This window comes from Ancylomarina euxina (assembly GCF_003863355.1).
In the GTDB taxonomy this organism is placed as follows: domain Bacteria; phylum Bacteroidota; class Bacteroidia; order Bacteroidales; family Marinifilaceae; genus Ancylomarina; species Ancylomarina euxinus.
In genome coordinates this window covers 57,672-115,342 of sequence record NZ_QQWG01000010.1, presented here as the reverse complement: position 1 = coordinate 115,342, position 57,671 = coordinate 57,672, and the positions used below count along the sequence as shown (strand labels likewise).

53 protein-coding genes (1 of these 53 only partly in view) are annotated in these 57,671 nt (G+C 36.7%); 26 read left to right on the top strand and 27 right to left on the bottom strand.

The window, feature by feature from the left end:
- The first annotated feature begins 28 nt into the window (after window positions 1-28).
- From DWB61_RS11275 to DWB61_RS11260, 4 genes are all read left to right on the top strand, one after another.
- Window positions 29-232, top strand: a complete 204-nt coding sequence (locus tag DWB61_RS11275) for a hypothetical protein (RefSeq protein WP_125031011.1) — start codon at window positions 29-31, stop codon at window positions 230-232.
- Window positions 233-464: 232 nt separating this feature from the next.
- Window positions 465-1,100: a lactate utilization protein gene (locus tag DWB61_RS11270; RefSeq protein ID WP_125031010.1), complete on the top strand. Its 636-nt coding sequence runs from the start codon at window positions 465-467 to the stop codon at window positions 1,098-1,100.
- 22 nt (window positions 1,101-1,122) lie between these two features.
- Window positions 1,123-1,608: a YdeI/OmpD-associated family protein gene (locus tag DWB61_RS11265; protein WP_125031009.1), complete on the top strand. Its 486-nt coding sequence runs from the start codon at window positions 1,123-1,125 to the stop codon at window positions 1,606-1,608.
- A gap of 133 nt (window positions 1,609-1,741) precedes the next feature.
- The gene (locus tag DWB61_RS11260) at window positions 1,742-2,941 is read left to right on the top strand and encodes a winged helix-turn-helix domain-containing protein (RefSeq protein WP_125031008.1); all 1,200 of its coding nucleotides are present in this window, start codon (window positions 1,742-1,744) and stop codon (window positions 2,939-2,941) included.
- Between the two features lie 245 nt (window positions 2,942-3,186).
- Here DWB61_RS11260 and DWB61_RS11255 read toward each other — a convergent pair whose 3' ends face one another.
- Window positions 3,187-3,894 (bottom strand): hypothetical protein, encoded by a 708-nt coding sequence (locus DWB61_RS11255; protein WP_125031007.1) that lies wholly within the window; start codon window positions 3,892-3,894, stop codon window positions 3,187-3,189.
- 1,053 nt (window positions 3,895-4,947) lie between these two features.
- Here DWB61_RS11255 and DWB61_RS11250 point away from each other — a divergent pair.
- Window positions 4,948-6,021: a hypothetical protein gene (locus DWB61_RS11250; protein ID WP_125031006.1), complete on the top strand. Its 1,074-nt coding sequence runs from the start codon at window positions 4,948-4,950 to the stop codon at window positions 6,019-6,021.
- A complete protein-coding gene (locus DWB61_RS11245) occupies window positions 6,014-7,312 on the top strand; it encodes a hypothetical protein (protein ID WP_125031005.1) in 1,299 nt (432 codons plus the stop codon). The genes DWB61_RS11250 and DWB61_RS11245 overlap by 8 nt, the downstream gene beginning before the upstream one ends.
- A gap of 444 nt (window positions 7,313-7,756) precedes the next feature.
- On the opposite strand, the gene DWB61_RS11240 is transcribed toward DWB61_RS11245, so the two are convergent.
- Window positions 7,757-9,043, bottom strand: a complete 1,287-nt coding sequence (locus DWB61_RS11240) for a citrate (Si)-synthase (protein WP_125031004.1) — start codon at window positions 9,041-9,043, stop codon at window positions 7,757-7,759.
- Between the two features lie 481 nt (window positions 9,044-9,524).
- Here DWB61_RS11240 and DWB61_RS11235 point away from each other — a divergent pair, with 481 nt between their 5' ends.
- The 3 genes from DWB61_RS11235 to DWB61_RS11225 all read left to right on the top strand — a co-directional run bounded on the left by DWB61_RS11235 (window position 9,525) and on the right by DWB61_RS11225 (window position 11,976).
- Window positions 9,525-9,674 carry a PspC domain-containing protein gene (locus tag DWB61_RS11235; RefSeq protein ID WP_125031003.1) on the top strand — a complete coding sequence of 50 codons (150 nt, stop codon included), beginning with the start codon at window positions 9,525-9,527 and terminating at the stop codon, window positions 9,672-9,674.
- 254 nt (window positions 9,675-9,928) lie between these two features.
- On the top strand, window positions 9,929-10,447 hold the full coding sequence (locus tag DWB61_RS11230) for a hypothetical protein (protein WP_125031002.1): 519 nt from the start codon (window positions 9,929-9,931) through the stop codon (window positions 10,445-10,447).
- A 107-nt stretch (window positions 10,448-10,554) separates the two neighbouring features.
- On the top strand, window positions 10,555-11,976 hold the full coding sequence (locus DWB61_RS11225; protein ID WP_125031001.1) for an amidohydrolase family protein: 1,422 nt from the start codon (window positions 10,555-10,557) through the stop codon (window positions 11,974-11,976).
- 243 nt (window positions 11,977-12,219) lie between these two features.
- Here DWB61_RS11225 and DWB61_RS11220 read toward each other — a convergent pair whose 3' ends face one another.
- The 3 genes from DWB61_RS11220 to DWB61_RS11210 all read right to left on the bottom strand — a co-directional run bounded on the left by DWB61_RS11220 (window position 12,220) and on the right by DWB61_RS11210 (window position 14,526).
- The gene (locus tag DWB61_RS11220) at window positions 12,220-12,789 is read right to left on the bottom strand and encodes a hypothetical protein (RefSeq protein ID WP_125031000.1); all 570 of its coding nucleotides are present in this window, start codon (window positions 12,787-12,789) and stop codon (window positions 12,220-12,222) included.
- Window positions 12,790-13,127: 338 nt separating this feature from the next.
- Window positions 13,128-14,036, bottom strand: a complete 909-nt coding sequence (locus tag DWB61_RS11215) for a phospholipase A (RefSeq protein ID WP_158614397.1) — start codon at window positions 14,034-14,036, stop codon at window positions 13,128-13,130.
- A 112-nt stretch (window positions 14,037-14,148) separates the two neighbouring features.
- Window positions 14,149-14,526 (bottom strand): RidA family protein, encoded by a 378-nt coding sequence (locus DWB61_RS11210; protein ID WP_125030998.1) that lies wholly within the window; start codon window positions 14,524-14,526, stop codon window positions 14,149-14,151.
- A gap of 324 nt (window positions 14,527-14,850) precedes the next feature.
- Here DWB61_RS11210 and DWB61_RS11205 point away from each other — a divergent pair, with 324 nt between their 5' ends.
- From DWB61_RS11205 to DWB61_RS11195, 3 genes are all read left to right on the top strand, one after another.
- Window positions 14,851-15,264 (top strand): VOC family protein, encoded by a 414-nt coding sequence (locus DWB61_RS11205; protein WP_125030997.1) that lies wholly within the window; start codon window positions 14,851-14,853, stop codon window positions 15,262-15,264.
- 271 nt (window positions 15,265-15,535) lie between these two features.
- On the top strand, window positions 15,536-16,765 hold the full coding sequence (locus tag DWB61_RS11200; protein WP_125030996.1) for a PQQ-binding-like beta-propeller repeat protein: 1,230 nt from the start codon (window positions 15,536-15,538) through the stop codon (window positions 16,763-16,765).
- A gap of 38 nt (window positions 16,766-16,803) precedes the next feature.
- Window positions 16,804-17,967, top strand: a complete 1,164-nt coding sequence (locus DWB61_RS11195) for a hypothetical protein (RefSeq protein ID WP_125030995.1) — start codon at window positions 16,804-16,806, stop codon at window positions 17,965-17,967.
- 150 nt (window positions 17,968-18,117) lie between these two features.
- On the opposite strand, the gene DWB61_RS11190 is transcribed toward DWB61_RS11195, so the two are convergent.
- Entirely contained in the window at window positions 18,118-21,138 is a 3,021-nt protein-coding gene (locus DWB61_RS11190; protein WP_148095937.1) for a TolB-like translocation protein, read from the bottom strand.
- A gap of 180 nt (window positions 21,139-21,318) precedes the next feature.
- Between DWB61_RS11190 and DWB61_RS11185 the strand changes: the two genes are divergently transcribed.
- The 3 genes from DWB61_RS11185 to arsB all read left to right on the top strand — a co-directional run bounded on the left by DWB61_RS11185 (window position 21,319) and on the right by arsB (window position 23,325).
- Window positions 21,319-21,645 carry an ArsR/SmtB family transcription factor gene (locus DWB61_RS11185; RefSeq protein ID WP_125030993.1) on the top strand — a complete coding sequence of 109 codons (327 nt, stop codon included), beginning with the start codon at window positions 21,319-21,321 and terminating at the stop codon, window positions 21,643-21,645.
- Between the two features lie 91 nt (window positions 21,646-21,736).
- The gene (locus tag DWB61_RS11180; protein ID WP_125030992.1) at window positions 21,737-22,159 is read left to right on the top strand and encodes an arsenate reductase ArsC; all 423 of its coding nucleotides are present in this window, start codon (window positions 21,737-21,739) and stop codon (window positions 22,157-22,159) included.
- Between the two features lie 86 nt (window positions 22,160-22,245).
- On the top strand, window positions 22,246-23,325 hold the full coding sequence (gene arsB, locus DWB61_RS11175; protein WP_125030991.1) for an ACR3 family arsenite efflux transporter: 1,080 nt from the start codon (window positions 22,246-22,248) through the stop codon (window positions 23,323-23,325).
- Between the two features lie 247 nt (window positions 23,326-23,572).
- Here the strand turns inward: arsB and DWB61_RS11170 are convergent, their stop codons facing one another.
- A complete protein-coding gene (locus DWB61_RS11170) occupies window positions 23,573-24,991 on the bottom strand; it encodes a flotillin family protein (RefSeq protein ID WP_125030990.1) in 1,419 nt (472 codons plus the stop codon).
- Between the two features lie 23 nt (window positions 24,992-25,014).
- On the bottom strand, window positions 25,015-25,605 hold the full coding sequence (locus tag DWB61_RS11165; protein ID WP_125030989.1) for a hypothetical protein: 591 nt from the start codon (window positions 25,603-25,605) through the stop codon (window positions 25,015-25,017).
- 339 nt (window positions 25,606-25,944) lie between these two features.
- Between DWB61_RS11165 and DWB61_RS11160 the strand changes: the two genes are divergently transcribed.
- The 3 genes from DWB61_RS11160 (at window position 25,945) to DWB61_RS11150 (ending at window position 28,467) form a co-directional block, all read left to right on the top strand.
- The gene (locus DWB61_RS11160; RefSeq protein ID WP_125030988.1) at window positions 25,945-26,649 is read left to right on the top strand and encodes an SIMPL domain-containing protein; all 705 of its coding nucleotides are present in this window, start codon (window positions 25,945-25,947) and stop codon (window positions 26,647-26,649) included.
- Window positions 26,650-26,863: 214 nt separating this feature from the next.
- Window positions 26,864-27,595 carry a lysophospholipid acyltransferase family protein gene (locus tag DWB61_RS11155; protein ID WP_125030987.1) on the top strand — a complete coding sequence of 244 codons (732 nt, stop codon included), beginning with the start codon at window positions 26,864-26,866 and terminating at the stop codon, window positions 27,593-27,595.
- A gap of 17 nt (window positions 27,596-27,612) precedes the next feature.
- A complete protein-coding gene (locus DWB61_RS11150; protein ID WP_125030986.1) occupies window positions 27,613-28,467 on the top strand; it encodes a patatin-like phospholipase family protein in 855 nt (284 codons plus the stop codon).
- Window positions 28,468-28,531: 64 nt separating this feature from the next.
- Here DWB61_RS11150 and rplS read toward each other — a convergent pair whose 3' ends face one another.
- From rplS to DWB61_RS11125, 5 genes are all read right to left on the bottom strand, one after another.
- Entirely contained in the window at window positions 28,532-28,879 is a 348-nt protein-coding gene (gene rplS, locus DWB61_RS11145; protein WP_125030985.1) for a 50S ribosomal protein L19, read from the bottom strand.
- 198 nt (window positions 28,880-29,077) lie between these two features.
- Entirely contained in the window at window positions 29,078-30,082 is a 1,005-nt protein-coding gene (locus DWB61_RS11140) for a dihydroorotate dehydrogenase-like protein (protein ID WP_125030984.1), read from the bottom strand.
- 137 nt (window positions 30,083-30,219) lie between these two features.
- Window positions 30,220-30,882, bottom strand: a complete 663-nt coding sequence (locus DWB61_RS11135; protein WP_125030983.1) for a YggS family pyridoxal phosphate-dependent enzyme — start codon at window positions 30,880-30,882, stop codon at window positions 30,220-30,222.
- A 155-nt stretch (window positions 30,883-31,037) separates the two neighbouring features.
- Window positions 31,038-31,739 carry a response regulator transcription factor gene (locus DWB61_RS11130; RefSeq protein ID WP_125030982.1) on the bottom strand — a complete coding sequence of 234 codons (702 nt, stop codon included), beginning with the start codon at window positions 31,737-31,739 and terminating at the stop codon, window positions 31,038-31,040.
- Between the two features lie 4 nt (window positions 31,740-31,743).
- Window positions 31,744-32,976, bottom strand: coding sequence for a sensor histidine kinase (locus DWB61_RS11125; protein WP_125030981.1), 1,233 nt, complete (start codon window positions 32,974-32,976; stop codon window positions 31,744-31,746).
- A 247-nt stretch (window positions 32,977-33,223) separates the two neighbouring features.
- On the opposite strand from DWB61_RS11125, the gene DWB61_RS11120 reads away from it, so the two are divergent.
- A complete protein-coding gene (locus DWB61_RS11120; RefSeq protein WP_125030980.1) occupies window positions 33,224-33,598 on the top strand; it encodes a hypothetical protein in 375 nt (124 codons plus the stop codon).
- A gap of 78 nt (window positions 33,599-33,676) precedes the next feature.
- Here DWB61_RS11120 and DWB61_RS11115 read toward each other — a convergent pair whose 3' ends face one another.
- The 7 genes from DWB61_RS11115 to DWB61_RS11085 all read right to left on the bottom strand — a co-directional run bounded on the left by DWB61_RS11115 (window position 33,677) and on the right by DWB61_RS11085 (window position 40,438).
- On the bottom strand, window positions 33,677-34,297 hold the full coding sequence (locus tag DWB61_RS11115) for a rhodanese-like domain-containing protein (RefSeq protein WP_125030979.1): 621 nt from the start codon (window positions 34,295-34,297) through the stop codon (window positions 33,677-33,679).
- A 69-nt stretch (window positions 34,298-34,366) separates the two neighbouring features.
- A complete protein-coding gene (locus DWB61_RS11110; RefSeq protein ID WP_125030978.1) occupies window positions 34,367-34,957 on the bottom strand; it encodes a YeeE/YedE thiosulfate transporter family protein in 591 nt (196 codons plus the stop codon).
- 134 nt (window positions 34,958-35,091) lie between these two features.
- The gene (locus DWB61_RS11105) at window positions 35,092-35,613 is read right to left on the bottom strand and encodes a YeeE/YedE thiosulfate transporter family protein (protein WP_125030977.1); all 522 of its coding nucleotides are present in this window, start codon (window positions 35,611-35,613) and stop codon (window positions 35,092-35,094) included.
- A 65-nt stretch (window positions 35,614-35,678) separates the two neighbouring features.
- Window positions 35,679-36,620: an NrfD/PsrC family molybdoenzyme membrane anchor subunit gene (gene nrfD / locus DWB61_RS11100; RefSeq protein WP_125030976.1), complete on the bottom strand. Its 942-nt coding sequence runs from the start codon at window positions 36,618-36,620 to the stop codon at window positions 35,679-35,681.
- Window positions 36,621-36,718: 98 nt separating this feature from the next.
- Window positions 36,719-37,252, bottom strand: coding sequence for a 4Fe-4S dicluster domain-containing protein (locus DWB61_RS11095; protein ID WP_125030975.1), 534 nt, complete (start codon window positions 37,250-37,252; stop codon window positions 36,719-36,721).
- A 3-nt stretch (window positions 37,253-37,255) separates the two neighbouring features.
- Window positions 37,256-39,490: a molybdopterin-containing oxidoreductase family protein gene (locus tag DWB61_RS11090; protein WP_125030974.1), complete on the bottom strand. Its 2,235-nt coding sequence runs from the start codon at window positions 39,488-39,490 to the stop codon at window positions 37,256-37,258.
- Window positions 39,491-39,862: 372 nt separating this feature from the next.
- Window positions 39,863-40,438 (bottom strand): molybdenum cofactor guanylyltransferase, encoded by a 576-nt coding sequence (locus tag DWB61_RS11085; RefSeq protein ID WP_125030973.1) that lies wholly within the window; start codon window positions 40,436-40,438, stop codon window positions 39,863-39,865.
- A 229-nt stretch (window positions 40,439-40,667) separates the two neighbouring features.
- Here DWB61_RS11085 and msrA point away from each other — a divergent pair, with 229 nt between their 5' ends.
- Together msrA and DWB61_RS11075 are read left to right on the top strand one after the other, a co-directional pair.
- Complete coding sequence (gene msrA, locus DWB61_RS11080) at window positions 40,668-41,282, top strand: peptide-methionine (S)-S-oxide reductase MsrA (RefSeq protein WP_125030972.1); 615 nt, start codon at window positions 40,668-40,670, stop codon at window positions 41,280-41,282.
- 139 nt (window positions 41,283-41,421) lie between these two features.
- Window positions 41,422-42,000 carry a tetratricopeptide repeat protein gene (locus DWB61_RS11075; RefSeq protein ID WP_125030971.1) on the top strand — a complete coding sequence of 193 codons (579 nt, stop codon included), beginning with the start codon at window positions 41,422-41,424 and terminating at the stop codon, window positions 41,998-42,000.
- Window positions 42,001-42,090: 90 nt separating this feature from the next.
- On the opposite strand, the gene DWB61_RS17795 is transcribed toward DWB61_RS11075, so the two are convergent.
- Window positions 42,091-45,534 (bottom strand): hypothetical protein, encoded by a 3,444-nt coding sequence (locus tag DWB61_RS17795; protein ID WP_197091187.1) that lies wholly within the window; start codon window positions 45,532-45,534, stop codon window positions 42,091-42,093.
- A gap of 520 nt (window positions 45,535-46,054) precedes the next feature.
- On the opposite strand from DWB61_RS17795, the gene DWB61_RS11065 reads away from it, so the two are divergent.
- The 3 genes from DWB61_RS11065 (at window position 46,055) to DWB61_RS11055 (ending at window position 48,771) form a co-directional block, all read left to right on the top strand.
- Complete coding sequence (locus DWB61_RS11065) at window positions 46,055-47,284, top strand: MFS transporter (RefSeq protein ID WP_158614396.1); 1,230 nt, start codon at window positions 46,055-46,057, stop codon at window positions 47,282-47,284.
- 172 nt (window positions 47,285-47,456) lie between these two features.
- Window positions 47,457-48,371 carry a glutaminase gene (locus DWB61_RS11060; RefSeq protein ID WP_125030969.1) on the top strand — a complete coding sequence of 305 codons (915 nt, stop codon included), beginning with the start codon at window positions 47,457-47,459 and terminating at the stop codon, window positions 48,369-48,371.
- Between the two features lie 22 nt (window positions 48,372-48,393).
- Window positions 48,394-48,771 carry a diacylglycerol kinase family protein gene (locus DWB61_RS11055; RefSeq protein WP_125030968.1) on the top strand — a complete coding sequence of 126 codons (378 nt, stop codon included), beginning with the start codon at window positions 48,394-48,396 and terminating at the stop codon, window positions 48,769-48,771.
- Between the two features lie 105 nt (window positions 48,772-48,876).
- On the opposite strand, the gene DWB61_RS11050 is transcribed toward DWB61_RS11055, so the two are convergent.
- Window positions 48,877-50,166, bottom strand: a complete 1,290-nt coding sequence (locus DWB61_RS11050; RefSeq protein ID WP_191984778.1) for a cysteate synthase — start codon at window positions 50,164-50,166, stop codon at window positions 48,877-48,879.
- Window positions 50,167-50,433: 267 nt separating this feature from the next.
- On the opposite strand from DWB61_RS11050, the gene DWB61_RS11045 reads away from it, so the two are divergent.
- Complete coding sequence (locus DWB61_RS11045; protein ID WP_125030967.1) at window positions 50,434-51,876, top strand: TlpA disulfide reductase family protein; 1,443 nt, start codon at window positions 50,434-50,436, stop codon at window positions 51,874-51,876.
- A 93-nt stretch (window positions 51,877-51,969) separates the two neighbouring features.
- On the top strand, window positions 51,970-52,311 hold the full coding sequence (locus tag DWB61_RS11040) for a DUF6122 family protein (RefSeq protein ID WP_191984777.1): 342 nt from the start codon (window positions 51,970-51,972) through the stop codon (window positions 52,309-52,311).
- 285 nt (window positions 52,312-52,596) lie between these two features.
- On the opposite strand, the gene DWB61_RS11035 is transcribed toward DWB61_RS11040, so the two are convergent.
- The 5 genes from DWB61_RS11035 to DWB61_RS11015 form a co-directional block, all read right to left on the bottom strand.
- The gene (locus tag DWB61_RS11035) at window positions 52,597-53,121 is read right to left on the bottom strand and encodes an SRPBCC family protein (protein WP_125030966.1); all 525 of its coding nucleotides are present in this window, start codon (window positions 53,119-53,121) and stop codon (window positions 52,597-52,599) included.
- 5 nt (window positions 53,122-53,126) lie between these two features.
- Window positions 53,127-54,257 (bottom strand): TlpA disulfide reductase family protein, encoded by a 1,131-nt coding sequence (locus tag DWB61_RS11030; protein ID WP_125030965.1) that lies wholly within the window; start codon window positions 54,255-54,257, stop codon window positions 53,127-53,129.
- A gap of 138 nt (window positions 54,258-54,395) precedes the next feature.
- Window positions 54,396-55,658: a thioredoxin family protein gene (locus DWB61_RS11025; protein WP_125030964.1), complete on the bottom strand. Its 1,263-nt coding sequence runs from the start codon at window positions 55,656-55,658 to the stop codon at window positions 54,396-54,398.
- 211 nt (window positions 55,659-55,869) lie between these two features.
- Window positions 55,870-57,015, bottom strand: coding sequence for a thioredoxin family protein (locus DWB61_RS11020; RefSeq protein WP_125030963.1), 1,146 nt, complete (start codon window positions 57,013-57,015; stop codon window positions 55,870-55,872).
- A gap of 138 nt (window positions 57,016-57,153) precedes the next feature.
- Window positions 57,154-57,671 carry the end of a RagB/SusD family nutrient uptake outer membrane protein gene (locus DWB61_RS11015; protein WP_125030962.1) on the bottom strand. Its footprint extends 931 nt past the window's final position, so the window shows 518 of its 1,449 coding nt (coding positions 932-1,449); its start codon lies off the right edge, out of view; its stop codon occupies window positions 57,154-57,156.

Here is a 57,671-nt window from a genome sequence, read left to right as displayed (position 1 = left end):
ATTTGTGGTAAAAAAAAAAGATTTTCGGATGAACAGATATCGATCACTTAAAGATATTGAAAAAGAAAAGTACCGCCTGTACCTGGAAAGGGAATTGGCTGCTTACAAATTGAGCTATTTTGTACGAAATGCTAAACGCAATTGGAGCCCCGAGAAATTCATTCAAAATAATATCGGCAGTGTGGTGTATCGCTTTGTGAAAGGATTGATACAGAAAAAAAATAAGCCCTAATTTTCTCTTTCGATTTAAATGCGCTCGTAATAGGCTGCCAATCCCAGATTAGCAGCCTTTATTTTGGAGAAACCGATAAACCCTTCGAATCATCATTTCAAATAAAACGAATTTGATATGATCCAATTTTGCTTAGATTTGATTTTGATAAACAAAAAAAACAAATAAGAAAATCAATACCTATTGGAGTTAGAATGTAAGTTAACTTTCACACCTCTACAAATTACTATTTATGGATAAAACAGATCTTCATAATGTCATCAAACAGCTCGAACTTAATAATTTTGAAGTATTCCTTACAGAAAACATCCAAAGCGCTAGAAATGTATTTGAAAACGAAATACTGAAGGGGATAAAATACTCAAGCGTTTCGTATGCAGACTCTATAACAATGCATAAGACGGGAATTCTTGATTTATTAAGAAATATCGATTCACTTGAGTTTATTGACACTTTTAATCATGATGATAGCTGGAAAGAACAAATCGACAAACGGAAAAAAGCATTAACAGCCGATTTATTTGTGACAGGAACAAATGCACTTACAGAAAAAGGCCAATTAGTTAATCTGGATATGATAGGCAACAGGGTAGCTCCATTAGCTTTTGGTCCTCGACATGTTGTTTTGTTTATTGGGACAAATAAAATTGTTAAAAATCTGGACGAAGCCTTTAACAGAATAAGAACAATTTCAGCTCCATTAAATGCCAAACGTCATGACGATTTAAAGACGCCATGTCAAAAGACAGGTATTTGTTATGATTGCAAAAGTCCTCAACGAATTTGTAATACCTGGACGATAACTGAAAAATCCTATCCAAAAAATCGGATTAAAATTATATTAATTGATCAAGACCTGGGATATTAATAAACTAAAAGAGTTTGAGGCGATGAAGAAAGCAAAAACATATCGTTTTAAGGCAGAAATTTATAAGACAGGCATCAATTATTGCGTTGATGTACCTGCGCAGGTTACCTCTAAAATGACTGCAACAAAAGGCTATATTAAAATTAAAGGAAGGGTAAATCAATTTCTGTTCAAAAAATCACTTGTTCCTATCAAAAATGGACTTTTTAGATTGTTCGTCAACATGCCAACACTTAAAGGAGCTAATACAGCCTTGGGCAAAACCGCAGATTTTGAAATCGAGCAGGATTTTGAGATGATTATTAAAGAGTATCCTGTTCCAGAAATGTTGACCGAACAATTAACAAAAGCAAAACTTATTGAAGATTTTAACCATTTAACCCCATCAAGAAGAAAGAACATCTTAAAATATCTGAGCTTTATTAAAACGGAAAAAACTTTACAAAAGAACATTGAAAAATTAATAAGCCAACTTCACAATAATGAAAAGAACCCCCAAATACCGTAAAGCCAAGACTCAATAAACAGATCAATTCAGACTTATTTAAACTCAAACTGAGATTCTGAAACAATCAATCCCGACGAGTCGGAACCAGTAAGAGCATCAAAACATGATTTAAGCCCAAGAGCAAAAAAAAGCTATGACGAGAACAGAAAGCCTTTCACCCCAGCAAGCCAGAAAACTAGTCCTCCTCTCGCAGGGATTACCAGCTGCCAAGCCGACAGGAACAGCCATAGACGCCACTCTATCCGCTATCGAGCAGCTTGGTTACATACAGATTGATACCATCTCTGTGGTTCAGCGGGCCCATCACCATACCTTGTGGACACGTAACCCTCGCTACGAAAATGCCCATCTCGATCAGTTGGTTGCCAGCAAGCAGGTGTTTGAATACTGGTCGCATGCGGCGGCCTACCTACCCATGCGCGATTACCGTTACAGCCTTATTCGCAAGCAAGCCATAGCAAGCGGTGAGCAAAACCACTGGTACACTCGCGATGAGAAGATGATGAAAGAGGTTCTTAATCGCATTCGCCTTGAAGGCCCCTTAATGGCTAAAGACTTTGAACATACGGGTAAAAAGAGTACGGATTGGGGAAGCAAACCCGCCAAGCGTGCCCTGGAACAGCTCTTTATGCAGGGTGAATTGATGATTCCTTCCCGACAGAATTTTCACAAGCTGTATGATCTAACCGAGCGCGTCTTACCCAAAGGTATAGATACCCGCCTACCTAGCAGCGAAGAATATACTCGATTTCTGATTAGCCGATACCTGCAAAGCAATGGACTAGGACAGGCTGCCGAAATAGCCTACTTACTTAAAAATACCAAAGCCCTGCTTGCTTCGAGCTTGCAGAATATGCTTGCCAGTGGCCAGTTATTACAAATCGAGCTTGCGGGTAAGCTCTATTATGCCCTAGAAGACTCTCTGGAGCTTTTGAACAAACCGCTCTCACGCAGCAAGCTCAAAATACTCTCCCCTTTCGATAATCTGCTGATTCAACGCAAGCGTATGCAGGCACTCTTCAATTTCGATTATCAGATAGAGTGCTATGTGCCCGAGGCAAAACGCCAATATGGTTACTTCTCTCTGCCTATTTTATGGGATGGACAATTGCTTGCTCGAATGGACTGCAAGGCTGATAGAAAAACAGCCGTGATGCATATCAAACATCTGGTGCTGGAGACTAATCTTGTTAAAACCGAGGCCTTTGCCCTTGCTCTCAGCAAAGAACTATCGGCCTTTATGCAGTTTAATGCCTGTACTTCGATACAAGTGCACAAAACCACACCTGTGAGCTTTAAGAATACTCTTCAAAGCGTACTCAAAGGCTTATAAGCCATTAAGTGTTTTTACTATTTTGACCAGACTTTGCCAGGATAGCAACAGCCCAAACCCCTGAAGGCGCTTAAATGCTTGCTCTTTTTTTAAGATCCCCTTTAGGGGACATAGGGATAGCTTCAATCATCATCATTCATAACTCGTAATTCATAATTAAAAATTCATAACTCATAATTAAAAAAGAAAAGCCCCCTATCACCATGATAAGAGGCCTTTTAACCCTAATCGCTACAAAAAAATACTTAAGCCATATCTTCCTGAGTCTCAAATTCAGTAGACTCCTCTTTAGAACCTTTACTGCTAACCGGAAACTTAAACCATCGTAGCATTTCCTCGTTATTCGCATAAATAATTTTGGCCGCTTTCATATACTTCGACAGCTTTTCGTAGATATTATTCAAGCAAACAACACGCTCATCGGTTGCTCTGCCTCGGTCAACACGACACTTGGTTTGCTGATCCATATTGATCTTTAACTTATCCTTTAGCTCAGCAATTTTGGTAAAGGTTGCTTCAGTCCAGGCCGCTGCGGTCATGGCCTCCTTATGAAGATTGGCAATCAGTATAAAGTCGGAATAGAACATGAACATAGCCCTACCCGATTTTCTTGCCGCTTCATAATCGTTAAAACCAAACTGATTCCAAATGTGTTTCTTGTTAGGAAATACAGTTTCGATATCGAACTTACAAGCCTGATAAAACTTTGCACAAGCCTCTACACAAGTATTAATATTCTCAGTGGCCTGAGCCTGAATATCGACATAAACCTTATCGGATGGAATATTGTTAGCCTCAACAAAAAGAGCCGCGACTTCCTGTATTCTTTCAGGTTTGAAAAAAACAGAGAAAGACGTAAACCTTGCTTCCTCCTCTTTAATTAAATTAATGCTTTGGCTCACCCAGCTCATAAAAACGGCATCGGAGCAAGCGTACAATCTGGAACAGTTCATTTTACAATAAATTTAAGTTATTACTAAACAGAAGACTGAAACTACTAAAACTTATGTTTAAATGCAAATTCACACGATTAAATTTTATGTCAACTCGAACACAAAAGGCATATTATAAGAATAAACACCAAACCACCACACAAGCATTATAAATAGGGCAATACAAAAGCACAATAAGTTTTAAAGTGAGCAAGCACGACCAAACAAAAACTACTTATCACAATTATTATGATTTTCATATCTAGACAATAAACATCTTCCTATTGTCAGTTGAAACCTTCTGCCAGTCAGTTGCAATTCTCCGCTATCGAGTTGAAGCGTTCCGCCACTCAGTTAACACGTTCCGCCATCGAGTTGAAACATTCCGCCACTCAGTTGACAGCTTCCGCCATCGAGTTGAAACGTTCCGCCACTCAGTTGACACGTTCCGCCATCGAGTTGAAGCGTTCCGCCACTCAGTTGACTCATTCCGCCATCGAGTTGAAGCATTCCGCCATCACAGAAAGGCTTTTGTGTGCCGCCTAAAAGCAACTCATAGAATCCACTGATAAATGCAGACAAAACAATTAACAATACATTAAAACAGAGAAACAAAATGAGAGTAAACACGGCCAAAACAGCAGTCCCTAATGGTAACACACAAGCTTAACATCGCAAGATATAGGCACCACAGAGTAAATGAGTAAACCATCTGATAATATGGAGCCATAAGAAACCAATAGACAACTACCCACAAAACAAAATAAGATCATAAACTCCTTTATTAAAACAACCCTACCCTAAAGTGTAGGTGTTCATAAATAATTAATAAAAAGGATCATAGTTATAGAAACCCAAAGAACGATTTCTGGGGATTATGCTTACTTTTAGCATTCAAAAAAATAAAGCCGCATCAATTAAGAACGTTGGTTTATGGAAAAGGTGTTGTTATCCCTCCCATATAGAGTGATAACATCACCTTTTAGAAAGATATAAGAGAAATAACATCAATATGGATGTTACACATACGTTAGCAAATATTTAAAGAAACAGTAGTGCACTGAATTATAGATAATGAAACAAGAAGAAAAATATTCATCATTAAGAGATAGCACATATGAATCAGTTGGCAACTTTCTATTTGCGGAAAGGTTCAACCCATGTGAGAAAACTCAAGAAGGAATCCTTGAAGTAATTAATCTTATTTCAGATTACTATGAGGAAGGTGTGCATTTATACCCTGAAGTTATAATTACCAATAGTTTAACCTTCTTTAAGACTATTTCAAATCGAGAGGTTATTATTGACAATAAACCTCTTGAAGTCGATGAGTTTAAAAATGCAATTAAACTTTGTGCTCCACTTGCAATAAATAACTGGATTATATTTATTGAAGTGAATGGTGAAAACGTGAAATATGGTTTAGTAAGTGCAGAAATGACAGAAACAAGTCCATCTATTTATGAGCAGACGGTTGGTAAACTCGGCATTGAGCTTGAAGGAGTTAAAGATAAAGACTTAGAAAAAACTACGATTGCATATATTAGAAATATTGGAAGTAAAACAGTTGAATTAACTGGACTCAAAAAAAAGCTTACTATTTCATTAACGCTTGACAAGCCTCTTGAAGTTTCAAATAATGAAATTGGAGATATTGCTATTTTAGCAACAAAACTATGTGATTCAGATTATACAACACATATTACATCGTTTCTTGAAAAAACAATTAATGAAGCAATAAAGATTGGTCATGGAAATTTAATTGGAATAGTTGAAGATAGTGAAGTTGCGATATCAAAGATTAAGGAAGAACTGAATGATTGTACATACCTAGAAAAACCAATCGATATTGTAGAGCTGGTAAGTCAAGCAGAAATAGAAAAAACAAATGAATCCTCGGTTACCTTAAAAGCACATAGCTCACTGTTAATATCAATGCTTAATCATGATGGTATTACAGTTTTAACAAATAAATGTCGAATCATTGGTTATCATATGTTCATTAAGGACATTAAAAAAGATGGAGTTCAATTAGTTGGAGGTGCAAGAACAAGAGCATTTCATTCTATGGTAAACTCAAAGCTTTTTAAAGCTTGTTTTTACAAGTCACAAGATGGTAATACGAAAAATTGGAAAGAAGATGAGTAATATTCAAATATGGCAAGGTCCAAACGGTGTTAATATTCCAGCAAATGTCAATGATACGAATGCTATTGTTTCTTATGCGAATTATTTATCTGAAAAACAAAAGAATCAGATTGTTGCTGCTTTTCAGATAGAAGCATATGATATGGCATCGGAATATGCTTGGAAAAAAGCAATGGTAAAACTTAAAGAAACGATTTCCACCTTAGGCATGAAGTTTATTGGTGAAATGTTAGGTAGACCTGATATCGATGAGTTTTCAACTATTGATACTGCTCTTACCGATTATTCTACTATTCAACTTGCAGAACAACTCGGTGTTATAGGTAATACAGCAGCCTTAAAGTTAAAACAAGCAAATGAACTTATAACGCACTATTTTTCAAAAGATTCCGAAGAGGAAATTGATAATATTTCTGCTGTTCAGATAATAAAGTCTAGTGTTCAATATATTTTAGGAGAGGAAGATATTTCAATTGCAATTGAGTTTTCTCAGTTCAGAGAAAGATTACTAAATGAGACTCTAAGTCTAAAAGACCCACAGGTAGACCAGTTAATTAACTCTCCATTATTCTATTTAAGAACAGTAATTTCAATTTTAATGTCCTCTATCAAAAGTGATAAAGGCGCAAGACTTGAACATTCTTTGGCTAATTTGAACTTATTGATTATTAATATTTGGGAACACTTAGGTGAAAAAGATAAATGGAACATAGGAACTGCTTATAGAGATGTAACTGCTGCAGGAAATACAATAGCAGCTTCTGGATTGAAAAATGCATTACTCAAAGTTGGTGGCTTTGATTATGTCCCAGAAAACTTAAGGTCTGTAACGTTTAAAAATGCGGCAAAACAAGTTATTGAAACTCATTTTGCATTTAATAACTTTTACAATGAACCTTCTGTGGTTAGAAAATTAGCAAACTTAGGTTCAACTATTCCAAGCCCTGCTTTAAGTGAGTGTATTCAAGCATATCTTGCAGTTTATTTAGGGAATCCTTATGGTGTTTCTACTGATGCTGCGGAAATTGCAGAACAAAAACTTGGAGAACTTACGGTAGAAAGATGGATATACTATTTTGAAAAAGTTATTCATGATGATGATATAATTTTAAGAAAATTATGGGGGCAGAACATTGTTAATCGTTTTGCTCATTTACTTGAATCAAATGGAATTACTGAGATTCTACATTTACCAAAAGACAATCAGAAACTATTTGAATCAATATTAAAACGTGATTCATTGAGAGCTAAAAATATAAGTGGTAATCTTTATAACAGAATTAAGAAGTAAAAACATTTGCTAACAATGCATCATAAATAATTGCCGTTTAGTGGTTTATTGGAGCATTAGCTCCCGCTTTCAATTCAGTGTGATTTGAAAGCGAAATATCCCGCAATCGGCAACTATTCATATGCGGCACGTTGAAAATAAAGGCTGCCACTCCCCGATTGGCAGTCTTTCTTTCTATCCCCGCGAGCTTGTAGCTCGTACTCTGCGCATGCAGAAACAAAAAACTATACGAATTGCAAGTGGGCTTGAGGAGAACAGATCTATTAGGATGAGATGACTTCGTCGTGCCTCCTCGTAATGACAATAAAACAGTAAAGGCTACCAATCCCCAATTGGCAGCCTTTATTTGTATCATCAGAATTAGCTAACGAGACAATGCATTTTTTGTTCAAATTCGATCAAAACACATCTTGATGCATTAAATCCCGATCAGGCAAAATTCTCTTAACCTTTAGCCCTAAGTCTTTCAAGTACCCACTTATTGGTCACACTTTTAGGTCGAATAATGGGCTGTCCCAATCCCTGTGCAAGGATATTCTGAGCACAAAATCCCATGACTCTTGACACCCCAAATAAAACGGTATAAAAATCGAACTCATTCACGCCATAATGATTCAGAAGTGAACCCGACATGGCATCTACATTTGGCCAAGGATTTGCGACTTTACCTTCCTTATAATGCATTAAAATATCAGGTACAATTGAGAAAAGTTTCTTTGCAATCTTAAAACAAGGATTAGTGGCACAATTGGTCTCACCAAAATTCATAAAAGCCGTAAATCGAGGGTCGGTAACGCGTAATACCGCATGCCCATAGCCCGGAATCACATGACCTGAATTAAGCACATCTAAAATATAGGCTCTCAACACCTGCTCGTCGGGATCGGCTCCCAATTTGTCGTGAATTTCCAGAATAAATCGTAAACATTCCTGGTTGGCTAATCCATGCAATGGGCCGGCCAAACCGTTAAGTCCGGCAGATACGGCATAATACAAATCCGAAAGAGCCGAATTAACCACCCTTGATGTAAAAGCACTGACATTCCCTCCTTCATGATCGCAATGCAAAACCAAATACAGACGCATTAAATCGGCAAAGCCCTTATCATCATTCACACCCAGCATATGTGCCAAATTACCCGACCAATCTAAACTGGGATCGTGTGGAATTAAATGACCATCGCCAAATCTTATTCGATAAATCCCTCCTGCCAGTGCAGGTAATTTGGCAAGAATATTCATCGAATCCTCCAGGCTATATTTCCAATAGTCAGATTTTTTCATCCCTTTTTGATAGGCCTTCTTAAAAACAGACTCATTTTCCATGGATAAAATGCCCAGGCTCAACATGGTCATTGGATGTGTATCTTTCGGCAGACTGCGCAAGACATCCCAAACATATTGTGGAATTTGGGCACGTTGATTCAATTCACTCTGAAAATTAAGGAGCGATTTCTTGTCTGGAAATTTCCCCGTAGACAGGAGAAAAAATATTTCCTCGGGCAATTTATTCGAAAATTCATCTGTGGTATACTCACCAATATAAAGTCCCGAATAAGGATCAACATAGGATGTGTTACAAGCCAATGCAACCACTCCACGCATTCCACCATAAATTTGCCCAATGTTAACTTCCGAAACAACAGAATCACGACCTTTAGCAAAAATATCGTCAATTTCTAACTGTAATTCAAGTAGATGATTTTGAATTCCTTTTTTTAGATCAGTCATATTCATTTAATTATTACGTTTAAAACACAAATCTATAAGACAGTGTATAAGACTACACTTTATAAGGGAGTGAGGACTCCTAGTAAGTTACAAAAAAAAGGCTAATCAAGAAATACAACACATAGATTACTAAAAGCTTAGTGAGTAATCTATACAGAGAATAAACAGACCGATGGTTTTTTATTCGCTAAATATAATTTCGGGTGCTCATGAGCCCTTCGGGGTTGCTTACTTAGCCTGCCAAAGCCCAGCCAAGGCGAGTTTAGTTTCGCTTGTAGCTCGTGCGCTTCCGAAAAAAAAAACGGATCACCAACTAGCTTATTCGCGATGAGTGGCCTTTCTCAATAGCCTTTCCTGTTTGTGAGATGAGGGAAAATCTGTTTAAAAGAGCGTAAAGACACTTTACGGGAGCAAGCCCTATCTTAGACAAGGAAATATTTCGTATTTTTAGTTTATTGTTTAAATCTAAAAATTCGAAATTATGGTTTTAGGAGTTGCCGAATGGCTGAGTGGGAAATTAGGTTGGGATGTGAAACTGATCAGAATAGCCTTTGTTGTGTCCGTCTTATTTTTTGGTGCCGGAATAGGGCTCTACCTAATTTTGTGGCTTGTAAAAATGTTTTCAAAATAAGGCCCCAGCTCAAAACGATTCATTCTTAAAGAAAAATAAAAGGCTGCCAATTAGATATTGGTGGCCTTTCTTATATGTTTAACTCCCCTATCATAATTATATCAGTATATCTTACACGAATCAATATATAATTGTTAAATTCAAAAATTATTTTTCATGCTCGTTTATTTAAGTAAAGAGCGAACTAAAACTCCGATATACAGAAATATAAAACAAGCATATATTACCCATACAATAAACCCAAAGACAAAAACATGACAAAAAGAGATCTCTTCGTTTTAATTATCAAATTATTCGGACTGTATATGATAGCTAACTCACTTTTTAATTGGATAACCTTCAACTTCTCATTTGCCATGCGCAATATAGATCTGTTCTCTATTCTTTGGATGGTGATAGCACTTGCAATAATGGTGGGCCTATTTGTACTCCTCATTTTCAAGTCGCACAAGCTGGTTAACTTATTAAAGCTCGATAAGAATTTCGATGATGAGCGAGTTGAAATTGGTAATCTGAATCCAAGTAGCATCGTAAAACTTGCCCTAATTATTATCGGTGGTTTGATGATTATAAATAATATTCCTGTCTTTTTAAGTCAAATATTATTTGCCTTTAAAAGAGATTCAATGGGAACCGAATTTCATCCAAACGATTATTACAATTTTATAGCAAGCGGAATTAAAGTGTTAGTTGGCACCCTAATTCTTACAAATTATAGTGCCCTGTCAAAGCGTTTAAAACTTAAGGAAAAGACTGATAATCTGCACCAGTAAAACCATACAAAACATAGCTTAACACATCAAAAAGACGAAAGGCGGTCTTCCCCAATTGACAGCCTTAACCTTAGTCTTAGCCCACTATTAAAAAACGTATTGATCCCATGAAAAAATTCTACGACATCCATATGCATGCTTTTGATTTAAGCCATCCTAATTTATTGGCTTTTATTAAACGAGAAGGTCTGCTCGACAAAAAGACCATAAGCGATGCCATTTTCAATAATTTTAAATGGCATATGGGACTGGGTTATTCATTTAGGTGGTTGTTCCCAGGCTATATTAGAAGGCTTATTGAAGAGAAAATTGACAAAGAGCTTATTCAGGGTTATCTGCCCCGAATCGCAAACACCCTCTCCATTTTTGAGAACCCAATTGAATACCAATTTCTTATTCTTGACTATTTTCTAAAAAATAAGGAAGCCCTCGTCAATTCTGATAATCAACTCAAAATTGAGAAGGAGGTATACGATAGTATGGTGCTTTGCCCACTACTTATGGACTTTGGAAAAAAAAATATCGAACTCGGTAAAGATGTCTTTTACGACCAAACCCCTCAAAAACCCATAAAAAAGCAGGTCGAAGATGTTTTGAATGCCATCCGCATTTACTACACACATTCCTTGCTTAAGAATGAGGAAAACAAAATGCAACTGGTGAAAGATGATATCGTAAAAGCTAAGCTTTTCGAGATATACCCTTTTATGGGATTAAATACAGCGAATTACACCGCCGAGAAATTGAAAGCCTTATTGGATAAATTTTTCTCGGGCTACGAAAACGATACGCCAGACTCGCGACAAGCAAATTTGAAAAAGAAACTGGGGCATTTCAAAAATAATCTTGATGATGAGACTCAGGATTTCACTTACTTTTTTGCTGGTATAAAGGTTTATCCGCCACTAGGTTTTAAGCCCTGGCCAAAAGAAGATGGTGAAGAGCTCAGAAAAGTTGAAAATCTGTACAAAATGTGTGTCCAAAAAAGGATTCCGATTATAACACATTGTAGCGGAGGTGGCTTTTCTGTTTTCACAAAGGAAAAAGCCAGAGAGCTCAGCAATCCGGCCAAGGGCTGGTCTGAGGTTTTGAACAAATACCCCACTCTCAAGTTATGCTTTGCCCACTTTGGAAGCCTAAAGGATGAAGACCATAAGCCATTGGGTGATTGGCGAAAAACAATAATTGAACTCACTCATCAATACGATTATACCTACACCGATTTTTCTTGTAGCGAAGGAGACGAATACTATAAGGCATTAAATGCAGATATCGATAAAGAAGGACAAACTCACCTGAAGGATAAAATTTTATTTGGAACGGATTTCTCAATCAACTTATTTGCAAACGAAAATGAAAAATCATACAATGGTTACCTTAAAAGATATATAGATGATACACATTTGGGCGAAGCAAAAAAGCATCAGCTCTGTTCTATTAATCCAGAGCAATTCCTATTTGAGACGAGGCTAGCCGACTCAGCTAAAAACACAAGCCTGAAAGAGTCTGATTATGCAGGCATCGGCTAAACGCCAGTTAACGACTAAAGAATCATTTAAAAGGCTACCAATTACATATTGGCAGCCTTTCTTAGGTCATATCATGAAAATCTCTCTCAATTTATCAGGCTTAGAACTGCCCTTTAATAATTAATTTGGCTTCTTCGAGACTTATATCTTCGAAACAGTTCAAATCTAAACAAGCCCGAATTATGACCGATGTGCTGTTACCATTAAGAGGCCTGTTGAGATCTGCACTTAAGACAAAATCATTTAATTCAACGCTTGCTGAACATGGACAGGAATGAGTTTTTTTAAACCTTTGGCCATGGATGAATTAATATCAATATACTTCCAGTTTTCCGATTGTTTATTGGCAACAGCAACCATAGATCGGTGGGCCTGTATGGTAAAGGAATTGCTTGTTTCATGGTATGTTACATTCTCTTTCCCAAATTCCTGCTCAAACTGAGGCTGCATCAAAGCACTTCCCTGCGACATGAGTCCGGATAGTTTAACACGGATAACCCCATAGTATTGAATCTTACAATACTTTTCGGTCCCCGTTTTCACCACTTTGGAGATATGATCTATCGACCTAAAATCTGTCGTCATTTTTACACCAAGATTATCCATTTGTTCCAAAAACAGGAGCATATTACTCTTGCTCATCATTTCGAAAACCCGGGGATACATCATTTGGGTTACGGTATGCCATTGCTTGTTATTAAACGCATTAGTATAGTTGATTAAATCTTTCTCGAAATGTGCTTGTAGATGTTTCTGACTAAATCCGCTTACAATCACAAAACTCAATAAAAGCAGTATGCTTAATCTTTTCATATGTTTATAATTTAATTTTCAATTGTTATCCCGAAAGATTTCGGGAGAAATAATCATTAGCCTCAGTATCCCCATTGTTCGTATACTTTTGGCTCGTTTTATATCATTCGTTTTAAAAATATCAGGAAGATAGATAAAAGAATAACATCATGCTTTTAAAACATGTTAAAATGCAAAGTCGAGAGATCAGGATTGAGCTGCATAGCTATATTTAGAATTTCACGATAAATGGAAACAAACTCCAACTCATGAAACATTGTTCTGAAAAAAACAGTGAAGGCTGCCAATCAACGATTAGCAGCCTTTCTTTATTGTCTTCTATTTTCTATTCAATGCTTTTATCGCCACTGAGTCAGCGAAAGACCAATGCCTATAGTGGTTTGTTTGTGGTTATAATCAATCAGACTCTCGCCATAGCCGTGAAATATTTGAGCATTGAGTTTCAAATTATCCCAGATCTGTAAGGCATAATCAATTTGAAAGCTTCCCCTGTTATTCTTACCCAAGCGCATGGAATGTCGGGCAATCAGACTAATGTCGTGCCGCCCTTTGCCATAAGCAGCCATGAGCTCTCCCCTACCCATATAATTTTCTATACCCGGATTATTATCCTTGTCGGCAGGCTCTTTTAAGCGCAACCAGGGTTTAAATATGATGCTTAAGTCTTTACTTTCCCATGCGATTTGCGCAATAATCCTATTCCAACTACGAGACATAGGATCGGAACGTCCGTTAGATTGATGATTTAATCCAATCCCTGCAAAGAGACCCTTGCGGCCAAATAATTCATAGGGTGTCGCCATAATATACATGAGTTCGGGCTCATAATTCGTCTCGCGAAATGGACGGGATAAGTCGGGGTTGTACACTTGCCATCTGGATGTTTGAGTATAGCCCATCCAGATATCACCACCCAGTTTTGCTCCCATTAGGTCATTAAAAACTTTTGTTTTAAAACTGATTTGAAACTTAACTTCAACCTGATTAAGCGGCATATTATCGGGTACTGAATTATTAGGATTATCACTTTGTGGTTGTTGATTGATATTGGTGGTATAGTTACCCAATAAGATATAAACCGGTTTGTATTGCTTTATATGAAACAAGCCTGACTGATTCTTGAGAGTATCGGCAAGATCCCATTGTTCGAGCAAAGAGATCTGTTGTTTCTTGAATAAATCTTGTGCAACAGAACTTGTGACAAAAGCAAAGTTAATGAGGAGTAAGAAGTAGATTTTGAGTTTCATTGAGGGCATTGTTTTAAAGAATGTTCAGCTTTAGTGGCAAGGGATATTTGCTGAAACAAAAGGCTGCCAATCTCAAATTAACAGCCCTTTTAAATATGATAGCCTTAACAGCTTATTTTACAGCAATAGTTTCAATTTCAACCAAAGCACCCATAGGCAGGTCTTTTACGGCGAAAGCCGCACGAGCCGGGCAATCTTCCTTATAATACTCGCCATAAACTTCGTTCATCACAGCAAAACCAGACATATCGCTCAACAAACAAGTTGATTTAACCACATCTTTAAAGCTATAACCTGCTTCTTCGAGAATGTAACCAATGTTTTTCATCACCTGCTCAGCTTGTTCTCTTACACCACCTTCAACAAATTTACCTGTGGTCACGTCAACTGGAATCTGTCCCGAAATATAAAGTGTTCCGTTAGCTTCTACAGCTTGTGAGTATGGGCCAATAGCCTTAGGTGCTTTCTCTGAATTGATAAAACGTTTCATATGTAATCTTTTTTAGGGTTTGTTTAAAAGTCAAAAAATCTCTTCTCCCACAAAAATAGAAAAAAATGGATAGGCGTCTTTCTCAATAAAGTAATTTATGATGATTGCTCAATATTTTTTATCTTCAATAAGCAATTATAATTAATAATGGTCGATTAGTGACGAATTACGAGATCCTTAAATGTAAATTTCACGGAATTCTAAGCAGGCGGCTATTTTTTTCGACTTTTCTGACTTTTTGACCTTTTTTTAGCAGCCCTCTCAATGCTGGGATCACCTCCAGAAAGATTGGACAGGCTATATGACAAATTAAAACTTAGAATTATGAAGCGGGTAACAGGTATAGGCGGCATCTTTTTTAAATGTCAGGATACAAAATCAATGAAAGACTGGTACGGCAAACATTTAGGCTTTAATATTGACGATTACGGCACTTCGTTTGAATGGCGACAAGCTGATGACGGCAATAAGCAAGCCTTTTCTGTCTGGAGTCCTTTCGATAAAAACACCAAATACTTTGAGCCCTCACATAAGGATTTCATGATGAACTACAGAGTTGAAAACCTGGAATGGCTGCTGGAAGAACTCAAGAAAGAAGGTGTGGAGATTTTGGATGAAATTGAAAGTTTGGAATACGGAAAGTTTGCCCACATTTTAGATCCTGAAGGCAATAAAATTCAGCTTTGGGAAGCCTTTGACGAGGAGTATGATAAAATGGTGGAAGCCAGAACTAAATGAATAATGAGTTAGGAATTAAGATTAATAATTTACGATGAAAAATGAGTCATTAATATATACCGCTCAGTTACTAATAACGAGTTATCTTTTTGATTATTTTGTTTTTCGTAATTATCAACTCTTAATTAATTCAACCTATAGACTTTCAGATAAAACGAGCCAAAATATACTTTCATCTAATTCTCTTTTTGTTACTGCCACATAAGGGTAAACATGCTTATCTTAGGTACTGAAAAAACAAAACAATTCTAAACCCGAAGAAACACCCAAAATGAAGCAAGTAACAATCTATTCAAGTATGTTAGCAGTTTTCCTATTGCTACAAGCGCCCATAACTTTCGCTCAGGAAAGTGAAGGCTGGACACAATTTAGGGGGCCTTACCACTCTGGTATCTCTACTGAAAATATTACTGACAGCCAAATAAGCGATCCTGCACCAGAGCTTATCTGGAAAAAAGAAATTGGCTGTGCCTTTTCAGAAATTACCCTATCGGGAGACAAACTCTACACCACGCTAAGCGAAAAAACAGATAGCCTTTCAGGCTGGGAGTATATGGCTGCCTTCGATGCTAAAACTGGTAAGGAAATCTGGAGAAACAAAATCGATTCTATCTTTATCGACAAAGATGGTTTTGGAGATGGTCCAAGATCAACACCTGCCATAGGTGAAAACTTAATTTTCAGCTTTAGCAGCTATGGTAAACTAACCGCACATTCTAAAACTGATGGCAAACACTTGTGGCAAATCGACTTTATAAAAGAGTTTGGCAGCACACTACCTCGATGGGGATTCTCATCGTCTCCTGTTTTAGTCGACGGTGTACTTATTATGGAAGCTGGTGGTACCGAATCGAGAGCTTTTGTAGCCTTCGATCCGAATACTGGCAAATTGCTTTGGGCTAATGGCAAAGGCAATGCCTCGTACTGCTCACCACTTGTGGCAGAAATAGAGGGGCAAACGCAAATTATATTCGCTAATCAGAAAACCTTATCATCATACAATAGCAAAGGTGAAACACTTTGGACTTATGCCATGAAAATGAACGCTCCTACGGCTATGCCTACATTGTTTGACTCCAATAAGATATTTATTTGTACAGTTCGTAGCTCGGGTTTCGAAATCGTAGAAGTTAAAAACAATACGGTTACTGAAGTTCTACAGGCTCCTACAATGAAAAATGACTACAGCTCGACACTTTATTACGAAGGTCATTTTTATGGTTTTAATGTGGCTGCTCTCCAATGCATATCTGCTGAAACCGGTGAGAAAAAATGGACCAAAAGAGGCTTTGGAAAAGGGAGTTTAATTCTGGTTGGAGATAAACTTCTTGTGCTATCGGACAAAGGTCTACTCGCTCAGATTAAAGCCGATCCGACAGCCTACGCAGAACAAAGACGCTTTCAGGCCATTGAAGGGAAATCGTGGACAGCTCCTTCCTTTGTTAATGGAAAGATCTACCTGAGAAACCAAACAGAAATGGCTTGTTACAAATTCAATTAATTGAATAAGTAATTTATTACGATTTAAATATTCGAACAATGACTAAAAAAATATATCAACTCGTCTTATTTTGCTTTTCACTTTGTTTACCAAACCTGCTTATAGCAGAAAATGTGGAGACAATCATTGCCAAACATATAGAGGCACACGGCGGACTCGAAAAGTGGAACAAGGTTGAAACAATGAAAATCACAGGTCAATTTACCGCCTTTAGTATCGAAAAGGATTTTATGGCCTGGAAAACACGTTCTGGTGAATATTATGCCGATTTACAATTGGGACAACATCGGGTCATTGAAGCTTTCGATGGTAAAAAAGGCTGGACGATAGATCCATGGCAGGAAATCTCTTATGCCAGAAGAATTAACACAGGTGAAGAAAATGTTTTCGCTCAGAAGGCTGAATTCACCACACCCTTTTTCAACTATAAAGAAAAAGGTCATCAGGTGGAATTCATAGGTAAAGAAAAGCTTGAAGGTCTGGATGTTTTTGTTCTGAACCTGACACGTTCCAATGGTAAAACAGAAAAGTGGTATCTGGATGCCAACACCTATCTGGAAACTAAGTACGAATCCAAATGGGTCGATTTTGCCTCGGAAATGCCTTCTGAAACCTTCTTCGACGATTTTAGAAGCGTTGACGGACTGCTTATCCCCTTCTTTGTAGAGCGTACTTTTTGGCAACGTGATAGAGTAATGCAAATTGAAAACATAGAGATCAATCCTACTTTTGATAACACATGGCTTATAATGCCTAAACGTGAAGAAATTAAGAAGCTAGCCTTTTTGGAAGGGAAGTGGGATGTTAAAATGGAAACATGGTCACGAAGAGGAACTTGGCGCGAGATAGGACAGACGGATTCAAATATCGATTTCACGGCAACTAATATTCTTCAGGAAAAGATCAAGTTTGAACTTACATTCCCTATCGATGTCACCATATCCTATACCTTTAATGAGACCACTGGGAAATATCGCATCTCCCTTTTAGATGATTACACATCAAGTTTTGAAGTTTTCGAGGGTGATTTCTCAGGTCAGGATTTTGTTTTTGATAATTCAGTTGAGAAAAAAGAAACCTACATACAATTCACAATTAGTAATAAAACGGATAAGGGTTTTATTCTGACAAAGAAGATTTCTCATGATCAGGGAAAGACCTGGCAAAAAAGTGATAAATTCACTTATACACGTAGCGAATAACACATCTTAAAATAATAATCCTAGCCATCTCAATCCAAATTGAGATGGCTTTCTTTTTAATTTGGATTCTAACACAGTATCTGTCAGGACTTCATTCTTCTGGCTCTGACAGGTTAAAATCACCTCCTTCGACTTTTATTCCTTTCGACCTTAAAAATCGAAGCTATATGATAACAGGAAGTTTCCAAACACCGCATTGGTTTCATTCTCGTAACCCAATCTGAATCCCAGATTCAAAGGAACAGGCAAACGCAAGACATGCATATCGGCCGTAAACTCAAGTCCTGCCGATGTGATTCGATTATCATATTGAAATAAATTTTCATCACTCACAAACTCGCCTTTCTCCATACCATAATCAATAAAGGCAGCCATTTTAACGCGCTTGATATAAGCCAATGCCCCCATATTCCAGTCAGGATAAGCTATAGGCAGTCGGTAATCTAAACTTATGGTCGAACAATCTAATCCAAACAAATCAGATACGCCACGAGGTGACTTAATCGCATTTCCAAAACCCTTATTAAATTTGGAACGTTGTTGATAACCCGCATAAAGACTAATACCATGATGCTTGGCTAAACCAGGAAAATTAAACTGACCTATCCCCGACCATACATTTCCTGCATTTGAATCCTTCGAAGGACTTGTTCGGTAATCGAATTGCAGAAATTGAGCCCAAGGCGATTGCAAATCTCTTTGTGAAGCCTTTATTGAATGTGAAAAAAACAGCTGGTATTCCAATTCTTCTATCGTTCTATCCGCAATATTCAAATTATATAACTGAGGATTGAATTCTGGGCTCGTAATTCGAGTTTGATAATTCGCAAACTGATAAATAGTATATGAAAATTTGGGTCTTAGAAATGTAGCATGCTTGCCCGACGACAGATTAAAAGGTAAAGTCACCGAATTTTCCCACTCCAACTGTCTCCATTCTGTATCAAGGGGCAATGTATCATCCTCTTCCGTATTGGTATTTTCACGCTTCCCAAAATAAGCAAAAGAGGCTTTACCATATTCCAATTTTGAATTGAAGATAGGAAAGAAACGCTGATAAGATAAATTCAAATAGAATTGCCCATTATCAAATCCTTCTTCCTTTTTATAACCTAGGGTCGTAAAAAGCGTATTCAGTAGATTCTGACTTGAGGCGGAAATCCCAACGTCTATGCTTCCCTCGTCTGGAGAAACAAATAAAGGTGCCCAGGAATGAAAATTAAAAGTATGTGCCAATCGTGAATAAGGTTCAACTTGCCAATGATCCAGCTTAGTCGTATCGGGCTGTAGCTTTTCACCCAACTGATCGGATAATTGTTCAGCCAAAGCAAATTTAGCCGCATCACCCTCCTGCACTTTCCACATACAGCTATTTAAATCGAGCTTTACAGGCTGATAACCATCAGAAGAATAATCGGAGTAATACAACTTGTTTTCAGAAGGGAGATAAAAAGGATCTCTGGCTCCAAAACGAGAGGATGTCAATTGTGAGACCTGTCTATTCTCCCACTTATAAGCAAATATATTATCAATCCCTGTATGCGATGATGTAAAGAATACATACTGATCACTGACTTGTAGCTGTGAAATATTGGTTGTTCCCGCCTGATACAACAATTCCCTTTTCTCGTTTGTTATATCTATTTTAACGAGACTTTTTGCCCCCTTCGCTTGAATAATTAAAACAATTGACTGATCCTTTTTAGCCCATTGTGGTGTCATAAAAAACTCCTGCTCTTTCGCTGCAATTCGACTGATAGGCTTAGCGCTTGCTTCATCAATAATCAAAAGAGTACTCTCCCCATTTGAATCTACTTCAACAGTTAGTATCTTTTTTCCATCAGCTGAAAAAACAGGTGCGAAACAATTGTTCTCTAACTTATATTTCTTTTGATTCCCTGTTTGCATGTCGTAACTAACAATCACGGCTTTATCTGCATGTTGCCAACGCAGGTGAGCTTGATATTCAGACCACAATAGTTTATTATTCTTATAATCGAAACCCGTTCCATAATCAAAACCAGGCATAAAAACATCCTCTTCATTCCCTTTAGCATCAAGCTTAACAATGGTCAAAGCATCCGCCAAGCCATTTTTCATCAACAATAAGTCAGCCTGATCATCAAGATGAGGGTAACGGTAATTCGTAAAAATTACTTTCTTTTCAATCAGAGCATCTGCCTGAGTTTTCTCAATAATAGAGTCCTGAACTTGCCATTCCCATTGCAATTCTGACATCACGTCGGCATAAAGCATCAGTTTACCGTCCCTATACGTATTCAATTCCTTTACCTCAGTCCAATCCAGACTTTCAATCTTAAAACCAGCCTGCAAATAAGCAGCCTGCTTTTTCTTCATTTCCTGGAAGAAGGCCTCTCGCTTATTCAACAGCCCCCGTTTTAAGCTGGTCGAAAGACAATTAACTTTCATCGGTGCTTCGCCAATCTTTTTTAAAGCGGTATTCCATAAATCGTCACCATAATGAACACGCGATTTCCCAACCAAATAATAGCCTAAGGTGTATCTATTGGGTACAAAATCTTTGTATGAACCCAAGGCAGCTTTATCGTAAGTATAAGCACCTTTTTCAAGTAATTGAGCTCTCAATTCTTGCTCAAATTCAGCACTTCGTCCTCTTCCAGATTCACTCAAAGCTGTTTCAGAACAAACCGCATCGCCCTCCATAAACCAGGCTGGTAAATACAAACCCAGAACCAATGCTGTGGCCTGCTGACCTAAAAAGGCATTCAATACGCGAGTGAAACCACGCTCTAATTTATCTATTTGAATAATATGACGGTATTCATGCGTTGCTAGATGATCAAGCCAAGCTTGAGTTTCATCATTTTGAGGAGGTGTTCCATAAAGCTCCATTCGTTTAGGCGCCCAGGCCACCATGCCATTCGAGGTCGCTGATTGAGTATGCAATATCACCGAAAATTTCTTGGGTATATGATTTAAATCCTTTCCTCCTTTATTCTTTAAATCTTGAAATAAAGCAGCTAAATACCTGGCCTTTGCTTCATATTCTGCTGGAAAGACAATCCGAAAATCAGTTGTATTAATCTGTTTCCATTTGGTATTTGCAGGATCTTGTCCCGTGCTATAATACTGAGCAGAAGAGACTGATGACATTAAAATCAGCAATATAAAAGAGAAAATATACTTCATTCTGAATCGATAAGATTTATTAAGATGCATAAGATACTTGCTTTTCTTTAAATGGCAATGCAAGCACTTATAAGACCTTGCTTTTTTAGCTTGAAATATATAACAAGTAATAAAATTAACAATTCCTTAATGTGTAATCCCAAAACAATGTCGTATGTTTGCGTCATTAAACATTGTAGAATGAAAAAACTAGACCTTTTTAACGATCAGCAACAAGAATTAGCAAATTTAGCTAAAGCCCTGTCGCATCCAGCTCGAATTGCGATCTTGCAATATCTGGCGTCTTGCAACACCTGTATATCAGGCGATATATCTGATCACCTACCCCTTAGCCGAACAACGGTTTCACAACATTTAAAAGAATTAAAAGCTATAGGATTAATAAAAGGTGAAGTTGAAGGTTTAAAGATGAGATATTGTCTTGATAAACCAGCTATTGAAAGTTTGGGTTCAACATTCAATACTTTCTTTGGAGCTATTCAGCCTCAAAATGAAGAATGCTGTTAAACTTATTTTTCTTCGTTTCTGATAAAACGATAACATGATAACACGACAAAACACAATTGTTAATCATTAATTGATAATTATTAATAAAACTATGAAAGTCCTTATTTTATGCACAGGCAATTCTTGCCGCAGCCAAATGGGTGAAGCCATTTTAAGAGATATCAATCCAGAATTAACTGTGGTTTCAGCAGGAACCAAAATTGCCAATGAAGTACACCCCAAAGCAGTTAAAGCAATGGCTGAAATCGGCATCGACATTAGTGATTTAAGACCTAAAATGGTTGATGTATTTCTTGAAGAAGGTGTTGACTTTTTAATTTCAGTTTGTGGTGGTGCAAAAGACGCATGTCCTGCATTTACTGGACCGGTTGGAAAACGCTTACACATTGGTTTCGACGATCCGGCTTATGCTCCAGGAAACGAAGAAGAAGTGATGAATGTTTTCAGAAGAGTAAGAGATGAAATTCGTCGTGACTTTGCCAAGTTTAACGAAGAATATATTCTAAAGAAATAAAAAGTATAAAAGTCGAAGAGTCAAAAAAAACAGTTTTTGATAAAGACTACATACAAACCTTAACCAAGAAAAACCACATTAATAATATGGGAAGCTTAACTAAAAAATTATCATTTCTGGACAGGTATTTAACTCTCTGGATTTTTGTAGCCATGGCCGTTGGTGTTGCATCAGGATTCTTATTTCCTAATATCGCCAACTTCTGGAACTCCATGTCATACGGCAGTACCAACATTCCAATTGCAATTGGTTTGATCATCATGATGTATCCTCCTCTTGCAAAAGTAAAATATGAAGATCTAAAAGACGTTTTTAAAAATAGAAAAGTTCTTCTTCTCTCTTTGGTTCAGAATTGGGTTCTTGGACCTACTTTGATGTTTGGACTAGCCATCTTATTTCTAAGAGACTACCCTGAGTACATGACTGGTCTTATTCTAATTGGATTGGCTCGTTGTATTGCCATGGTCATTGTTTGGAACGATTTGGCAAAAGGGGATACGGAATACGCTGCAGGCTTGGTGGCATTCAACAGTATCTTCCAGGTCTTTTTCTTTTCTATCTATGCCTATGTTTTCATTACCCTACTACCTCAATATTTTGGTTTAGAAGGTTCTGTTGTGAACATCACAATGAGTGAAGTAGCTGAATCTGTTTTCATCTACCTGGGAATTCCTTTTCTGGCCGGGATGTTGACACGTTACCTGCTTTTAAAAAGAAAGAGCAAGCAATGGTATCAGGAAAAGTTTATTCCTAAAATTAGTCCACTAACTCTGGTCGCTCTTTTATTTACCATTTTTGTGATGTTCTCACTTAAGGGAGAACACATTGTTCAGCTCCCTTTTGATGTCATTAAAATTGCAATTCCTTTATTGATCTATTTTGTAATCATGTTCCTGGTATCCTTCTTTATGGGAAAAAAGATCAATGCTGGCTATGCTAAAACAGCGACATTATCTTTCACTGCAGCTAGTAATAATTTCGAATTAGCCATAGCAGTAGCCATTGCAGTTTTTGGTATCGATTCAGGCGTTGCCTTTGCTGCCGTTATTGGCCCATTGGTTGAGGTCCCTGTTTTAATTGCTCTTGTCAACTTATCACTACGATTCAAGAAGAAATATTTCGGAGATAAAGCTGCTGAAGTGAAGTGTGCAAATGATCTAAACTAGAATAGCATATTACTTATTTTATTGAATGTTTATTTACAACTAAACCAAAAATTAATATGCTTAAAGCCATCCTGCAAAGGGTGGCTTTTACTTTTGTTTTTAAATGAAAAAGGTTTTTAAATTGTAGTTCAACCTTTCATAAACAGCTTTTATCTTTCTGATTAATTCCTGAGTTTTAAATCAAAAAAAGGGCTGTTGAAAACAAATTTTCAACAGCCCTTTTCAATATCTAATAGCCTATCGCTTATTATTCAACTTTCTTGCTATCATCATTCGAAACGTCTTCAAAGGCAACGGCCTCAGCGTCTTCAACCTTTTTACCCAGATAAGTTGGTAGTTCCATTCCCGCCATTTTGAAAAGCTCTTCCATTGGAGGAATAGATCCCATCATACCTTGCATAAAATTAGCAGTAGATGTCTTACCATCTTTTCCGCCACCATTTTCCCAAACAGTTACTTTATCAATCTTAATATTCTTGATAGCTTCAACCTGAGTTTTAACCAATTCTGGTAATTTGTCAGCAATCATCAACATCACAGCATCTTTGGCATCGCTACCTGCAGCGTTCACAATCTTATCGAAACCTTCAGCTTGCTTGCTCAAAATCTCATAGATACCCTTCGCTTCAGCTTCCATTTTCATGAAAATCGCATCAGCCTCCCCCTTAGCATGACGACGGGTTTGTTCTGCAATCGCTTCAGCAGCAATTTCAATTTTCTGCTTGTCGATTTGAGCAGGGATCACGATATCGGCAGTTTGAGAAGCCTTATCACGAGTCGCACGAGCATCTTCAGCCTTTTGCTCAGCAGCATAAGCCTCTTCAAGAGCACGCGCCTGAGTTACTTTCTCAGCAGCAGAAGCTAAACGCTCAGCTTCAGCTTCCTTCTCTCTACGAAGGGCATCCGAATTAGCAATGGTAATTTTAGCTGTATTTTCACCCTCAACAGCGCTCGCATCAGCTTTTGCAACTTTTACACGTTGATCCTGATGTGCATTTGCCTCACCAATAGAACCATCACGGTTTTTCTCAGCCACAGATTGCTTAGCATCATTTATCGCCTTAGCAGCAGCTTCCTTACCCAAAGCCTCAATATAACCCGATTCGTCGTTAATATCCGTCACGTTCACATTGATCAGCTTCAAACCAATCTTTTTCAATTCAGCCTCGACATTAGACGAAACAGCAGCCAAAAACTTATCACGGTTACAGTTAATCTCTTCGATATCCATTGTCGCGACAACCAAACGCAACTGACCAAAGATGATATCTTTTGCTAAGTTACTAATATCGGTCTGAGATAATCCTAATAAACGCTCAGCAGCATTGGTCATTACACCCGATTCAGTAGAGATACCAACAGTAAAACGAGATGGTACATCCACACGAATATTCTGCTTACTTAGGGCATTGGTCAGATTAATTTCGATGGAAATAGGCGTTAAATCAAGAAATGCATAATCCTGAATAATTGGCCAGATAAAGGCCGCACCCCCGTGAATACACTTGGCAGAACGGGATTCGGACTCTACACCCTTACCAACTTTACCATAAACAACCAAAATACGGTCAGAAGGACACCTTTTATATCGCTTAATAAGCGAAACAATTAAGATGAAAACAAAAAGTGCCACAGCGGCAAACAAAATTAAAATATACTCTCCCATTTTTTATTATTATAATTTAGTAATTAGACACAAGGTTTAACGATTAATATTTGATCATTTAAAACATCGACTACCTCAACCAGGGCACCAGTAGGAATGTCCTGATCTGAATCTGTATAAGCATCCAAAGTTTGAAGTCCTTGAACCTGGACCTGAACTTGTCCCATGCCAGCTCTTTTTGCTGGAATTGGAAGATAAACCATACCTGATTTACCAATGGCATTTTTCAATTTCAGACTGCCATCTTCTGTTAATTTTCCCATAAAATACATGATGAAAGCCATAATTAACATCATGATCAATCCGGCAAGTGTGGCTATCAATGTCGACACAAGTGGACTAAGATTTGAACCAACACAAATAATGCCCGTCCATCCAAAAATGGTGAAAAATGCCACAAGGTTCTTCAGTGAAAAGAATTGGAAATCGATTCCCATATCCCCTTCCACTGCAACATCAGCATCGCCTTCGGCACTCATACCATCTACATCACCACCAATAAAACTGGAGATTAGTTGTAGAATAAATAAAACTGAAAAGAGGATCGCAATTCCCCAGAAAAATTGTGCAGTCAAGCTCATCGAAGCCCAATCATTTAGAATAAATAGTGTCATAGTTATATCGTTTTGGGTTATGAAAGTAACTATAATTATTGATAACCTAACAAAATTATTCCTTCCTTATGTAAATTTTAGTTGTAACTTATGTCTCTCAGGATATTATCAGTGTTCGCAAGGATAAAAATGTAATTCTCTAGTCTGAATTTTAAATTGAATTTTAAAAAAAAGATGGTCTGCAAGCCCAAGCAGACATTATACCCCAAAGGAAATGGCACAGTAATTGTTTAGAATTGATCTCATATCACAGACAAAATATTAGAAACTTATAAACGCGACGCAACCAATCTGCATTATTAGAGTCATAATTAAAATTAAACTTTAAAAGATATCAGTATGAAACAATTTATTCTATTGGGATTTGCCCTTTTAATCACACAATTCTCTTCAGCACAGTCTGGAACAAAGAATTTCATAGATCAGCATTATATTGAAGTCAATGGTAATGCCAAAATGGAAATCATTCCTGATGAAATCTACCTAAACATTAACTTGAGTGAACGCGATACAAAAAACAAAGAAAGCGTTGATCAACTAGAAAATAAGATGTTTAAGGCTTTAAAGCAAATTGGTATTGATCTTGAAAAACAGCTTTCTGTTCAGGATTTTACCAGTAATTTTCAAACTTATTTTCTAAAGAAAAAAGACATCATGAAATCGAAAGATTTTCAGGTGATTGTTCACGATACAAAAACGCTTTCGAGCTTATTTTCTTCTTTGGAAAAAATTGGCATTTCGAATATTCAAATCGAAAAGGTTGATCATTCAAAGATTGAAGAATTCAAACTTGAAGTTAAGGTGAAAGCGATTAAGGATGCTAAGGCCAAAGCCAAGGCTCTAACAGCAGCACTTAACCAGGAAATAGGGAAAGCCATTTACATTAACGAAGGCTCATACAATACGTATCAAGCACGTCCACAAGACAAAAGAATGATGATAAGAGGTATGGCCAGCATAGCAATGGAAGATGCAGCTCCACAAATCGAATTTCAGAAAATTGAACTGGAAAACAAAATTATGGTTCGTTTTGAACTCAAATAAATTATTGAGGATAAGAAAAACACATTTAATAGTAAGTAATCGTCGTATATTTAAAAACGATAGTTGAAAATCAACTATCGTTTTTTATTTTTGTGCTGTTTAAAATCAACAGATCATTAAATTCATTCATAGTAATACTTATTATTAATGAAACGTGAAGCTGATATATATTGTGAGAGATTCTAATGAACTATTGAAAATTTAATTATCCCCTATGAAAAAGATACTATCATATATTACAACACCTTTATTTTATTTCCTGTTTATTCTTGCCTTAATTATCTTTCATCCTATTCAAGTTATTTGTCGAACTCTTTTCGGCTATCAGGCTCATAAGGTATCGGTTGACATTCTAAACTATATTTTAATGCGATTGGTATTGGTTATTGGTTTTAGAATTAAATTCAAAAATAAGGCTAATTTACCTACCGATCGTCCAATTATTGTGGTTTCAAATCACCAAGGGACTTACGACATCCCTCCCATTGTTTGGATGTTTAGAAAACACCATCCTAAATTTATTTCTAAAATAGAATTAGCTAAAGGATTCCCCAGCATCTCCTATAATCTCCGTCATTCGGGGGCAGCCTTAATCAACCGTAAAAACAGAAATCAAGCCCTTGCTGAAATTCGCAAACTTGGAAAATTAATTGCTGATAATAACTATTGTGCTTGTATCTTCGCGGAAGGAACCCGAAGTAAAACCGGCAAGCTAAAACAATTTAAATCAGGAGGACTTGCAACCCTATTGGAAGAAGCACCTAATTCACTGATAGTTCCTTTTGTTGTGGATGGGAATTACAAAATTGAGAGAGAAGGCCGATTCCCTCTTTCTTTCGGAGAAAAAGGAAGCTATTCTATTCTGGATCCCATTGAACCCAAAGGTTACAGCGCAGAAGAATTATGCACTAAAATTGAAAACTTAATTCGTGAAGAGTTGAAATAGTTATAAATTAAAAACATATGGCCGGAAAAATAGCATTAGTGATCGAAGGCGGTGCCATGCGTGGCATATTTTCTGCGGGTATTATGGATCAATTTCTTGAAGAGGGTTTCAATCCCTTCGATATGGTTATTGGTGTTTCTGCGGGGTCGATAAATGCTGCAGCCTATCTTGCCGATCATATGGGACGAAATTTTGAGGTCTACACCAACTATTCTCTTCAACCTGGCTATATCAGCTTCACTAATTTTATAAAAGGCAATCACTTTATAGATCTGGACTGGCTTTGGAATGTGACAGAAAAGAACCTTCCCATAAATACGGATCTTCTTTTTGAGAAAAATATCGATTTTGAAATTGGCTTCACTCGTAATGACAATGGCGAAGCTTTCTTTCTTAATCCCAATGCCGAAAACCTAAGCCATTACCTAAAAGCCTCGTGCACCATTCCCCTTTTCTATCGTAATTTCCTTGAAATTGAAGGACAAGTTGTTTCTGATGGTGGTGTTGCCGCGCCCATTCCGGTTGAAAGAGCTTATGAAAAAGGAGCAACACGTATCATGGTTTTACGATCGCGCCCAGAATCATACAGAATGAACAATGGACTGGAGTTTAAAATTGCAAACTTTATTTTCTCAAAACATAAAGGTTTAGTGAAAGCAATTAGAAATCGATATCAGGTCTACAACCAATCTATCAATTTTATACACAATCCGCCTGAAGGTGTTGAGATAATCGAGATCTGCCCTCCAGAATATTTCAAGACCAGTCGGTTTACTCAAGATTATCAAACCCTACTTGATGACTATAAAACGGGAAAAGAAATGGGGAAAGTTGCCATTGAAAAATTTAAACAAAACAGCTTAATAAAATAAAAATATCATGCATAAAAAAAGCCTTCCAAATGGGAAGGCTTTTTTCAATATTCTTAAAAGCTGATTAGAATCTTCTTTCTTTGATTCTAGCTTTCTTACCAGTAAGAGCACGTAAGTAGTAAATTCTAGCTCTACGTACACGACCTCTTTTGTTCACTTCAATCTTGTCGATAAATGGAGAAAACATTGGGATAATTCTTTCTACACCAACATTACCAGACATTTTACGAATAGTAAAAGTTTTGGTTGTACCAGTACCTTTGATTTGAATAACAACTCCTCTAAAAAGCTGAATTCTTTCTTTAGCACCCTCTTTAATCTTGTAAGAAACACTAATTGTGTCACCAGCTCCGAAAGCTGGAAGCTCAACGCCAGTAGCAAATGCTTGCTCAGCAACTTTAATTAAATCCATCGTATTGATTTTTTTTTAGATTCACGAACGCAATGTAAACATATAACTGTCTTGATGCCAGAGATTACGCACGAATTCGCCGCAAATGTAAGGATTATTTTTCAATCAACAAGAAAATTATCAACACAAACTTAACAACCGGTAGCAAAAAAAAGTCCGAATATAAATTCGGACTAAAATATCATAGAATTGAAGGTTCTACTGCAGAACCTCTTTTTTATTATCCGAAAAATACTTCATAAACTGAGCTCTTTCATACATCGCTGAATCTTCAACTTGACCATAACTTAATTTGCCTCTAAATTCATTAACGGTTTTAAATTTCTTCTTCTCCATCCATTTCGTGATATCAGCTAAAATATCAGAAACTCTATCGAACCCATTTTCGTAGATTGTTGAACAAAGTTGAACTGTTTTTGCACCAGCCAACAACTGCTTAATTGCTGCCTCGCCATCATGAATACCTGTAGATGCAGAAATGTCGATACCTCTAATTTTATCGCTAATCATTCCAACAAATCGCAATGATTTACGGATATCAGCTGGAGAACTCAATACATCTGCTGAAGTCATTTCCATCCTATCGATATCGATATCTGGCTCATAAAAACGGTTAAACAAAACTAAAGCATCTGCTCCATCTGCATTTAAACGATTAGCAACTGCCATCATATTAGTAAAATAGCTTCCTAATTTCATTGCAATAGGAATATCCACTTGTTTTTTCACAGCCGCAAACACATCATAATAAAGTTTTTCGTATGCTTCTGAAGATTTGTTCTTATCATTAGGTACAATAAAAACATTCAACTCGATAGCATCAGCTCCAGCTTTCTCAATTTCTTTTGCAAAGGATGTCCAATCTTTAGATGAGACACAATTTATACTAGCAATTACAGGAATAGAAACAGCCTTTTTAGCCTCACGGATTAGCTCAAGATAGTTCGAAATCGAATTGCCTTTCACATAATTTACAATGTAATCCTCAGCTTCAGGATATGCCGAATTCTTAGGGTCAGACGAAATTAAATGAGACGCTTCATTGGTAATTTGTTCCTCGAATAGAGACTTCAAAACAACAGCGCCAGCACCTTTTTCTTCTAATATTTTAATTTTACGAACAGAGTTGGTTAAACCAGAACTGCTAACTACAATGGGATTTTTTAATATCAATCCCATATAGGTGGTTTCAAGATTTATCATGCTAGTATTCTTTGATTTTATTTTGATTCAAACAAATATAATTAATTAGAGGAATCAATTAACATTTAAAGTAACTTATTAATAATTCAATCGGCTTATTTGCTTTAACTATTAATCGCCAGTTACTTTATAAAAAACTATCGGGAACCAAAAATAGAACTACCTACTCGAACCATGGTACTACCCTCTTCAATTGCCAATTGATAATCGCCTGACATGCCCATCGAAATCTCAGAGAAGTCATCTTTATCATTAAAAAATTCTGACTTTAAAGCTTCGTAGCTTGTTTTAAGCTGCTTAAACTCAGCTCGCACCTGATCCTGATCATCCGTGAAGGTTGCCATCCCCATAACACCAATAATATTGATTCCTTCCAAATTCTCAAACTCTTCAGAATTCAACATGCCCTTCGCTTCAGCTAAATCATAACCAAATTTACTTTCTTCCTGTGCGATATGAAATTGCAATAAACAATTGATAACACGATTGTGTTTTAATGCCTGTTTGTTTATTTCTTGCAAAAGCTTCATACTGTCCACTGCGTGAATAAGCTGAACAAATCCCGCAATATATTTGACTTTATTCGTCTGAAGGTGACCAATAAAATGCCATTCAATATCCTTTGGAAGAGCTTCGTACTTCTGTTTTAATTCCTGAGGTTTATTCTCCCCAAAGATCTTATACCCACCCTCGTATGCCTCAATAATATCTTCTTGAGGTTTGGTTTTAGAAACAGCAATTAGCTTTACGTTTTCGGGTATGCTTTTTAATATCTTATCTATATTTTGTGAAATACTCATCAGTTATATTTTAAAAATCCTTCCCAAAATTACAATTTTAGAAAGGATATCGAAACTTAGTTAAGAATTATTAGAATTTCATTTATCCATGGCTGGATAGAATTTATTTATAAGAATAGAATCAATGTCTAGATGATGGAAGGATTTATGCCCCCCTACTTCTTTCCGTCAGTCAGAATAAAACCAACACCATGTACATTCTCAATTTTAATTGCTGGATCTGGCTTTAAATGCTTTCTTAATTTGGTAATAAACACATCCAAACTGCGTCCCATAAAGTAATCATTTTCACCCCAGACTTTTACAAGAATATCTTCTCTTTTAACCAGCGAATTCCGGCTATTACACAGTAATATTAACACGTCGGCCTCTTTTTTCGTAATACGAGTAAGCTCTCCATTCAATAACAGTTCAAGATTTGAATGATCAAAATCAAACATCCCGATCTTACATTTACAATCGGTTTCATCTATAAGTTTAAAGGAGCGTTTTAGAATGGCATTAATTCGTCTGACTAACTCATCCTCATCGAAGGGTTTAGTAATATAATCATCACCTCCTAAATCAAACCCGTTCAATTTATCTTCTTTGAGAGATTTAGCTGTCAAAAAAATAATCGGTATCTCTTCGTTTTTCTTTCTGATCTTTTTAGCCAAAGTAAAACCATCCATCAATGGCATCATGACATCCAAAATACAGAGATCAAAATGCCCAGATGTATAAGAAGAAAGTCCTTCAACACCATCTTTTGCAAGCGTTACATCGAAACCTTCCATTCCAAGGAAGTCTTTCATTAACATACCCAAACTTGGGTCATCTTCCACAAGAAGAATTTTTGGGGGTTTTCCAGTACTCATAGTTTTAGCTTAAAGGTAATACTACTGTAAATGTACTACCAATATTCTTTTTACTCCAAACTTTAATGCTGCCTTTGTGGGCATCTATAATCATCTTACAATAAGATAAACCAATACCAAAGCCTTTTACGTTGTGAATATCACCCGTATGAGCCCTATAATAACGATCGAAAACAAGTTTTTGCTCTTCTCTTGTCATTCCAATACCTTGATCACTAATTGAAATGCAGAGTTCATTATTCTTCGTTTCGGTGCTTATTTTAATTTTAGGACTTTCTGGAGAATATTTAAGCGCATTATCAATCAAATTTTTGAAAACATTCTGTAAAAGATCTTGATCAACTTTCACATAATCACGAGTAGCCTTAAGATCAAACTCAATAGTTCCATTTCTCTCTTTAAGATGAATATCTAGACAAGAGGCACATTCAGACAGTAATGAATGTATAGAAAGCTCATCAACATTTAATTTCAATTCACCTCGTTCAATACAGGCCAATTTTAATAACTGCTCAACTTGTTGACGTAATCTGTTATTCTCAGTATGAATAATATCAGAATAGTGTATAACATTATCAGGACTTGAAAGAACTCTATCTCTTTTAAGCATACCACAGGCCAGACCTATGCTTGCCATGGGTGTTTTAAATTCATGTGCAATATTATTGATCAAATCAGTCGTTCTGCCCAATATCTTTTTATCTCTAAGCAGAGATAAAACAGTAATTCCGAAAAGGGAAAACAAAATAATAATAGCCACCAAGGATGCAATAAACATGGTGCCCATACTATCTAGTATATTTTTTTCACGCTTATCGAAATAAACGTTCAACATGGCCTTATCATCGCTTAAGGCTTTCTGCATACTATAATAAAAACATCTGCTACGGGGTTGCTTATCTGCTTTTGAGAGAACTTCAATGGTATAATTTGAGTTAATCTGATGCTGTTTAAATTTATTCTCAATAATTAAATTCAAACGCTTAATCTCAGATTTCAACCTAGCACTATCCGTTTTAGATTTGAGTTTTTTCATACATTCACTCATCTCATAACAAGACTGCTGATCTTCCATAAATTCACTTACAGATTCATGCAAAGCCAGACCGACCAAATGTCTGAATTGTTCTTCGTTTAGTTTACGGGCTTGATTAATCCACTGAACTTGAATCATTAAAAGAATGATTAAAACCAGAATAGATACACCAATAAATATTTGAGATTTATATTGTGTCATATATTATAATGAAGGTATAATTTAAAGAAGTTTGGAAGTTGATAAAGAAAAAAATAACAAAACGCTGATTTAACAAGTCGTATAAAGCACTTCTAGTCAACTTAATTACTGTTCAAAAATAAGCTTTATTTATGGAAAATTTCAGCCATTAACAATTCATTAACAGAAGACACGATCATCTTTTTATTACCTTTAGCATACAATTTTTGATTAGAAACATATTTTTTAAACGTTTAATTTAATAGTTATGAAAAGATTAGTATTCGGACTTCTGTTTGTTTTCTCAATGAGTTTAGTAAGTGTAGCAGCTAACAATATTATTACTACTGACAATGGTATTACTTTAACTCAGGAGCAAGATCAGAAAAAAGACACCAAGAAAACCGAAAAGAAAGCTTGTTGTAAAAAAGCTGAAAAGAAAGCTTGTACAAAAGCTGACAAAAAAGCTTGTTGTTCAAAGGCCGATAAAGCAGCTTGTACAAAAGCTGACAAAAAAGCTTGTTGTTCAAAAACTGCAAAAAAAGAATGTAAAGCTGATTGCACAAAAGATTGTTGCAAGAAAGAAGCAAAAGCTTGTCCTGCAGACTGTGCAAAGCCTTGTAAAAAAGAGACTAAAAAATAAGTCACAACTGACTTAAACAAAAAAGTGCTTATCGAATGATAAGCACTTTTTTTTATCTAAAAAAAAACTTAAAAGGAATTAACATCCTCCTGCAGCTCGTTTCTTTTTCTTCTTCTTTTTAATTTCTGGCTTAGGTGAACTATCACTATTCGATTTAGTCGTACTTACTGCGCCACCACCAAGAGCCATACTCGCGCCCTTACGAAAATCGTATTTAGCAATTTCATCGTCAGGGCTTGTTGAAGCTGGAGACTTAGGATCCATAATCGTTTCTGCCCAATGATTCAACCCACCTTGCATGACGTAATTATTTGCGAATCCCAACTGACGGGTAATCATCCAAGCCTCGTTAGCTTTTAGATTCCCATTAGAATAGAAAACATTCATCTTTACATCCTGATCTAAAACATCAGCCCAATCTTCCGCTAAAATATCAGTTAAAGGAATATTAATGGCATTGGGTAAATGGAATTTTTCGAATTCATCCTGTGCTCTCACATCAATCAGTTGAAATGATGGATCTTTTTGAACCACCATATCAGCTATTTCATCAGTACTCATAAACTGAGCACCTTCTTGAACTTCTACAAGTAACTGCGCTGCGGTTAACTTATAAACCTTTGTTGTATTTTCGGGAACAGCTGCAATAATCAATCCCAGAGGAAGAAAAATAGCTGCTAATTTTAATCTTATATTCATGATTGTAGAATTACAAATTTTAAATTACGAATTATGATTTTAGCATCAATTCGTAATTCCTAATTGATTTTAATACTCTTCTCTAGGGAATTTCTTTTCAGCCCAATCGCCTACCCAAAACATACCAAAAGCAGCAGCAATTAAACCAAAAGAAAATAAGCCACGAGATAAACCTAAGAATTCATTAATTGTAGGCGTTCCCATAAATTCAGCTTTATAAAGCTCTTCGAACAATGGATAGCCTTCGGTAAAAGCAACGATTCCTAAGAATAAACCACCGATAAAGGCCAAAGCATCAAGCTTACCTATTGAGATGGCACAGAATGCTGTACCTGGGCAAAAACCACCCATAATAAAACCAGCACCCATGATAACACCACCTACAATTGCAGAATGAAGGAAAGTTGGATTAATATAAATAAGGCTTAAATCTACCCACCCAAATAGGCTAAAGAATAACATACCTAATAATGCGGTGATTGCAGCCGTAAAAAAGACTTTCAATACTGTTGTGTCGTAGCCATAAAACATACCAGCCAATTTTCTGCTAGACGAAAAGCCACTTGATTCTAATACAAATCCGAAACCAATACCTATTAAGAAGGCTAAGAACAAATTGGTATCCGGAGAAATTATTTCATTTACTACTAATGGTCCCATAGTATACTATTTATGAGTTGTGAATATTGTTTAATTATTGGATTGTTAGATTGTATAATTGCTAGAGTATATCAGCTATTCCAAATATGATTTTCACTATATCCATTTAGCCCTATAACAATATAACCATAAAACTAGATCCAGTTTTTACGGAAGAAATAGGCCAAGCCGAATGCCGTTCCGAAAATACATGCCATTGTTATAAATCCGCCGAGAGATAAAACGGCCATTCCACTCAAAGCAGAGCCAGAGGTACAACCTCGTCCTAACTGGGAACCAAACCCAAAAAAAGCACCACCTATCAGAGCAAAAACCAATCTTCGCTTAGACGAAATTTTAGGCGAATGCTCAACCTTAAATTTTAATCTTTTAGCAAATGTTCCTGATAAGAATCCACCAACTAAAACACCAAAGACCTGAAAAACCAACCATGATTTCATTGGATTTTCGTGAGTTTCGTTATAATTCTTATAAAATGCGGCATTCTCAGCATGATCTGGAGCAACTGTATTCACAGTACTTACGATAACAGATTTTAAAGCGCCACTAGCTCCTAATCCTCTACCAGAAATAAAATTGGCAGATAATAGTACCAAACCCAACATGACACCTCCGATGTATGGATTCCAATATTTAGTTTTCTTTACTTCGTTCATATGATTTATATTTTACCATCTCAACCTACGCTGAGAAACGATTATAAATTCTTGATTTGTTATTTTTAATAAAGCCAGCGACTAGCTTGACCTGCATAAGCAATAATGAAACGTAACATTAAACTACCAAATAGAACCAGGACTACAGGAATAACTACAGGTATTTTAAATTTTCTCAATTCAAGGATTTCCAATATCGCGGGAACAATCATCCCCATGATAACAACGAAGATCCAGAAAGGAGCCGTATAAGCACCCCCTAAAAATAAGTTAGCTGCTTCGATCTGAACTTGCGTGCTAGCCAAAAATCCCATGAACATGTGAATAATTAAAAATAATTCAACGCCAATGATCATTAAATCAAGTTGTGCAAATCGCTTTTTCTCAGCATGATCTTTCGACAACCAAATAGTAATTGCTGAACCAGCAGATAAACCAGATGCCAGAAACAAAGGTCCTAAAATCGATGTATTCCAAAGCGGACGAGCATTAAATGCCGAGAATAAAATCCCTGTATAGATACCCAAGACTGCAGATGAAACCAGCATGATCCAGGCCAATACTTTTTTATTCTTTTCGAAAAAAGCCAGAACATCTTTAATGATATCAAATTTCCAATCCCATTTAGGAAATAGTTCTTTGATATGCAGGGCACACCACAACATAGATAGTGGCGTAACCAACATTAAGGTCCAAGCACCCCACGACATGGGTGAATCCAATCTAATAGTCGTATAAAGTCTCCAAAAATAGAGCTTGTGATGCAAATCTAAAAACAAAGCAATTAAACCAATAACCAATGCAATAGGAGCCACAAAAGGAGCAATTTTCACAGCAGTACGGTAATCATTCTCTCTATTTCTGATGGTATATAAAGCAGCAAAAAACAAAACACCAGCTGCCAATCCTCCTAAAAATAGGTACAGGGGAATTTCCCAGTGCCAAATATGAAGCTGAGGATCGATAAGCGGATTGTTTCTTCCACTAACAATTATTTCTTCACGCATAACTTAAAATTAGATTTAAGATTTGAGTTTCTAGATTTGAAAAAAATATAAGATTAAAATTCACTCATATCTCAAGTCTATTATCTCATTATCTATAATTAGATTAAAAAATATAGGTGTGGTTTTGTTCCAGCTTCTGGAATTAAAGTCTTCCATTTCCTTTTCTTAAGAACCATTGAAACGTCAGATCTTGGATCATCCAAATCGCCAAAATACATACACTTAGTTGGACAAACCGCAACACAAGAAGGTTGCATGCCTTTCTTAACACGGTGTAAGCAAAACGTACACTTATCGACATAGCCTTCAGGATGAACAAAACGCGCATCGTAAGGACAAGATGTGATACAAGCACTACAACCTATACACTTATTTTTTTCAACCAAAACGATACCACCTTCATTATAATGACTGGCACCTGTAGGGCAACAACGTACACATGGAGAATTCTCACAGTGGTTGCATCGCTCTGAACGAATTTCCAGTTCAAGCTGTGGATAGGTTCCATCCATTACTTCTACGACCCAATCGCGGCAGTAACCAATAGGAACATCATTTTCTGTTTGACAAGCCACCACACAGTCGCTGCAGCCTACACACTTTTTGGTATCGATAGCCATTGCATATCTCATAGTTTAGGCCTCCTTTTTATTATCAAATCTAAATGTCACAAAATTTCCTCTCATTCCAGTACCACCCATAATTGGGTCGGTCATGACATTGGAGATAAGCTGAGTATCACTAACACCTTTTCCGAAACAACGCTTCATACGCTTATCTGTATGTCCAAAACCATGAACCATATAAACGGAATCGAATCGGATACGCTCGGTGACTCTTACCTTAATTGAGAAATCGGAAATAATGCCATCTTGATTTTCCAGATAAACATATTGATCATTCTTCAAGCCCCACTCCTTAGCAACTTTAGGATTAACCCATAGGGTATTCTCATCCATTAAATCAGTCAGGTTAGGATTATTAGCCGTACGACTAAAAGTATGCATAGGTGCACGACCGTAAATCAAACGATAGAAACCCTCCTGAGGTTCCGGGTGTTGTGTATATACAGGCATCGGTTCGAATCCCTCTTCGGCTAAGGCGGTTGAGTAAAGCTCGATTTTACCTGTATTGGTTCCGAATTCTACATTTTCACCTTCTGTGAAATACAAATCATCTTCTTCACGTGGCATGCGCTTCACACCAATTTTTTGCATCTCTTCCAATGAGCTGCCAATTTGTTGCAACTCCCAATCAATTTCCTCTTCAAGAGTCTCAAATGGGAAATAATCCAACAAGTCTAGTTTTTTTGCCAATTCTCTTGCCATCCAGTAAGCTGGCTTCGTGTTATATTGGGGCTCAACAGCAGGCATTCTTAAAGCAACACTAGGCTCACGTCCCTGCGATACTCTTAGAGAATCGTAACGCTCCAGATAAGTACACTCAGGCAGTACAACATCAGCATAACCCGTAATTTCCATTGGCATGGTATCAACCACAGCAATTAGATCGAGTGCCTGAATAGCCTCTATGGTTTTAGCCTGATTAGGAAGGGTATTAATCAAATTCGTTCCGTTAACAATCCAGGCTTTAATCTTATGCCCCAATTCATGACTTGGCATTGATGCATCGCAAAGACCTGAAGCCAAAGCAAGGTCAGCAAGATTATACTTACCTCCCAGAGCATCACGCCATGATTTATTAGGCTTTGGAAAATCTGGTAGCTTATAGTGAGGCACATGAGCTTTGTCAGGGTTGTAATAACCTCCGCGTCGTCCCCAACTGCCCAATAAAGCATTTAGAATCGCAACCGCTCTCAATCGCTGAGTGTCGTCACCATACCAAGTTACATGTCTTCCAGGGTGAACAATAACAGCAGGAGCTGCATTAGCCATAGCACGTGCCGTTTCTCTAATCTGTTGAGGCTTTAGAGTTGTAACACCATAAGCCCACTCTGGAGTATATTGTTGAACATGCTCTTTTAGTTGATCGAAACCATAGCAATGACGCTCAACGTATTCTTTATCGTAAAGCTTCTCGTTGATAATCACATTCATCCATGTAAGAAGCAAAGCCATATCAGTAGCTGGCTTAATAGGTAACCAGAATTTAGATTTACTTGCGGCTGTTGAAAAACGAGGATCAACCGTAATAATAGTAGCCCCTTTATCAATAGCATCGGACATTTCCTGAACCTGACCGTTGTGCATGTTCTCACCAATATGAGCTCCAATCAACACCAAGCATTTAGTATCACGAATATCAGTATTCTCAGGAGAGTTAATCCCTTGCCCGAAGGTAGAAATAAAAGCCACCTCACGAGGACCACGACATTGTGCATAGGAAGGCGCTGTAATATTATTAGAACCCATTGCTTTTAGCAAGTTCCCAAAATATTTACCACCCGAACCATGCGAAAACAAAGTGATCGCTTCAGCTCCATGTTCTGATTTAACCTTCTTAAGTTTCTGAGCAATATATTCGAAAGCCTCATCCCATGTTGCTTCACGAAAAGTTTGCTTACCTCTCTCTTCAGTTCTAATCAAGGGAGTCTTTAGTCTATCCTCATCATTATACATACCAACACCGCCGGTACCACGAGGACAAAAACGCCCATTACAGTTAGGGTCATCATTGTTACCAATGATTTTCTTTATGCGACCATTCTCATCTTTATAAACCCAACCAGCACACTTCCAAAAGCATACTTCACAGTAAGTAGGAGTGCGTGTAAAGTCAAAAGGTCCCTTAAAATGGGATGGATTGGTTTTAACCAGATTATTGGCGAAAGCATCCAAAAGGCCTCCTCCAAATATTAATCCGGCAGCGCTTAAAGAACTAATTTTTAAAAATTGTCTTCTGCTGTTCATATGATACTAGTTTTCATATTTAGGTCGTATGCTACTTTCAGTAAAAAAACAGTCATCTTCAGAATGAGTTAGAGCTATTTTTTTTTGTGAACGCTTCATAGAATTAGGTTTTATATTTTTGTGTTTTTCACTTCAAAAATCCTTTTTCAGATATAAAACAAGCTATAAACATTAAGATCTCTACACATCAATACATCTAGAAACTTACATTTATGCATGTAAACATATATAAAAACACCAATCCAAAAAATGTTTTAAAATAGCACGTTTCTTTTTAGATCAATTCTAAAGAATAAATCACACCAATCACCTCAAAATTAAGCACAAACGAGACTATTTAGATTTCAAATAAATAGAATGTATTCATACTTTTTAGTCTGATATATCACCCATACTGTTTAAGTTTGAAAATAGATTTTGCTTATAATAATCCAGATCGATTGAGGGCTCAATATAGAGGGGGTGAATTTTGGAAAGAAGGCTCATCATTTTCAAATGACCGGTCTCGAGAGCCTCATGAAAATAAGCTGAAGCTGATGAAGCGTAACAAGCAACCAGAGGTTGCTTACGTCCCGTTTCATCAATAGGTATGATTGCATTACCATTGAGTTCTGCTAATAAATCGACAAACAATTGGGTCGGTACATGTGGTACATCGCAAGAAATAACAAGATATATATCAGCCTCAATTGCTTTCATGCAGGTACTTATACCACCAATCGGACCACAATCAGGTATTTCATCTGCAATCATGGGTAAACCGAGGTAAGAATAGTCGTCATTAGCTGTACTAATCACCATTTCATGACAAAGTGGTTTTAGGGTTTCAATAGCATATTCGATTAGAGCTTTACCCTGATATTTAACCAAGCCTTTCTCCTGCCCCATTCGACTACTTTTTCCGCCAGACAATACGATTCCTACAATTTTAGTTTCCTTTTTTAGCATGCTTAAAACTAGATAAAATATCTATTCAAATTAATATGAACGAAACAATTTATTTAGAAAATTCAGATCTATTGCAATTCTTAAGCCCATCTTTTACAATCACAATTTAACCAGATATTAACATCTCTTTATTTTTATTTTCTTACTCAATCGCGTATCTTTAGAATGATTTCAAATAAGAACATGTCGTGATTAATCAAACACAACATGAACTTAAAAAACAGAAGTTATGAAACTAAAATTATTAATAATTGGACTACTCTTATTTAGTGTTGTTCAAGCAAAGCAAACAAAACAAATGGATAAAGAGAATAGAGAAATCGCGACACTAGGAACAGGCTGTTTTTGGTGTACAGAAGCTATATTCCAAGAATTAGAAGGTGTTGAAAAGGTTGAATCAGGCTATATGGGTGGACAGATGCTTAACCCTACTTACAAGGATATTTGCACAGGAGAAACGGGACATGCCGAAGTTTGCCAAATCACATTTAATCCTAAAGTCATCAGTTTTACCGATCTGCTTGAAGTTTTTTGGCAAGTTCACAATCCAACGACTTTGAACAGACAAGGAGCTGATGTGGGAACACAGTACCGTTCAGTGATTTTCTATCACAGCGAAAAGCAAAAACAAATTGCAGAAAATCTAATGACGGAGCTTGATAAATCCGGTGCCTGGGATGATCCTATCGTCACTGAAATATCTGCTGTGGAGAAATTCTATATTGCTGAAAATTATCACCAAAACTATTTCAATCAAAACAAAAGTCAGCCCTACTGTAGCTTCGTTATAAAACCAAAGCAAGAAAAATTCAGAAAAGCTTTTAAGAACAAACTGAAGAAGTGATGAGAGGATGTGTTAATGTGGAGATATGATGACGTGATGATTAATGAAATAAAGTGTATCTTATGAATAGACAATGGCACAATACTTGCTAAAATCTGTACGGACAAATTAATTAGCAAAACGATCTAAACAGAACATCATGAACAAACTTATCACCCTAATCATTCTCTTGACAATATCTCTTGCTTCTATAAAAGCACAAAATGTTGAGCGTTATAAAGATTATCACGACAAGGGCAGAATGCTGATTCTGGAAGGTAAATATCAGGAAGCCGTTGCGCAATTGGATACAGCTATTCAAATTATGCCTTATTACGCCCGAATCTTTCAAGACAGAGGTTATGCGTATATGCAGCTTAAAAAATACAAACTAGCACTACGTGATTTTGATCACGTCTTAAAAAAGCAACCCTACCTAGATGAAGTGAAATTACAAAGAGGTATGGCTCTATATCATTTAAACTATCTGGATGATGCTGAAAGAGATCTTCTAAGTATTAGGAAAGCAAGACCTGATAAAAATTTTGAAGCTGAATATTACCTGGAGAGTATTAATAAAGAAAAAGAGTTATTACGCTATAAAGAACAAGAGAGAATTAATATCTTGAGATATCAAGCTGAATCTCGCCGATTGGAAAGAGCCAGACACCGAGAAAATGTTATTTGGAACACAGTAGTTCCATTAGCTTTTTGGACTTCCGTCTTTTTAACTTGGTAAATCAATAATTCACTTATACTCTTTGGAAGATAAACAAAAAGCTCCAACCTATTTGGCTGGAGCTTTTATATTATTTTCAAATTAGGAGGCTTAGTCTCCTAATGTGCTTTTTGGTTTTTCACGATTAAGCATATCGATGGTTTTTTGGTCGAGTTTCGATACTTTCCATTCTGGTTGCTTAATTTCTGAGCTTTCTTGTGCAGATAACCACTCAAAGTTATACAAGGCTTTCAGAACCTTTTCTTCCTTTTGTTCAGCAGTCATACCATCGAAAGCGGCACGACGCTCAGCCGCTTCTCTCTGCTTCTGTTCTTCGATCTCAGCTTGCTCGTTATAATAAGCTTCAGCTCTTAAATTCTTAAGATAAGGAAGGGCTACCGTTGGGAATAATTCCAACAACAACATCTCTTTCTCATTCTGAGCCAGCTTAACGCCACCAAACTCTTCTAGTGTTAGATTTTCAGGAGCTTTATACTTGCTGACATCGTAAGCCGTTGCTTCACGCTGTCCACAAATCTTCTGACGATAATCAGGATCGATATCAATTGGTGTTTCACCATATTCCCCTTTTACAAGGTTGTAGAACTGATTGTTCACATTGGTATATGGTGCTTTTCCGCTATTCACATCTAAAACGTAATTCACAGCCTGAACACCAATAATTTGTGATGATGGTGTTACCAATGGAGGACAACCAGCAGCGACACGAACTTCAGGTACTTTCTTAAGTACAGTTGGCAATAAATCTTCAAGGCCTAAACCTTTCAACTGAGCCAACATATTGGTATACATACCACCTGGGATCTCAGCAGCTTTTACCTCCTCATTTGGAGCAGGGAAATTGAACCATACATCAATTGCATTACATACCTCTAACAACTCAGCTTCCTTATCAGCCTTAGCCAATACAATTGCTTTATCAAAAAGAGCATCAATATCAGCTGGTAAATAATCAGCTGTAATATCAAACTCACGAGGGAACATTTTGTATGAATCAAATTCTGCGATTCTCTCACGAATACCTTTCAATTCAGCATTGATTTTCACCACAGCATCTAAATCAACACCAGTATCCAAACCAAGCTTATCTGCAAAAATCTGAATAATTTCGAATGCTGGAGCAGCTGGTCCACCAGCAAAGTTTAGGATATTAGTATCTACAATATCAACGCCATTTATAATAGCCATCAAGACAGCACCTAAACCGTAACCTGGTGTACAATGTGTATGAAAATCGATAGGTACTTTAACCTCTTTCTTAAGACGCTTAATAATTTGTCCTGAAAGTGATGGAGGAATCAATCCTGCCATATCCTTTACAGAAATCATATCAGCACCCAAGGCTTCCATTTGCTTAGCTTTGTTTAGGAAATAATCGACATCGAATATTTTCTTAGGTAACTTCTTACCCGATAACACAGCCTGTATACGTTGCTTACGAGTGAACTTAGGATCCACAGTGTAACAAACGGCACAGTCAGCAATACCGCCTGCTTCCTTAATGTATTTAATGGTGGTTTCCATATTTTTCACGTCATTCAGACAGTCGAAAATACGCATGATACCCAAACCACTCTTCACAGCATTTTTATTGAAACCTTCAATCACTGACTCAGGATATGGACTGTATCCAAATAGGTTACGACCACGAGATAGAGCCGTTAAGTATGAAACGTCTCCAATAACTTCTTTAATTGATTCCAATCGGTACCAAGGATCTTCATTAAGGTAACGCATCACTGAATCTGGAATGGCACCACCCCAAACTTCCATGGCGTAAAACTTAGCATCCTTATAGAAAGGCAATACTTTCTCAATTTCGTGCTGAGGTACTCGAGTCGCAAATAAAGACTGCTGACCATCTCGTAAGGTTAAATCTCGAATCTTAAGCTGAGCTGTACGCTTGATTTTTGATCTATCAGCGGCAATGGCTTTTTTGTTTGCTTCGCGCTTAGCTTCGAATTCAACTTTACGCTTGCCTTCCAAATAACCTTTAGCTACCAGAGGAAATAATTCAAGCAACATGAATTCCTTATCGTCGATAGCCAATTTCACATCACCAAACTTAGACAATATTGGGTTTTCAGGAGCTTGATATTTATCCATATCATAAGCCGCTTCCTCAGCTTTTCCTGTAATTCTTTTGCGGAATTCTGGTGCAATTTCAATAGGCGTTGTCCCGTACTCTCCTTTTACAAGATTAAAAAACTGATTATTTACATTGGTGTAGAATGGGCGACCCGAATTCTCATCGATCACACAATTTACGGCCTGTACCCCAATAATTTGGGAAGAAGGAGTTACCAATGGCGGACAACCTGCATCCAGGCGCACCACTGGTACAACTTCCAACACTCTCTCGAGTAGGGTTTCCAAACCTAAAGACTTCAACTGGTTTAGCATGTTTGTGTACATACCGCCAGGTATCTCGGCTTTCTTAACCATTTCGTTAGGAGCCGGGAAATTAAAATATTTTTCGATAGCATGACAAGCTACTAAAAGCTCGTCTTCTTTATCAGCTTTAGCATACTCAATTGCATCAACAAATAACTTGTCAATTTCAGCTGGCAACTTATCTTTAGTTATATCGAATTCGATAGGGAATTGCTTGTAACTATCAACTTCAGCTAAAGCACCCAGCCGAATTTCTTTTAGAATTTTATTAATCTCAACTACAGTTTTAGCATCACCATCCAATTCAATGCCTAACTTCTGGCAGAATAGATAGATTAACTCGTAAGCTGGTGCTGCTGATCCACCTGCAAAATTCATGATGTTTGTATCAATAATATCAACACCATTTATAATAGCAGTTAAGGCTGAAGCTAAACCATAACCAGGAGTAGAATGAGAGTGAAAGTCAACTGGCACACTTAACTCCTCTTTGAAACGACGGATAATTTGTCCTGCACGCGAAGGTGAAGCTAAACCAGCCATATCTTTTAAAGAAATCATATCAGCACCCATTGCCTCTAACTTCTTTGCTAAGTCAACAAAGTATTCAAGGTCGAAAATCTGATTAGGAAGATTCTTAATCGTCATTCTATCACGATCTTCTTGTTTCTCAGGGAATTTTGAATCAACTGTATAACAAACAGCACAGTCGGCAATACCGCCAGCCGCTTTTACATACTTAATCGTTGATTTCATGTTCTCGATATCATTCAAGCAATCGAAAATACGCATGATACCAAGTCCCGATTTTACTGATTGAGTATTAAACTTCTCAATGACAGATTCGGGGTAAGGGCTATATCCGAAAAGATTACGACCACGTGATAATGCGGTTAGTTTAGAAACATCACCAATCTCTTTTTTGATTGATTCAAGACGATACCATGGATCCTCATTCAAATAACGCATCACCGAGTCAGGTACTGCACCACCCCATACTTCCAAAGCATAAAAACCCGCTTTTTTGTATAGAGGAAGAACCTTCTCAATTTCTGACTGAGGCATTCTAGTCGCAAAAAGCGATTGTTGTCCATCTCTTAAGGTAAGATCTCTAACTAATAATTTTCTATTCTTAATCATATCCCTAAACTTGATTATAAACGCAAAAAACACTGCGCTTAATTATATTATGTCCGTTCGTGATATCAAAACAGCATATCCTGTTTGAATTTCGAATTCAAATTTATAAACATTTTCGTATTGAAGAAATAATTCAGCATTAATCACTCTATGTTGTACAATACCTGCTAATAGGGATTTTCATGACTTTTATCATTAATGATTTTTTTCATTAATAAAGACTATTTATTGCAATCGATATCGACAAACATGTGGTTTTACAGTAATTCAACTCAAATGGTTCATAAACAGTTTAATATCATCTGTATTTAAGAACATAAATACATACTTAACCACTTCTACATATTGTTAATACAATCACTGGTCGCTTTAGTATTATATTCGTGAAGAGATTCTGAAGAATGTTCAAGAACATATTGAAAAAATATTCACAATTCTCTCTTTCTCAAAAATCCTAATAGTTGAAATGAAAATCATTCCCTATTTTGTACTCCATAAAGACAATTTGTATCCGATCCTCATGAATCCTCAAATAAAAGACAGTCAGTATAGAAAGTTTTGTGCCTATGGATTTCTTAAAAATCTAAGATTTTTCGATGCCTTTTTAATTCTGTTTCTAATAGATAAAGGGATGACCTATACTCAAATCGGAATACTATATGCCGCAAGAGAAATTCTCACTAATTTTTTCGAAATCCCATCTGGCTTAATTGCAGATATATATGGTAGGAAAAAATCACTTGCCGCTGCACTTTTCATCTTCATACTCTCTTTTCTTATCTTTTGGCTTTCTATCAATTTCTGGCTTTATCTATTCGCCTTTATCATATTCGGAATAGCTGATGCTTTCCGTTCTGGCTCTCATAAAGGCATGATGATGGATTATTTGAAGTTGAACAATTGGGCAAATTTTAAATCGGAATACTATGGACATACCCGCTCATGGTCACAACGAGGATCGGCTATATCTGCTCTTATAGCGGGTATGTTAATTTTTATTGATGGTAACTATCAGAATATATTCATCTATTCTGTTATTCCATACGCCATTAACTTCCTTCTTATTTTAAGTTATCCATCGGAGATTGATCGATCAGAGAAAAAGAAGAATAAGGACGAAAGATCATTCGTTAATAACTTTCAGGCTTTATATCGTGTATTGAAGCAGAAATCGGTTTTAAAACTAGTTAGTACCTCTGCTTTTCACACCGCCTATCTTAAAGCTCTAAAGGATTATATTCAAGCTATCATGCTGGGGATTGCATTACTTCTTCCTAATATTAAAGGTATTGGAATAGAAAACCAAAATGGAATTGTCATTGGAATGCTTTACTTCCTTATTTATTTGCTCACAGCGTATGCCTCGCAGTATTCATCTGTTATTCTAAAAAAAGCACCTACAAATCTTACCAGAAAGACACTCCTTTTAGGTTTATTCTTTGGTTTGGCTTGCGGTGTTTTCTTTATCTACGAAATATGGATTTGGGCTTTTGTCGCATTCACTTTTATATTTATCATCGAAAATATTAGAAAACCCATATTAACAGCATTTGTTGCTGATAATGTGCCAAATGAACTTCTCACCTCAGTATATTCATCACAGTCGCAACTACGAACGCTTTTTTCAGCTGCTATAGCCTTCGTATTTGGCATTTTTGCTGATATCTGGGGAATTGGTATTGCTCTGGTTATAGTCTCGTCTACTCTCCTGCTACTTGCAAGCTTTATTAGTTATCGAAAAAAGGAATAAAAGTCAAAAGGTTGAAAAGTAAGAAAGTCGAAGCAATATGCTACTTGCGAATTAAATCACCCCGTCATCACATTAACACACCACCAAATCCGCACATCATCATATCTACACATCCTCTCACCACCGCATCAACTAATTCATTACTTTTACCCTGTACATTATTCAATATAAAATGGATTTCAAAACAATTCTGCAAGAGGTTTACAATGACCTATCGCAAACAGAAGACAAAGGTCAGCTAGCCTCATATATACCTGAGTTAGCAAATATCAATCCTGATAAATTCGGCATTCACTTTTTCTCTATTGATGGTATTCATTACGGTATGGGCGATCATCAGGAGAAATTTTCCTGCCAAAGTATCATCAAAGTGCTGTCCTTATGTTTGGCCTTTAAAACCGTAGGGGTGAGAATATGGGAACGTGTTGGCGTCGAGCCTTCCGGCACACCATTCAATTCATTAGTTCAGCTTGAATACGAAAAGGGGATACCTCGTAATCCTTTTATAAATGCAGGTGCCATTGTTATCTGCGATATTCTAATAAGCCATCTTGATAAGCCAAAGGAAGAATTCCTAGACTTTATTAGACACATCGCTGATAATTCGGAAATAAATTGCGATTCCAAAATAGCGATATCAGAAAAGGCTCATGGCTATAGAAATGCTGCACTCATCAATATGATGAAGTCTTTTGATAATATAGAAAACCCTATTGAAGAGGTATTGGATTTTTATTACGATATCTGTTCCATTGAAATGTCTTGTGAGGAATTAGCTAAAACCTTCCTGCTTTTCGCTAATAACGGCTGTATTCCTTCATCGAATGAACGAATAATAACAACTAGTCAATCGAAACGTATCAATGCCATTATGCAATGCTGTGGTTTTTACGACGAAGCTGGTGAGTTTTCTTTCAAGGTAGGCTTACCAGGAAAATCAGGCGTTGGAGGCGGTATTGTAGCTATCCACCCGGGAAAATACTCGGTCGCTGTCTGGAGTCCTCGTTTAAATAAAAAAGGAAACTCCTATAAAGGTATATTAGCTTTGGAAATGCTAACAACCAAGTCAGAATTGTCAATATTCTAGAAATGCATTAAATCTAAATCATATGAAACAAAATAAGTTCTCAATTTTGAAAAGAATCAAAAGCTTTGGTTTCGCTTTCAATGGTTTAAAAATACTAATCAAAGAAGAACACAATGCCAGAGTTCATTTAATCGCAGCGATTTCTGTTATACTAGCTGGATTATACTTTGATATAACCATGATGGAATGGCTTGCCGTAAGCTTTGCTATTGGCTTCGTCATTACAATCGAAATCATAAATTCAGCCATAGAAAATATTTCAGACTTTATTTCTCCTGAGAAAAATGATTCAATCAAGAAAATAAAAGATTTAGCTGCTGCCGGCGTATTGATGAGCGCCTTAACGGCCTTAGTTATTGGACTAATTATCTTTATTCCGAAAATTTCAATATTAATTTAGCACAGATATCACCTTATAATAAAACCGCGAATCATATTTTTGATTCGCGGCTTTATTCCGCCTGAGGCGGACTTCGTTTCACTCAGCCTTAATAACTTTTTAAGACTAGAATAACTTTTCCAGCACCTCTTTTACAGTTTCCATATCTGCATCGATATCGAAAATATGTGAAGGCTTCAGATAGGTTACCTCTTTTTCTCTTTTAATACGCTCTTCACCACCACCAGTAATATTTAGCATGATGCAGGCATCTTTATCAAGCTTACCTTCTTTGGCTTGTTTAATCAAGGTAGCCACTGCCACTGCTGCTGCTGGATGAATATCGTTTCCTTCAGTTTCAAGGAAAAGTTTACCAGCTTCAATAGATTCCTCATTGCTTGCAACCAAAACGTCACCTCCAGCATCTTTCATCGCGTCGAACAAACCACCAGCAATTGGATATGGAGGTTTACGATTCGACAATACTTTGGCATCAATCTCCTCAACTTGTTTACGAGCTAATTCATCCTCTAAAGGCAACATGGCACGAGAATCAGCTTTCCAGGCATCATGAATGGGAAGGAATGGCGCATTTTGAGAAACCATCAATTTCATCTTATTCTGTCCGTAACGACCATCTTCTAAAAATCTTAGGTTAGCTTCCCAAGCTGCAATTGCCCCTGTTCCACTACCTACAGCTTGAAAGTAATAATCAGGAATCTGACCTATTTCACTTACCGCTGAAAGAACGGTTGTTCCCATACCATCGCGGCGAGCCACATTTTTTGCGCCACCTTCGGCCACAAAGCCTTCCAAAGCACAAGCTAAGTTTGATAAGTGAATCGCATCGAAGTAATCGCTACCCGATTTAGTGGCAATTAAACGAACATTCTCTTTGATAGGTTCATCGAACCAAAGTGCAGACAAATTATCCTCAGGCACAGATAATAGCAATGGAATATTATTATCGGAACAAACACGAGCAAAAGCTCTGGCCGTATTACCGGCTGAAGCAACAACCAAAACCTGATCAGTTGAATTCAAACGTCCACCAACAGCATATGCTTCGGTCTCCTTAAAAGAGCAAGTGCGGAAATTGGCCCCTTTCTCTGGCCAGTAGCCACTAAAAGTGATATACAGATTATTCAAACCTAAATACTTGGCTAATCCTTCGCTTTTATAGGTTGCTGGAGCTGAAGATCCTTCTAAAGTTTTATGAATAGGCAACCAGTCAGAAAACTTATAAATCCCCATTGAATTGTCTTTAACTTCCAATTGTTTCTTCTCATAGATTGCTCTAATCAATGAAGGATCACATTCACCTGGTGCATCCAAAGTCCAACCTTCGTCATCAAATCGTTTTCCTGATTTTACAGATTCCAGTTTATATTGGGTAGCTTGAAATTCTTTTGTCATGCTATAATATTGTTTTGTTTTTTTGAAAGCCTAAAAATAGCAATTGATTATTAGATATCAATAAGACTCAGCATAATCTATGAAATGAAAAAATAAAAGCAAGTAAATACCCGCCTAATTAGCACTTTCGAGACATCAAAGTAAGGCCAGACTCACAAATTTATGATTCAATTAACAATTATTGACGTTTCAATTCATTGGAATGGCTGTTTTAATTTCAATATTTTGTAATTTTCCACTTTGAAATTTACATCTATCAAAATAAACATGAAACTATTTTACAGATCTCTCATTCTGCTTTCAGCAATTGTTTTAGGAAATTTAAACGGACAATCTCAAAATTTAAGAATTGATATTAAGCTTGAGAATGTAAGTGACAGCTCTGCATACCTTGCTCACTATCTGGACGGACGAATTTTTGCCGATGATACCACTAAACTCATCAATGGTGTTGGTTTGTTTAAGAAAGATAGCTTATTAGATCAAGGCATCTATGTGGTCTATCTTCCTTCACAAAAATACTTCGACCTTTTGATAGGTGAGGATCAAGAGTTCTCAATCAAATCTGATTCTAACGATTTTGTGAATAAGCTTGTGATTAATGGTTCGAAAGAGAGTGAAGCTTTTGCCGATTTCCAGAAATTCATGAAAGCTAAAACAGAGACGAGTAAAAAACTTCAGGAAGAATATAAGGATAAGCTTAAGGATGAAAAAGCCAAGGCAGAATATCGAGAACTTTTCAAGAAAGCAGATCTTGAAGTTAAAGCCTATATCAAGACTTTAAACGAAAAATTTCCCAAGCCTAGCTTTGTTTCCGAATTTGCCAACTTTACACTTTCACCTGAAGCACCAGACTTCAATGATTCTATTGCGTCAGATTTTCCTGATCGTGATAAAGAAATTAAACTCAGAAATTACCTTTGGACAAAGGATCACTTTCTATCGAATCTGACTCCTGCTGACGATAGGTTTCTTCGCACACCTTTACTAAAGGATAAATTGAAATTTTTCTTCGAAAACATACTGATCCAGTCACGTGATTCCATTGTAAAAGAATCCGTTAAATTGATTGAGCAGGCTCGCCCTAACAAAAAATGTTTCCAATATTACACCCAATATGCACTCAACTATGCCATTAAATCGAAGATTATGGGCATAGATGCAGCCTTTGTCGATTTGGCAAGAAAATATTATTTAAGTGGACAGGCTACTTGGGCTGACTCAACACTAATGGCAAATATTAAAGAGCGAGTTATTAAACTTCAGTACAATTTACTTGATATGAAAGCTCAGGATTTAGCTTTGGAAACCATAGATGGTGAGTTTGTAAAATTACATGAGTTAGATGCCAACTATACAGTTCTGTATTTCTTTGAGACTGATTGTGGACACTGTAAGAAAGTAACACCTCGTTTAAAGCCTGAGATACTCGATGCTTATAAAGATTTAGGTGTGCAAATCATGGCTATTTATACGCAACAAGAAAAAGAGGCTTGGCAAAAATATATAGAGGAGAATGAACTGTTCGATTTCGTAAACTGTTACGATCCAAATTATCATTCGAATTTTAGAATATACTACGATGTGTATTCAACCCCAACCATCTACCTGCTCGATAAGGATAAAAAGATAATTGCGAAACGCTTGGACATTGAAAATCTGAAAGGCTTTTTAGATCACGAAAGAAAGCGCAAAGCTGAAAAATCATAAACAGCGTATCAATTACGACACAAGAGCTATCCTAAAATGGATAGCTTTTTTTTGACTCAAAACTCAACTTAAAATGAATAACTAAGGGGAAACATGACTGAACTGCTACAGATTCTTCAAACTATAACGCATTATAGCCTACATCTTCTATTTCCAGGAGCTATAGCATGGTCTTTCTTCAGAGAGAGCTGGAAAAAAGCATGGCTCATTATGCTGGCAACCATGCTGGTCGATTTAGATCATTTATTGGCGACGCCCATATTTGAAGCAGGACGATGCAGTATTGGTTTTCATCCCCTTCACTCCTATTACGCCATCGCAATCTATTTTATCATGGTTTTCTTCCCCAAAGTCAGAATCGTAGCCATTGGCTTACTGCTGCATATGCTTACCGATTTTCAAGATTGTTTGTGGACCAGTTTCTTAGGTCAATAAGCTTTACTTTTAGGCTCTCACTATTTTTGTTCCCGAAAATCGGGATCAATAGCTTCTCATCACCTAGTCATACCCCGACATGAGCAGCTTGCATATAGTCAGAGCATGACAAGCAAGCTGTATTAGGTAGGCATGTAAACTGTCCTTCGATTACGATCTGGGAACGGGAGGAACTAGTATCGGGATTGCTTCTTTAGATTAAAAGTCGGCGAGAACCATAAAAAAATAAAAAAAGGTGAAAACTTCATAATTGAACTCTCACCTTTTATTCTTAGTTAGTCAATTTTATTTGGCTTCCAGATAAGCTTTTAAGCCATTTAATGTCTGAGAAAACTCAGAACCTAATTGCTTAATAATTTTACCTTCAGACTCCCCTTCTTTGGCCTTGAAATAACCCGACATACTTACCTTACATTTATTAGGGCCTTGTGCTATTATTCTATAATAAACCGACAAGTATTTTGTAGGTAAATACTCATCGAAGGGCTTAAACGCAATTGTTTTGTTAGCAGGATCATAAATTTGAACCTCCTCTAACCTTGGCTTTCCATCTGCCATTACCATTTCGCGAACCGCTTCAAGACCATGACCATCGGCTAATGAAGATTTCACCAAGCTTGGTACATATTCTTCTACTTTTTCAAGCGAAGCTAAAAGCTTAAACACAACATCAGCTGAAGCCTTTATTGTTACTTCTCTCTTTGTATTTGGGGGTGACATCTTAGCAGGTTTCATTTGTGCCGAAACACTTCCAAACATACCACAAACCATCAAAAAGAGAACAACAATTTTTAGTTTTGTATTCTTCATCTCTCTTATTTAAAAATTGATTCCAACTTCTCTGTTAAAGATTTTCCACGCAATTGTTTCCCAACAATCTTACCTTCTTTATCCAACAGGATGATATAAGGAATACCACTAAACTGATATTCTTTCATAATATCCTTACCAGCTCCTGGGGCTTGAATTTGTGGCCAAGTCATATTTTCCTGGCTCATTGCTTTTTTCCAGGCATTTTTGCTTTTGTCAATCGATACACTTAAAATTTCAACACCTTTATCTTTATAAGTTTCATACACTTCTTTTAGATGAGGAATTTCGTTACGACAAGGACCACACCATGATGCCCAAAAGTCAACAATCAGATACTGACCTCTAAAATCCTTAAGGCTTATCATTTTTCCATCTGCAGTTGGGAATTCGAAGATTGGAGCTTCTTTACCAATTGCTAATCTCTCTTCCTGAGCAATTGCTTCATCTCTGGCATTTTTATAATCAATTAAGGGCTGGTAGTTAGGGTTCTTTGCTTCCAGAGTCTTAATAATTTTTTCAACCAAAGGTTTATCGCTTTCTTTTCTTAAAGAACTCAATAACGAGATAATTGAGTTACGATCAGCATAATGTTCAGCAATATAATGGGTTCTTGCATCAAGATCGTCATAACAAGCATTATAACCTTTACCTGCAACCTCTTTCCATTTCTCACTATCCGACAACGAAGCCTCATACATAATTCTTCCTGCAGCAATCATGCTCTGGTAATTGCGGTAGTAATTAAAGGCAACCAAATTCATCACCTCATTGTTTTTTCCACCATTGATATACACATATGGTGGATTCTTGATCTTCATTTTAGCCGTATCCTGACCTCTAAAGTCAATTTTCAAATCCTCATCCTCAGCCCAAAACTGAACAGACTGCCACTTCTGACAATCCAGAGTATAAACACCCGGCTTATCAACTTTCATCTCAAAAGCATAGCTTCCATCTTTCTTAACATCAACCGAATCAATAACTGTTTTATCAAAACCATTACGTTTGACGATGGTCATTTTAAAATTATTATCCGGAAACTTTACATGACCGGTAATGGTGATTGTATCCTTAACTGGTGCCTCGCACGAGAAAAGAATTAATGCTAAAAATGCAACAAGTAAATTTTTCATTTTTTCTTTTTTAATCCATCAAACGATGGTGATTGTTAGTTTGTGTCTAAGTTCTGCCAAACCTCTGATTTAAATCAGTAAACACAATTAGTTATTTTGATATCATGCTGGCCTTTTCAAACCAGCACATAATTTTTACTATTTCTTTCCCTTAGCAGGTTTCATTCCACCCATTCTAATCATAGGAACAGAAATAATCTTTGTTCCGGCTTTCTCTGCCTCGAGATCCGCTTTTTTAGAAGCTGATTGTGTGGCTTTAGCTGCCTCAGCATTACCAACCAACTTTAACAAATCCGCTTTTGTAGCTAAATAACCTGACTTATGCTCAGGTCTAGTTTCATTAGCAGAAGCATAATTTGCCCAACGAATAGCTCTCTCTAACAATGCTTTGACTGTTGAAGCTTTAGCAATCGTCGAAGCTGCAGAGTCAAAATATCTATACTTATCAGCATTATTTTTCAATAAAGAAAAATCAAGAGCTGCATCTATAGTGTAAGCATACTTATCCCAATCATTCAAACGTGAATATTCGTTTTTTAAAGCAATAGCTATAAGTTCTGAAGATCTATCGTAGTTTGAGTTTTGAAGATCAGTAATTAAAGCATCAAAACCAGCTTTATCGTACACTCTTCCTTTACCTGGGTAGAAATAAGAATACTCTTCAATTTTCTTATTATAAGTCTTGTAAATCTTAGCATCTACTTCTTCAACACCAACAACTTCAGCTAACTTAGTTCTATTTTTTACAATAAAACGAAACTCATCAGTTGCAGGGTTTTTCATAAAATACTTAACGATATTCCAGTTCTCCTTCTTTAATAAATCTTCTTTCTCAAGACTTGAAATATATTGGTCAGCTTTTTTAGCTTCTTCTTTATCAAGATTAGCCATACGAAGTGATCTTAAATAAGAAAACATGAATTCACCATCACGCTTACCTGCTTCGTACTCCTTTTGCAATGCAGCAAAATTCTTATCTTCTGATTGTGCCTCTTTCATATAACCGATAAACTCATCAGCTCCATAAGCACCAACCACACGATGTACAACTTCACCTTCAGCATTGATAACTAGGAAAGTTGGATATGCATTAATTTTCCATCCTGGCTTAAGATCTGGACCCTCGCCTTTTTCCATGTCAATTTTGAAGTTTACAAAATTAGCATTGAAATAATCAGCAACGTGATCTTGTGTAAAGACATCCTTAGCCATCATCTTACATGGTCCACACCATGATGTATAACAGTCAACAAAAATCAATTTGTTTTCTTTCTTAGCTTTCTTCAAAACCTTAGACCACTTTGAATGTTCGAACTCAACAGAACGATTCTGAGCCATAGAAGTTTTTGAAATGAAAAGCCCAGCGAGAGCTAATGCAAATACTGTTAGTAAATTTCTCATGTTATTGTTTAATTTTGATATTCTATTACCGAAACGAAACAGCCTGCCAACTGCTATAGCTATAAGAGAATCGTCCAATAATAATTAGTAGTTTATAATCCTTTATTGATTCGATATCCATCATGAATATCTCCTCATCAGAATAAAGACCCAAGAATTTGATTTATCCCTTAATTAAAAAGTATTAATTTTTAATTTATTTTGAGATAGCCTATTTCTCCCCTAACAGATCAGCTTTGAGTTTTACAAAGGCATTTTGCCAACCACTGGCTAAATTCTCTGTTGCCAAGCTCATATCACACCACTTAGCTGCCTCAGCACGAAGCTCTTTATCCTTTGATGACGCATTTACAGGCAATGCATAGTTATATAACGACATGACACTTTTATCAATTAAGCCCGACTCTAAATATTTAGATATGATGCTCACAAAAGTTTTCCAATCTTCCAGGCTTCTGGCAGTAGAAATCTCAGAATAAGCTAAAATCTTAGCTTTATCTTTAATATTGAATTTCTCCAGATCGGCTTCAAATTGTGACTTTCGATCAAGATTCAACTGAAAATCACCCGATTCAGTCTTATCACATAGTTGGTTCCCTTGACGTAAGAATGTGTAATAAATCTTCTCACCTACTTCCTTTTCACCAAACATACTTTCAAATTGCTCTCTATTTGTCAAAAGGTATTGAAAAGCTTTATTATCCGTATTGAGAATGTACTTCTTCACCAAATCCCAATTCTCCTGACTTAATAGCTTCTCAGAATCTAAGTCATCAAAATATTTTACAAAAACCTCTTTTAGCTTTACTTTCTCACCAGCCGATTCCAACATCTTCAAATACCCTACTAAGAACTCATAATCTGAAGCTCCTTTTTTCTCATAAATTGCATTGTAATCAGACAGATTCATCTCACCATTTAAAGCATCGTTTCCTAATTTCAAGAATTCATCTTTAGGTAAGGAGCCAACAGCCTTATGCACGATCTTTTCATTTGCATCGACAAAAATTAAAGTTGGATAGGCAGTAACACGCAATTTTGATTTCAGACTTAAACCCGGTTCTTTCTCCATATCAAGTTTTACATTTACAAAATTTTGAGTAAAGAAGTCACCCACTTCTGCATCTGTAAATACATTTTTAGCCATCATTTTACAGGGGCCACACCAAGTTGTGTAAGCATCAATAAAGATGAGTTTATTTTCATTCTTTGCCTTTTTTAGAATCTCTAGCCAAGAGCTATGCTCGAATTTAATCCCTGCCTGATCTTTATTATCAGATTGCAATTGAGCATATGATTCCTGACCTAAAAACAGACAAAAAGACAAGTAAACAAGTATTGTTTTAATTTTATTCATCAGTGAAAATTTGGAAATAGAATTCACCTGGCATCTGGAGAAACTTGCTTTTACTTACACAAGTTCCCCCAATACCATGAGTAATTTTATTCTGTGAAATTTGAATAGAAACAGTCATATAAATGACTGGATTAGAATTTACAAGTAGCCAGGATTCTGAACCAAACTACCTTTTGTGATATCAATTTCACGCTTAGGAATTGGTAAAACGTAACGACCTGCAGGAACATCTTCGTACACACCATCCGTATTTTTAAACTGAAGTTTTCTTCCTGTTCGAATGATATCGTAACGATGTAATCCCTCAAAAGCTAACTCTTTCTCACGCTCCAACAGAATACGATCAATTAAATCCTCAGCTGTAGTAAAATCAGAAAGCTTGTAATCGACATAAGCAGCATCAGCTCGTCTGGCAATACGATTTAGCAAATCTACTGCTTCCTGCACTTTACCATCAGTTCTAGCTAAAGCTTCAGCACGAGTCAAATACATCTCTGGTAAACGAATCATTGGTATATTATCACGACCATCTTTGTGGTTGAACTTGCTCGTTGTTAACTTGCCATAATTTTCACTAGATAATGAATTTCCACTCCACATTAATTCCGTCATTCTTTGATCAGTACTGGATAATTTCCCTAAATAATCATCAGAGA

Excerpts from the sequence above, each read along its gene's own strand:
- DWB61_RS11275 (WP_125031011.1), top strand. The coding sequence starts at position 29 with ATGAACAGATATCGATCACTTAAAGATATTGAAAAAGAAAAGTACCGC.
- DWB61_RS11270 (WP_125031010.1), top strand. The coding sequence starts at position 465 with ATGGATAAAACAGATCTTCATAATGTCATCAAACAGCTCGAACTTAAT.
- DWB61_RS11265 (WP_125031009.1), top strand. The coding sequence starts at position 1,123 with ATGAAGAAAGCAAAAACATATCGTTTTAAGGCAGAAATTTATAAGACA.
- DWB61_RS11260 (WP_125031008.1), top strand. The coding sequence starts at position 1,742 with ATGACGAGAACAGAAAGCCTTTCACCCCAGCAAGCCAGAAAACTAGTC.
- DWB61_RS11255 (WP_125031007.1), bottom strand. The coding sequence starts at position 3,894 with ATGAACTGTTCCAGATTGTACGCTTGCTCCGATGCCGTTTTTATGAGC.
- DWB61_RS11250 (WP_125031006.1), top strand. The coding sequence starts at position 4,948 with ATGAAACAAGAAGAAAAATATTCATCATTAAGAGATAGCACATATGAA.
- DWB61_RS11245 (WP_125031005.1), top strand. The coding sequence starts at position 6,014 with ATGAGTAATATTCAAATATGGCAAGGTCCAAACGGTGTTAATATTCCA.
- DWB61_RS11240 (WP_125031004.1), bottom strand. The coding sequence starts at position 9,043 with ATGACTGATCTAAAAAAAGGAATTCAAAATCATCTACTTGAATTACAG.
- DWB61_RS11235 (WP_125031003.1), top strand. The coding sequence starts at position 9,525 with ATGGTTTTAGGAGTTGCCGAATGGCTGAGTGGGAAATTAGGTTGGGAT.
- DWB61_RS11230 (WP_125031002.1), top strand. The coding sequence starts at position 9,929 with ATGACAAAAAGAGATCTCTTCGTTTTAATTATCAAATTATTCGGACTG.
- DWB61_RS11225 (WP_125031001.1), top strand. The coding sequence starts at position 10,555 with ATGAAAAAATTCTACGACATCCATATGCATGCTTTTGATTTAAGCCAT.
- DWB61_RS11220 (WP_125031000.1), bottom strand. The coding sequence starts at position 12,789 with ATGAAAAGATTAAGCATACTGCTTTTATTGAGTTTTGTGATTGTAAGC.
- DWB61_RS11215 (WP_158614397.1), bottom strand. The coding sequence starts at position 14,036 with ATGAAACTCAAAATCTACTTCTTACTCCTCATTAACTTTGCTTTTGTC.
- DWB61_RS11210 (WP_125030998.1), bottom strand. The coding sequence starts at position 14,526 with ATGAAACGTTTTATCAATTCAGAGAAAGCACCTAAGGCTATTGGCCCA.
- DWB61_RS11205 (WP_125030997.1), top strand. The coding sequence starts at position 14,851 with ATGAAGCGGGTAACAGGTATAGGCGGCATCTTTTTTAAATGTCAGGAT.
- DWB61_RS11200 (WP_125030996.1), top strand. The coding sequence starts at position 15,536 with ATGAAGCAAGTAACAATCTATTCAAGTATGTTAGCAGTTTTCCTATTG.
- DWB61_RS11195 (WP_125030995.1), top strand. The coding sequence starts at position 16,804 with ATGACTAAAAAAATATATCAACTCGTCTTATTTTGCTTTTCACTTTGT.
- DWB61_RS11190 (WP_148095937.1), bottom strand. The coding sequence starts at position 21,138 with ATGAAGTATATTTTCTCTTTTATATTGCTGATTTTAATGTCATCAGTC.
- DWB61_RS11185 (WP_125030993.1), top strand. The coding sequence starts at position 21,319 with ATGAAAAAACTAGACCTTTTTAACGATCAGCAACAAGAATTAGCAAAT.
- DWB61_RS11180 (WP_125030992.1), top strand. The coding sequence starts at position 21,737 with ATGAAAGTCCTTATTTTATGCACAGGCAATTCTTGCCGCAGCCAAATG.
- arsB (WP_125030991.1), top strand. The coding sequence starts at position 22,246 with ATGGGAAGCTTAACTAAAAAATTATCATTTCTGGACAGGTATTTAACT.
- DWB61_RS11170 (WP_125030990.1), bottom strand. The coding sequence starts at position 24,991 with ATGGGAGAGTATATTTTAATTTTGTTTGCCGCTGTGGCACTTTTTGTT.
- DWB61_RS11165 (WP_125030989.1), bottom strand. The coding sequence starts at position 25,605 with ATGACACTATTTATTCTAAATGATTGGGCTTCGATGAGCTTGACTGCA.
- DWB61_RS11160 (WP_125030988.1), top strand. The coding sequence starts at position 25,945 with ATGAAACAATTTATTCTATTGGGATTTGCCCTTTTAATCACACAATTC.
- DWB61_RS11155 (WP_125030987.1), top strand. The coding sequence starts at position 26,864 with ATGAAAAAGATACTATCATATATTACAACACCTTTATTTTATTTCCTG.
- DWB61_RS11150 (WP_125030986.1), top strand. The coding sequence starts at position 27,613 with ATGGCCGGAAAAATAGCATTAGTGATCGAAGGCGGTGCCATGCGTGGC.
- rplS (WP_125030985.1), bottom strand. The coding sequence starts at position 28,879 with ATGGATTTAATTAAAGTTGCTGAGCAAGCATTTGCTACTGGCGTTGAG.
- DWB61_RS11140 (WP_125030984.1), bottom strand. The coding sequence starts at position 30,082 with ATGATAAATCTTGAAACCACCTATATGGGATTGATATTAAAAAATCCC.
- DWB61_RS11135 (WP_125030983.1), bottom strand. The coding sequence starts at position 30,882 with ATGAGTATTTCACAAAATATAGATAAGATATTAAAAAGCATACCCGAA.
- DWB61_RS11130 (WP_125030982.1), bottom strand. The coding sequence starts at position 31,739 with ATGAGTACTGGAAAACCCCCAAAAATTCTTCTTGTGGAAGATGACCCA.
- DWB61_RS11125 (WP_125030981.1), bottom strand. The coding sequence starts at position 32,976 with ATGACACAATATAAATCTCAAATATTTATTGGTGTATCTATTCTGGTT.
- DWB61_RS11120 (WP_125030980.1), top strand. The coding sequence starts at position 33,224 with ATGAAAAGATTAGTATTCGGACTTCTGTTTGTTTTCTCAATGAGTTTA.
- DWB61_RS11115 (WP_125030979.1), bottom strand. The coding sequence starts at position 34,297 with ATGAATATAAGATTAAAATTAGCAGCTATTTTTCTTCCTCTGGGATTG.
- DWB61_RS11110 (WP_125030978.1), bottom strand. The coding sequence starts at position 34,957 with ATGGGACCATTAGTAGTAAATGAAATAATTTCTCCGGATACCAATTTG.
- DWB61_RS11105 (WP_125030977.1), bottom strand. The coding sequence starts at position 35,613 with ATGAACGAAGTAAAGAAAACTAAATATTGGAATCCATACATCGGAGGT.
- nrfD (WP_125030976.1), bottom strand. The coding sequence starts at position 36,620 with ATGCGTGAAGAAATAATTGTTAGTGGAAGAAACAATCCGCTTATCGAT.
- DWB61_RS11095 (WP_125030975.1), bottom strand. The coding sequence starts at position 37,252 with ATGAGATATGCAATGGCTATCGATACCAAAAAGTGTGTAGGCTGCAGC.
- DWB61_RS11090 (WP_125030974.1), bottom strand. The coding sequence starts at position 39,490 with ATGAACAGCAGAAGACAATTTTTAAAAATTAGTTCTTTAAGCGCTGCC.
- DWB61_RS11085 (WP_125030973.1), bottom strand. The coding sequence starts at position 40,438 with ATGCTAAAAAAGGAAACTAAAATTGTAGGAATCGTATTGTCTGGCGGA.
- msrA (WP_125030972.1), top strand. The coding sequence starts at position 40,668 with ATGAAACTAAAATTATTAATAATTGGACTACTCTTATTTAGTGTTGTT.
- DWB61_RS11075 (WP_125030971.1), top strand. The coding sequence starts at position 41,422 with ATGAACAAACTTATCACCCTAATCATTCTCTTGACAATATCTCTTGCT.
- DWB61_RS17795 (WP_197091187.1), bottom strand. The coding sequence starts at position 45,534 with ATGATTAAGAATAGAAAATTATTAGTTAGAGATCTTACCTTAAGAGAT.
- DWB61_RS11065 (WP_158614396.1), top strand. The coding sequence starts at position 46,055 with ATGAATCCTCAAATAAAAGACAGTCAGTATAGAAAGTTTTGTGCCTAT.
- DWB61_RS11060 (WP_125030969.1), top strand. The coding sequence starts at position 47,457 with ATGGATTTCAAAACAATTCTGCAAGAGGTTTACAATGACCTATCGCAA.
- DWB61_RS11055 (WP_125030968.1), top strand. The coding sequence starts at position 48,394 with ATGAAACAAAATAAGTTCTCAATTTTGAAAAGAATCAAAAGCTTTGGT.
- DWB61_RS11050 (WP_191984778.1), bottom strand. The coding sequence starts at position 50,166 with ATGACAAAAGAATTTCAAGCTACCCAATATAAACTGGAATCTGTAAAA.
- DWB61_RS11045 (WP_125030967.1), top strand. The coding sequence starts at position 50,434 with ATGAAACTATTTTACAGATCTCTCATTCTGCTTTCAGCAATTGTTTTA.
- DWB61_RS11040 (WP_191984777.1), top strand. The coding sequence starts at position 51,970 with ATGACTGAACTGCTACAGATTCTTCAAACTATAACGCATTATAGCCTA.
- DWB61_RS11035 (WP_125030966.1), bottom strand. The coding sequence starts at position 53,121 with ATGAAGAATACAAAACTAAAAATTGTTGTTCTCTTTTTGATGGTTTGT.
- DWB61_RS11030 (WP_125030965.1), bottom strand. The coding sequence starts at position 54,257 with ATGAAAAATTTACTTGTTGCATTTTTAGCATTAATTCTTTTCTCGTGC.
- DWB61_RS11025 (WP_125030964.1), bottom strand. The coding sequence starts at position 55,658 with ATGAGAAATTTACTAACAGTATTTGCATTAGCTCTCGCTGGGCTTTTC.
- DWB61_RS11020 (WP_125030963.1), bottom strand. The coding sequence starts at position 57,015 with ATGAATAAAATTAAAACAATACTTGTTTACTTGTCTTTTTGTCTGTTT.